The organism is Streptomyces sp. NPDC047072, assembly GCF_040643855.1.
In the GTDB taxonomy this organism is placed as follows: Bacteria; Actinomycetota; Actinomycetes; order Streptomycetales; family Streptomycetaceae; genus Streptomyces.
In genome coordinates, this window is the sequence record NZ_JBEYVC010000057.1 from 1 (window position 1) to 57,034 (window position 57,034).

Consider the following 57,034-nt stretch of genomic DNA (forward strand, 5'->3'; position numbering starts at 1 on the left):
CTGGAGCAGGTCGCGCCGGGCGGCCCGGGGGAGCAGCGAGCCGCGCGGGGCGACGACCGGCACCGGGCGACGGCCGTACTGGTCAACAACGCCGGGATCGTGGGCGCGCGCAAGCCGGTCGGCGAGGTCACCGGGGCCGACATGGCGACCACGTACGACACGAACGTCTTCGGCGTCGTACGCGTCACGCACGCCTTCCTGTCCCTGCTGGAAGCGGGCGACGGCCCGGTCGTCGTCAACGTCAGCAGCGGTCTGGGCTCGCTGGCGGCGACCGCCGACCCCAGCCGGGTGGAGTCCAAGGTGATGGCGCTGGACTACAACTCCTCCAAGACCGCACTGGTCATGATCACCTCGCAGTACGCCAAGGCCTTCCCCGCCATCCGGTTCAACGCCGTCGACCCCGGCTACACCGCCACCGACCTCAACGGCCACACGGGCACGAGCACCGTCGAGGAGGGCGCGGAGATCATCGTCCGCATGGCCTCGATCGGCGCCGACGGCCCGACCGGCGGCTTCTTCGACAAGGCCGGGCCGGTCGTCTGGTGACGCTCACCGCTCCCGGGGTCGTGGAGTGAGCGGCGGGGTTGACACTTCTCCTATGTGAGTGATTAATTGCATACATGGAAACGAGGATGCGGCAGCGCTCCACTGCCGAGGAGCGCCGGGCCACGGTCATGCGTACGGCGATCAAGACGTTCGCCGAGCGCGGGTACTACGGGACCTCGACGATGGACGTGGCCAAGGCCGCCGGCATCTCGCAGGGCTACCTGTACCGGCTCTTCAAGGACAAGCAGACCCTGTTCGCCACCCTGGTCGAGTACTGCTCGGACCGCCTGCGGGAGGGCGCCGCGGCAGCGGCGGCATCGGTGCAGGGCACCGACCCGGACGCGGTCCTACGAGCCCTGACGGCGTCGTACACCGAGGTCATCGCCGACCGGGACGTACTCATGATCCTCAAGCACGCGGAGTGCAGCGCGAGCGAGCCGGTCATCGGCGAGGCGGTCCGCACCTGCTACGCCAAGCAGGTCGAGTACGTCCGCGCCGTCTCCGGCGCCTCGGACGAGCAGATCCGCCGCTACTTCGCCGACGGTCTGCTCAGCAACGTCATGGTGGCGATCGACGCCACCTCCGTCGACGCCCCCTGGGCGCGCACCCTGCGCGCCTAGCGGACAACACCTTTGGGCCGCTCCCCGGCGGCCCTTTTCTTCGGCCCATCATGTAAGCGGTCAACCGCTTACTGAAGAGAGGTTGTGTCTCGTCATGTCGTCCCCTTCCCTGCGGCGCGGTTCCGGGCTGTTGCTGGCCCTGCTGGCGTTCGCCCAGTTCATCAGCGCCATCGACTACAACATCGTCTACGTCGCCCTTCCGGAGATCGGCCGCGAGGTCGGCTTCGACGCGCAGAACCTCCAGTGGGTCGTCAGCGGGTACGCCGTGGCCTTCGGAGGCTTCCTGCTGCTGGGCGGCCGGGCCGCCGACCTCCTCGGCCACCGCCGTATGTTCACCACCGCGCTCGTGCTGTACGGCGTGGCCTCCCTGGCCGGCGGACTCGCCACCGATCCGGGACTGCTGGTGGCCGCCCGCGCCGTCCAGGGCCTCGGCGGTGCGCTCCTGCTGCCCGCCACGCTCTCCCTGATCGCCACCACCTTCACCGAGGGCGCCCAGCGCAACCGGGCCCTCGCCGTCTGGGGCGGCGCCGGAGCCGTCGGACTCGCCCTCGGCTCCCTGCTGGGCGGCATCCTGACCAACTACCTCGGCTGGGAAGCCGTCTTCTACGTCAACGTCCCCCTCGCCCTGGGCGCCGCCGCGGCCGCCTTCGCCATCATCCCCGCGGACGCTCCGCGCGAGCGCGGCCGCAGCTTCGACCTGACCGGCGCGCTGACCGCCACGATCGGCTTCACCGCCCTCGTCTTCGGCGTCGTCCAGGGCCCCGAAGCAGGCTGGGGCTCGACCGAGACCCTCGTCGCACTGCTCGGCGGCGCACTGTTCATCGGCCTGTTCCTGCTCGTCGAGGCCCGCACCGCCCACCCGCTGATGCCGCTGCGCCTGTTCCACAACCGCAGTCTGGTCGCCGCGATGGGCATCACCTTCGTCTTCATGGGCACCTTCGGCGCCCAGTACTACTTCTTCACCGTCTACCTGCAGAACGTCCGGGGCTACGGCGCCCTCGCCACCGGACTGGCCTTCATCCCCGCCGCACTGGTCGGCATGATCGGCACCAAGCTGAGCGAGAAGCTGCTCGGCAAGGTCGGCCCCCGCACCACGATCATCACCGGCCTGCTCGTCGGCGGCGCCGGCATGGCCGTCCTGGCCGCCGCCATGTCCCCGACGGGCGGCTACCCGATCCTGCTGCCCGGCGTAGTGCTGCTCAGCCTGGGCCAGGGCATCGCCTGGACCGCGATGTTCGTCGCCGCCACCAACGGCATCGACGCCCACCACCAGGGCATCGCCTCCGCCATGGCCTCCACCACCCAACAGATCGGCTCCGCCGTCGGCCTGGCGATCCTGGTCGCCATCGCCAACGCAGGCGTCCACACCACCACGGGCCCGGCCCTCGTCCCCGGACTGCGCACCGCAGGCTTCACCGCCGCAGCCCTCACCCTCCTCGGCGTCGCAATAGCCCTCACCCTGCGCCGCCCGACCCCCACCCGCACACCCACCACGACGACCGCGAAGCAGCACGCGGAATCCACCATCTCCGCCTGAGCCGAAGACATCGCCGACCACCCCGCCCACCGCGAGGATCGGCGACGTCCGGCAACCGGTCGCGGTCAACCCCGGCCTCAGGGCCGGGCAGAGGGCATGGCAGGGCTACGCAAAGCACCTCGTCACGGGGGAAGTGGCGGTCGACTCCACCATCACCCGCGCTCGTCAGCACGCTGCGGGAGCGCGTAAGTGAGGAATCTGCAGAAGGAGCCTGCCGGAGGCGTCGAAACCGCCCTCAGGCCAGCGGCAGGTCGGCGCGTCGGGCCGATGAGTTTTCCGGTTGCCCGAGGTCTTCCGTGTGACATTCCCGCCCGTCGGCGGATCAGGAAACGTCGAATGCCGGTGTCATGGGGAGACTTGGAGGACAGGATGGACAATCCGATTCGGCTGTACATGTCGATGTCGCTCGACGGCTATATCGCCGGCCCGGACGATCGGCCGGGGCAGGAACTCGGACGCGACGGGGGACGGCTCTTCAACTGGCTCGACGACCGGGACTCCGACGGTCCGAGCGGCCAGGTCTACCGCGAAGCTCTTTCGACCGGCGCAGTGATCTCCGGCCGTCGGACCTTCGAACTCGCCGGGCGCTGGCAGGGCGATCACCACGACGGCGTGCCGATCCTCGTCCTCACCCACCGGGTGGACGACGGGGACGTGCCGCCCGGCCACGCGCGTTTCGTCACCGACGTCGAGGACTGCACCCGTCAGGCTCGCTCCGCCGCAGGGGACCGGCCGGTCATGGTCCATGGAGCCGGGGCGGCCCAGGCACTTCTGCGAGCCGGACAGATGGACGAGATGGAGATCCACCTGGTTCCGGTACTCCTCGGGGGCGGTCGGCGGCTGTTCGACGACCTGGGTAGCGATCACATCGAACTCGACCTCGTCCGACGGCTCGAGGACCGAGACGTCACGCATCTCCGCTACCAGGTGCACCGACCCGAGGCGGCCGCGTGAAGACCCTCCATGTCTCCTGCCGCATCACTGACCTGGACCGCTCGCTCGGTTTCTGCACCCCCGTGGGCTACGCCGAACCGACCAGGGGCGAGACCGACAACGGACGCGCCTCGTGATCCTGCCTTCGCGAGTCGGCTGCGGGCAGTGCTGAGACAACGCCCTCGCCAAGTCGCCCTTCGCCACCATGAAACGGCAGGGCTGGTACAATGTGCACCCGCAGCCCGACCCCTCACCGACGGTGTCCGTCGGTGAGGCTGAACAACCATCAGCTGTCGATGGGCCTTCTTGACGGAAGTTCGTCCGGACGCTCGACCGGTACCGGATCGTGGGCTCGATAGAGAAGGTATCTACTCCCTGCTGGACAGCCCGGACTTCTCGGCCATGCACGTGCTCGATTCCGCAGAGGTCTACCACTACTACGCGGGGGCACCGCTCTCGCTCCTCCTGCTCCTGCCGGACGGCTCGATCGAGCAACCCGTGCTGGGACCGGACGTCGTGGCGGGCCAGGTCCCCCCCAGCTCCTGGTGCCCGCCGGAGTGTGGCAGGGCTCGTCGTCGACGGGGGAGCGGACCCTGGTCGGCACGACCATGGCACCCAGCTACCGTGACGAAGGCGTCCGCTTCGCCCACCGAGAGGAACTGGCCGCGCAGTACCCCGAAGCCGCCGCCCGCATCGACGCCCTCACCCGCCAGTGACCGAGCATCACCTCAAGGGGTACCCCGTGTCCGACCTTCCTCAGGCTCCCGCAGTCCGTGACCTCCTCGACCTCCATGGACGCACCGTCCTGGTCACCGGGGCGAGCGGTGGCATCGGCGCCGCCATCGCCGTACGCCTCGCCGAGGCCGGGGCCACCGTCGTCGCTCATGCCCGCCACGACCCGGGCCGTCTCGACAACGTCGTGGCCGGCTGTCGCGGATGGGGCGCCCCGGTCCACACCGTCACCGGCGACCTCGCGACTCCCGAGGGCGTGCGGCACGTCGTCGAGGAGACCGTCCGTCTCGCGGGCGACGTCCACGGCCTGGTCAACAACGCCGCCCTGCAGCCGCTGTCGCCTCTGACGGACATGAGCGTCGCGGAGTTCGACGACGTCTTCGACGTCAACGTCCGAGCCGTCTTCGTGCTCACCCAGAGCTTCGGCAACCGCGCGGCCGCACAGGGCCATCCCCTGAGCGTCGTCACCATCTCTTCCATCGAGGGCGAGGTCCCCGCGCCGCTGCACAGCCACTACGCGGCCTCCAAGGCCGCCGTCATCATGCACACCCGCGCCGCCGCCCTGGAACTGGGCCCCCTCGGTGTCCGCGTCAACGCGGTGCTCCCCGGAGTGATCCACCGCCCCGGCATCGAAGAGGCCTGGCCCGACGGCGTCCGGCGCTGGCACGACGCCGCCCCCCTTGGCCGCCTGGGAACGGGCGAGGACGTCGCCGACGCATGCCTCTACCTGCTCTCCGACGCCGCCCGCTGGGTGACCGCGGCCACCCTCCGTGTCGACGGCGGTGTCACCGCCAACCAGCCCTTCTGACCGCCCCCTCCGCCGCCGCGTCACTGGACAGGCCACCATGACATACGACCCCCATCCGCCCCCTGCCGCGTCTCCTCGCCCGAGGAGGAGCTGATGGGCACGACGATCCGCAGGGCCGTCATCCCCGCCGCCGGCCTGGGACCGCGGCTGCTGCCGCTGACCAAGGCGACCCCGAAGGAGACGCTGCCGGTCGGCGACAAGCCCGTCATCGAACACACCGTGCGCGAGCTGGTGGACTCAGGGATCACCGACATCACGATCGTCGTCAGCGGCGACAAGAGCCTGATCCAGGAGCACTTCCGGCCCAACCCCGCCCTGGTCGAGCAACTGCGCGCCGACGGCAAGAGCGCCTTCGCCGACGCGGTTGAGGTGGCCGACCTGGCCCGCGAGGCCACATCACCTACCTGTCCTGGTGCTCTGGCCGGACGAAGTGTTCGTCGCCGAGGTGCCCCGCGCGCAGCAGCTGATCCGCGCCTACGAGCGGACCGAATGCCCGGTGCTGGCACTGCTGCCAATCGACCCGTCCGAGGCCGGCCGCTACGGCGTGCCCCAGGTGAAGGAGGAGCTGGGCGACGGCCTCCTGCGGATCACCGGCCTGGTGGAGAAACCCGAGCCCGAGGAGGCCCCGTCCGCCTTCCGCGCCTTCGACGGCTACGTGATCACCGCCGGTGTCGTCGAGGAACTCCGCGAGCAGACCAGGCGCTGGTACGAGCACCGCACCGGCGAGGTCTACCTCACCGACGCCATCAACGCCTATGCCGCCAGGCGGCCCGTGTTCGGCCAGGTGATCCAAGGCCGTTGGTACGACACCGGCAACCCGGGCGACTACCTGGTCGCGCAGTTCGCCCACGCGCTGGCCCACCCTGAGTACGGGCCGTAATTTCCGCGATCGCGCGCTCGGGGATGATGTCGAGATGCTCACGAAGGAACGTGAAGTTCGATCCGTCCAGTTCCTCGGGGGAGAAGTCCTCCGGGAGCAGCGACATCGGCACCAGGTCGTACGAGTACGCCACGACCTCGCCGTCGGCCAGGATCGATCGCCGCAGCTCCAGAGCGCTGCTCTCGGCCGACAGCCCCATCTTGGCGGCCTCGTCCGGCGGCAGCGGACGCACCGTGCGGCTGCGGTAGGCCATGCCGGCCTCCCGTCCGCCGGCGCGGATCGAGTCGGTGATCGAGTCCAGGCGTTCCAGCCCGGCTCGCACCGCGGGGGTGTCCGCGACGAACGTCCCCACACCGGCCTCGAGCTGGCGCAGTGCCGCACGTACCGTGGCCCTGGAGACCCCGTAGGCGCTCGCCGGGTCCGCCTCGATGGGGAAGCGGTCTCCGGGGGCGTACTCGCCGAGCGATATGGCGGGGCGAAGGTCAGTCGAGACCTTCGACACAAGGGTGGCACCGCGAGCCATATCAGGGTTCCTCTCAAGGCAGCGGCCATGCCGGACTCGGCTGGCTCCAGAGCATGCGTAGTCGTGCACCCATGATGTTTTCGTCACGGTCCGACTGCAGGGACGGCGCTCAGTGACGGTGGTTATGGCGAAATTTCCCCGTTGATGAGAATGTCGTCCGGCCTATCGAATCAATTCGCTCTCAGACGCTGTCCATGATTTCCTGGCCAACCCTCTATGAGGGCCGTCAGCTGTCGTTCCGGGGCTGAGCGGCGCGGTCATGGGAGGCTCGGGCGGGCGGTGCGCTCCGTGCTAGCGTGGAGCGTTTGCAGCGTCGCTGTGTCGGATCCCGCGCGGGATCCCTGGCCGGTGGTCGCGTCCCCGCCGCGCCTTCCTCGGTACGGTCCCTTTGCAGGAAGGCCTTCTGTGAGCGAATCAGCACGTGTCGATGCCCAGCAGCAGGACGAGGTGTCGGGCGCCGGCGCGGTTCTGCCCCCGGCGGCGTCCTTTGCGGAGCTGGGGCTGCCGGCCGAACTGTTGCGGGTGCTCGACGAGCACGGTGTGACGGTGCCCTTCCCCATCCAGGCGGCGGCACTGCCGGCCGCGCTCGCGGGACGGGACGTCCTGGGCCGGGGCCGCACCGGATCCGGCAAGACGCTCGCCTTCGGCCTGGGGATGCTCGCCCGGACGGCCGGTCGGCGCGCCCGGCCCAAGGAGCCGCTGGCGCTCGTTCTCGTGCCCACCAGGGAACTGGCGCAGCAGGTCGGCGAGGTGCTCACCCCCTACGCCGCGGCGCTGCGACTGCGGCTCGCCACCGTGGTCGGCGGGGTGTCCGTCGGACGCCAGGCCACCGCGCTGCGGGACGGCGCCGAGATCGTCGTCGCCACGCCGGGGCGGCTGCACGACCTCATCGAGCGCAAGGGGTGCCGACTGGGGCAGGTGCGCATCACGGTCCTGGACGAGGCCGACCAGATGTGCGACATGGGGTTCCTGCCGCAGGTCACCCAAGCCCTGGACCAGGTGCGTCCCGACGGGCAGCGCATGCTGTTCTCCGCCACCCTCGACCGCGACGTCGACCAGCTGGTGCGGCGCTACCTGCGCGACCCGGCCGTGCACTCCGTGGACCCCTCGTCCGGCGCGGCCTCCGCGATCGAGCACCACGTCTTCGTCGTGCACGGCCCGGACCGGTACGCCGTGACCACGGAGATCGCCGCCCGGGACGGCCGTGTCCTGCTGTTCCTGGACACCAAGCACGGCGTCGACCAGCTCACCCGGCATCTGAGGGCCAACGGCGTGGCCGCAGCCGCCCTGCACAGCGGGAAGTCCCAGCCGCAGCGCACCCGGACCCTGGCCCAGTTCAAGAACGGGCAGGTCAGTGCCCTGGTGGCGACGAACGTAGCTGCGCGTGGCCTGCACGTCGACGACCTCGACCTCGTGGTCAATGTGGACCCGGCCACCGACCCGAAGGACTATCTGCACCGCGCCGGCCGCACGGCCCGGGCCGGCCGCTCCGGCACCGTGGTGACACTCGTTCTGTCGGGACAGCGCCGCGAGACGAGCCAGGTCATGGCGGACGCCGACGTCGCCGCCAAGGTGACCAAGGTGCGGTCCGGGGAGGCGGAACTGAGCCGGATCACCGGCGCCAAGGCCCCTTCCGGCAAGCCCCTCGACAGAGGGTCGGCCGAACCGCGCCCCAAGAACCACAACGCCCCGTTCCGCGGCCTGGGCAGCACCAAGGACGCGAGGGGCGGTTCCGGCGGCAGGCCGTCCCGCAAGAGCAGCGAGGCCCGCAAGCTCGCGGAGGCTCGCGAGGCGGCCCGGGTACGGCGCGGCGGCTGAGCCGACGTTCGGCAGACCGAGGGCGGCCGTCACCGACGGCCACTCGGCGTCAAGCCGTCCATTGACGCCAACTAGATACTGAGTGTAGATACTCAGGTATGACTGTTCCTCTGGCGCTCCTCGGACTCCTGGAACGGGAGTCGAGCCACGGCTACGACCTCAAACGCGACTACGACACCTACTTCGGCCGGGGCAAACCGCTGCCCGCCGGGCAGGTCTACTCGACCCTGGGGCGCCTCACCCGTGACGGGAAGGTCGAGGTCGGCGAGACCGGGCCCGGTGCGGGGCCGGACCGCAAGCGTTACGTGATCACCGAGCTGGGGGTCACGCAGGTCGAGAACTGGCTGACCGAACCCGTCGCGGGTGAACTGCACCTGCAGACAGTGCTGTTCACCAAGGTCGTCCTGGCGGTGCTGCTGGAACGCGACCCCCGCGTATACCTCGACATCCAGCGCGCCGCCCATATGGAGCGGATGCGGGAGCTGACAGAACTGCGCCGGACCGGCAGCACGATCGACTCGCTGCTGGCCGATCACGGCGTGTTCCACCTGGAGGCCGATCTGCGGTGGATGGACCAGACCGTGGCACGGCTCGCCGCTCTGACAGCGGAGGTGCGCTCATGAGTTCGGAGGACGGCTTCCTCGTGGAAGCGCGGGACGCCGTCCTGTCGTTCGGACAGACACCCGCGCTGCAGGGCGCGAACCTCGCCGCCCGCGCCGGCGAGATCCTCGCCGTCACCGGCCCGAGCGGCTCCGGCAAATCCACGCTGCTGCACTGCCTGGCCGGCATCCTCGTCCCCGACTCCGGCGAGATCTGGTTCGACGGCCGCCGCATCGACACCCAGGGCGAGCCCGAGCGCAGCACGCTGCGCCGGGACCGTTTCGGCTTCGTCTTCCAGTTCGGTCAGCTCGTCCCCGAACTCACCGCCGAGGAAAACGTCGCCCTGCCGCTGCTGCTCGCCAAGTCCCGCAGGGCCAGCGCGCTGGCCGAGGCGCGAGCGTGGTTCGGGCGGCTCGGCCTGGACGGCCTGGAGGGACGCAGGTCCGGCGAACTCTCCGGCGGACAGGCCCAGCGTGTCGCCCTGGCCCGCGCTCTGGTCTGCCGGCCCAAGGTGCTCTTCGCCGACGAGCCGACCGGGTCGCTCGACTCGCTCACCGGCGAGCACGTGATGGATCTGCTGGTTGCCTCCGCGCGGGAGGAGGGCACCACCGTCGTGCTCGTCACCCACGAGCCGCGGGTGGCCGCCTACGCCAACCGCGAAGTCATCGTCCGCGACGGCAAGGTCACGCCGCTCTATGTCGAACGGCTCACCCCGTGATCCGCCTCGGCCTGCGCCTCACCCTGAGCGGCGGCAGGGAGGCCGCCGCCCGCCTCGCCGTCATCGTGGCCGCCGTCGCCCTCGGCGTCGGCCTGCTGCTGAGCATCCTGGCCGCCCTCAACGTCACCGCCACCCAGAACAGCCGGAACGCCTGGCTCAACACCGGCTCCGGCAACAGCGCGACGAGCCGGTCCGCGGCGAAGGCCGGCACCGACCCGCTGTGGTGGCTGCTCAGGGCGGACCACTTCGACGGCAAGACCATCGGCCGCGTCGACGTCGCCGCCACGGGCCCTAACTCTCCGGTCCCACCAGGACTCTCACGCCTCCCCGGACCTGGCGAGTTCTACGCCTCACCGGCCCTCAGCAAGCTCCTGCACTCCACCCCGGCCGCCGAACTCGCCGACCGCTACCCCGGCCACCAGGTCGGCACGGTCGGCAAGGCGGCGCTCCCGGGCCCCGGCTCCCTGATCGTCGTCATCGGCCACCGCCCCGACCAGCTCGCCAAACAGCACGACGCCACCCAGGTCACCGCGATCACCACCGCGCCCCCCAGCAGCTGCAACGGCACGAACTGCACGGTCAGGGCGGGCATCGACAGCGGGGGCATCAAGCTCATCCTCTCCGTCGCGGGCACCGCCCTGATCTTCCCCGTCCTCATCCTCATCGGCACGGCCACCCGGCTGGCGGCCGCCCGCCGCGAGCAGCGCTTCGCCGCGATGCGCCTGGTGGGCGCCACACCGCGGCAGATCTCGATGCTCTCCGCCGTCGAATCGACGGTCGCCGCGATCGTCGGTACGGCCGTCGGCTTCGGCCTCTTCTCCCTGTTCCGTACGCGGCTGGCCGCGGTCAACCTCACGCGGACGCCGTACTTCCCCGACGACCTCACGCTCCGGACCGGCGACATCCTGCTCGTCTCCATCGCCGTCCCGGTGGGGGCCGCCATCGCGGCCCGGATCGCCCTGCGCCGCGTGCAGGTCTCCCCGCTCGGGGTCACCCGGCGCGTCACACCACGCCCGCCGCGGGTCTACCGGGTGATCCCCCTGGCCGCCGGTATCGCCGAACTCTCGTACACCATCGGCCGGGTGCCCAGGAGCACCGACGGCCAGATCTGGGTCTTCGTCCCGGGAATCCTGCTGGTCCTGACCGGACTCGTCATCGCCGGCCCCTGGCTGACCATGGCCGGCGCCCGCGTCCTGGCCCGGCACACCGGACGCCCCGCACTGCTCATAGCGGGCCGACGGCTCGCCGACGACCCGAAGGCCGGCTTCCGCGCGGTCAGCGGGCTGGTCCTCGCCCTGTGCGTCACCAGCGCGGCCGTCGGGATCATCGGCTCGCTGAACGCCGAGCGCAGCATCCCGCAGGCGAGCGGGACGGTCGCCGGTGCCTTGGACGCCGACTACGGCCAAGGCTTCGACCCCACTACCGGGCGTCAGAAGGGTGGCGTGCCCCCGCTCTCGGAGGTCGCGCTCCGGGACCTGAACTCCGTGCCGGGCGTCAAGGGCGTACTGATGATCCACACGAACCCGCTCGGCACCACGGATCCGGCCTATCGCGGCCCTCAAGGGTCCGGGACACCGCCGGTGGCCGGCCTGGCCTCGTGCACGGAACTCGCGAAGATGCCGGCCCACAGCGCGTGCGCCGCCGGAGCCCGAGCGGCGTCGGTCACCCAGAACTACGGCAGCTTCGGCACGTACTACTGGCAGCACTGGCCCACGACGTGGCCCGCCGCCGACATCTCCCTCCAGCGCCTCGCACGGCTTCCCGTCCAGGAGATCGTCGTGGCCACCGACGGCTCGACGGCGGCGATCGAACGCGCGCGCACCCTCCTCGCGACCACGTATCCCGACCAGGACGTCCCCTGGACCGTCCGCGAGGACCATGCCCAAAGCGGTGCACAACTCGCCGGATACCAGCAACTGGCCAACGTGGTGATCCTGGTCAGCTTCCCCATCGCCGGCTGCAGCCTGGCGGTGAGCGTGGCCGGGGGACTCCGCGACCGCAAGCGCCCCTTCAGCCTGCTGCGACTGACCGGCACACAGCTCGGAGTGCTGCGGCGAGTGGTGCTTCTGGAGAGCGCGGTCCCGCTCCTGGTGGTCGCCGTGGTGGCGATCGGGATGGGCTTCCTGGCCGCCCAGCTGTTCGTACAGGCACAGTTCAGGTACGCGATCCAGGCACCGGGGATCCAGTACTACACGATCGTGCTCGCCGGTCTCGTCGCCTCACTGGGGGTCATCGCATCCACGATGCCGCTGCTCAGACGGATCACGGGCCCCGAAACGGCACGCAACGAGTAGCAGGAACGGTTCCCTCAGGCTCATTGGGCCGCGTCTGAGGCGGCAGTGTCCTGACCGGGGCCGAGGTGCTTCACGTACACCCCGCTGCCCGGCCGGCTGCACGGGGCTTGCCGTCGACCGACAGGTTTCCTTAGCGTTCCAGGGTGAGCAGCTCGACAGCGCGAGGGGGAAACCTCCCGGCGTCCTTCACGACGTTCGTGGGCAGGCGGCGGGAGTTGGCGGAGATCCGCCGCCGCCTCGGCACCGCGCGGCTGCTGACGCTCACCGGCGTGGGCGGCGTGGGCAAGACCCGGCTCGCGCTGGAAGCGGCGGCGGCCTCCCGCAAGGGCTTCGCCGACGGCGTCTGGCTGGTGGACCTGGCCGCCGTACAGGACCCGGCGGCCGTCGCCGCCGTCACCGCCACCGCCCTCGGCATCCCCGACCTGTCCGCCAGACCCCTGAGGGAACAGCTCGCCGACCATCTGGCCGAGCGGCAGTGCCTGATCGTGCTCGACAACTGCGAACACCTCGTCGACGCCTGCGCCGAACTGGCGGACACCCTTCTGTCGGCCGCTCCCGGACTGCGTATCCTCGCGACCAGCCGGCACACGCTCGACATGTCCGGCGAGCACGTCTTCACCGTCGCTCCGCTGTCCGTTCCGGACGAGGCCGTGGAGCTGCTGCGGCACCGGGCGGCGGCGAACCGGCCGGAGTTCGAGGTCACCGACGCCAACCGGGAAGCCGTCGTCCGGCTGTGTGCCCGCCTGGACGGGTTGCCCCTGGCGATCGAACTGGCCGCCTCCCGGCTGCGGACCCTGACCGTGGAGCAGGTGACCGAACGGCTGGAGGACCGCTTCGCCCTGCTCACGGGCGGCAGCCGGACGGCCCTGCCCCGCCAGCGGACCCTGCGGGCCCTCATCGACTGGAGTTACGAACTGTGCACCCCGGCCGAGCGGCTGCTGTGGAACCGGCTGTCGGTGTTCGTCGGCGGATTCGGCCTGGACGCCGCCGAGGCGGTCGGCGCCGGGGCGGGCACCGAACCTGGGGACGTGCTGGATCTCCTCGACCGTCTGGTCGCCCAGTCGGTGGTCCTCATCGACGAACGCGAGGGGCAACCGCGCTACCGGATGCTGGAGACCATCCGCCAGTACGGCCGACAGCGGCTCGCGGACTCCGGCGAGGAACACCGGGTCGAGCTGGACCACCTCGACTTCTACCGCCGCCTCGCCGAACGGATCGCCGACGACTGGTACGGCCCCGGCCAGGAGGAGGGGCTCGCCCGGCTGCGTGCCGAGCACGGCAATCTCCGTACGGCGCTGGAGCACAGCGATCCGCGGACGGCGCTGGCGCTGGTCGCGGCCCTGCGCTTCCACTGGTGCGCCGACGGATTCCTCGGCGAGGGCCGCCGGTGGCTCGACCGGGCCCTGGCGGCGGCACCCGAGCCCACACTCGCGCGGGCCAGGGCCCTGTGGGTGGCCGCCTGGGCCGCGCTGCTCCAGGGCGATCACGCGGCGGCGGACCGGTCCCTGGCGGAGGCCGGGCAGCTGGGCGAGCGGCTGGGCGACCCGGTGGTGGGCGCGTACGTCGAGGGCTTTCGCGGTACGTCGGCGCTGTTCCGGGGGCAGCTGGCGCAGGCCGTCTCCCGGTACGGGCGGGCGGTGGCCGCGCACGAGGCCGTCGGCGACGGCCCCGGCGCCCTGATCTCCCTCTTCCAGCTGGCGATCGCCCAGGCGCACACCGCCGACCGGCGGGCGTACGGCACGGGCAGGCGCGCCGTGGCCACCGCCGAGGCCCACGGGGAGCGCTGGAGCCGCTCGTACGCGCTGTGGGCTCTCGGACACGACGCGTGGGTGCGCGGCGACGCTGAGGCCGGCACCGAGCTGACGCGGGCCGGCCTGGACATCCAGCGCGGGTTCAACGACTACGTCGGCACCGCCCTGATGATGGAGCTGCTGGCCTGGATCACCGCGTCCCGGGGCGAGCACGGACGGGCGGCACGGCTGCTCGGGTCGGTCCGTTCGCTGTGGCGGCACATCGGGACCACCGTCGCGGCGTTCGGCCCGCACCTGGCCGAGCGGCACGAGCAGTGCACACGGTCGGTGGCCCGCGCTCTGGGCGAAGAGGCGTACGAGGCGGCCCTCACCGAGGGCGGCGCGTACGACCGGCCGGCCCCGGCCATCACCTACGCGCTGAACACCGGGCCCACGGCACCTCCCGCCGCCGAGCCCCCGCCCGGGGCCGGTCCGCTGACCCGCCGGGAGCGCGAGGTGGCCGCTCTGGTGGCCCAGGGGATGAGCAACCGGCGGATCGCCGCCGCGCTCGTCCTGTCGCCGCGCACCGTGGACGGCCACGTGGAGCACATCCTGGCCAAGCTGGGCTTCAGCTCCCGTACACAGGTCGCGGCCTGGGTGGCGGAGAACCAGGTACCCACCCGGCGAGGACCCGGAAATCAGGTACCCACCCCGTAGCTTCACCCATATCTCCCCGCGGGCCCGCTCCCCGAGGGTGGGCCCATGGTGCACATCGACGTGGACGAAGGCCGCTGCGACGGCTTCGGATTCTGTGAACAGGCCGCCCCCGAGGTCTTCGGGCTCGACGACGACGGCGTCGTCACCGTCCTGCTGGACGACATCCCGGACGCCCTCGCCGAGAAGGCCGAGGCGGCCACCCGGGCCTGCCCGGTGGCGGCGCTCAGGATCGGCCGATGAGGGCGGTCGTGGTCGGCGGCTCCCTCGCCGGGGTGACCGCCGTGGACGAACTGCGGCGCCAGGGCTGGGACGGCGCGATCACCCTCGTCGGGGACGAGGGGCAGGCCGCCTACGCCCGACCGCCGCTGTCCAAGGGAGTACTGAAGGGCACCGATGACGCCGAGTCGGTGGCGCTCCCGCGGCTCGGTGCCGACATCGAGGTCCTCACCGGCGCCCGGGCCACCCGCCTGGATCCGGACGCCCGGCTGGTGCATGTCGAGGGCGGTACGGAACTCCCGTACGACAAGCTCGTGATCGCCACCGGGGCGCGGGCCCGCACGCTGGGAGAGCACGGGCTGGTCCTGCGCACCCTGGACGACGCGCTGCGTCTACGGGCCCAACTGGCCGTCTCCCGCAGCGTGTTGGTGATCGGCGGCGGCTTCCTGGGCATGGAGATCGCCTCCGTCGCCGCCGGACTCGGCCTCGACGTCACGGTCGTCGACGTACGAGCCCCGTTCGTGACGACGCTGGGCCCGTTCCTCGCCGGACTGTTCGAGCGGGCGACGCGGGAACACGGCGTACGGACCGTGGTGTGCCCGGACGGCGTGACCCCGACGGCGTACGGCGCCCGGCTCGCCGACGGCAGCCGACTGGAGGCCGACCTCGTCGTCACCGCCGTCGGCTGCCGGCCCAACTCCGAGTGGCTGCACGGCTCGGGACTCACCCTGCTGGGCGGGGTCGTCGTCGACGAACGCTGCCGGGCCGGGTCACCGGACATCGTCGCCGTCGGGGACGTCGCCGCCCTGCCCACCGGTGACGGCCGCTTCCGCCGCACCCCGCACTGGGACGCCGCGATCGGTCAGGCCCGGGCCGGGGTCGCCGCGCTGCTGCACGGCGACGCGGCGCCGCAGTACACCCCACGGCCGTACTTCTGGACCGAGGCGTTCGGGCTGGCCGTCAAGCTCGCCGGAACCCTGCCCGCCACCGGTGAGCCGACCGTGCTCAAGGGCTCCCTCGCCGACCGCTCCGCCCTGCTGCGCTGGGACCACCCCGACCGTCCCGTGGCCGCTGCCCTCAACCACCGCATCCCCGTGGGCCGTTTGCGCGCGCTCGCCGCCTGACACCCGCCCGCTCCGGACGACCGGCATCGAAGGAGATCGCCATGACCACCACGACCCCCCTCACCTCCGACCTCGACCTCTTCAGCGACGAAGCGCTCGCCGACCCCTACCCGCAGTACAGGCAACTGCGCGACCTGGGACCGGCGGTGTACCTGACCCGGCACGACCTGTGGTTCATCTCCCGCTACCAGCAGGTGCGTTCGGCCCTCGGCGACTGGGACACCTTCTCCTCCGCACGGGGCATCGGCCTCAACGACGGCTTCAACGACGCCTGGGCCAGCGCCCTGATCAACCTGGACCCGCCCGCGCAGACCGAGCAGCGCAGACTGTTCACCGACCGCCTGTCGCCCCGCGCGCTGCGTCCGCTCGCCGAGAACATCGACCAGCGGGCCGAGCGACTGGCGGACGACCTGGTGGCCCGGGGTTCCTTCGACGCCGTGTCCGATCTCGCCCAGGACCTCCCCGTCCACGTGATCATGGATCTGATCGGCTGGCCGGAGCAGGGCCGCGACCAGCTCCTCGACATGGCCGCGGGCTGGTTCGACTCCGCCGGACCGGTCTGCCCGCGCACGGCCGCCTCGGTCCCCAAGGTCGAAGCCCTCATGGGCTACCTCGCCGACGTCGTCGCCGAGGAGAACCTCGTGCCCGGCGGGTTCGGCTGGACCATGCTGGAGGCCCACAAGGCGGGACAGATCCCCGTCGAAGGCGCGATCGGCCTGCTCGCGGGCTATGTCGTGGCCGCCTTCGACACCACCATCAGCGTGCTCTCCAGCGGCATGTGGCTCTTCGCCCGCCACCCCGGGCAGTGGGACCTGCTGCGCTCCGACCCTGCCCTGATCCACGCCGCCTTCAACGAGATCGTCCGCATCGAGAGCCCCATCCAGGTCTTCTCCCGCGTCACCACCCGCGAGGCCGACCTCGGCGAAGACGTCGTGATCCCGTCCGGTGCCCGCGTCCTGCACAGCTACGGTGCCGCCAACCGCGACGAGCGCCACTTCCTCGACCCCGACCGGTTCGACGTCCGCCGCAACCCCGTCGACCACCTCGGCTTCGGCTACGGCAACCACGCCTGCGCCGGCCAGGGACTCGCCCGCCTCGAAGTCCACGCCGTCCTCAAGGCCCTGGCCGCACGGGTGGAACGCGTCGAACTGGCCGGCGAACCCGTCCGCGCCCTCAACAACATCACCCGCGGCTTCCGCAGCCTGCCCGTACGCGTCAGCTGACGGGCGCGGCCGCGCGGACTGTCACCGCGCGGCCGCCGAAGTGCTCCGCCTACAGCGCGGTGAACGTCCACAGCAGGTTGGTGCTGGAGCCGTACGTCCACTGCTTGGTGACCGAGCCGGAGGAGACGTTGCCGCCGCCATCGAGGACGAGTCCGGTGGTGCGGTTGGCGATCGAGTAGCGGCCGTCGCCGCGGTGGGTGATCAGCCACTGCTGGTTGCTGCCGCCGTTCCAGGCGGCCTGGCGGGCGGGGGAGCCGTCCGAGGTGGCGCCCCAGCCGTCGGCGACCATGCCGTTGGTGCGGTTGACCAGCTTGTAGTAGCCGTCGCCGACCGCGACCGCCTGCCACTGGAGATTGGGGCTGCCGTCCCAGCTCCACTGCTTGAGGTTGGAGCCGGAGGCCACGTCGCCGCCGCTGTCCAGGGCCAGCCCGTCGGTGACGTTGAGGAGCTTGAAGTACGTGGACGGAACGAACTGCACCTTGAGCGAGGTGACCTTGTCGTTGTTGCCGGTGGTCCTGAGGTCGGTGGCGTCGGCGGTGAAGGTCCAGGCGGTGCCGGTGAAGGTGTCGCCGGAGTAGCCGATGACCTGGTAGCCGGGGGCGAGGCGCAGGGAGGAGAGGGTACGGGGGCCAAGACCGGCCAGGGTCAGGTCGTCCGCGGTGTACTCGCCGACCTCGAGGACCGTACCGGTGCCGGAGTAGCCGACGTCCTTGAAGGCCACGGCCCCGGCGAGGGGCCGCAGGCTGGGGATCTCCCCGCTGAAGGAGAGCTTGAGGACATAGGCGTTCGCGCTGAAGGGCGCCGACGAGGGCAGGGTGATGGTCAGTCCGGTCGCGTCCTGGGTGGGAGTGGCCAGCGTGATGGAGGTGCCGGCGGTCGAGTCGAGCAGCTTCACCGACTGGAGGGTGGAGAGGCTGATCCGGTCGGAGGTGAGGGTCTTGATCGTCAGTGAGCTGCCGGGCCAGCCGAGGACGGTGGCGTAGAGGACCTTGTTCGCCTTGTTGCGGGTGAAGCGGATGTCCTGCGCGGTACCGGCCGTGGGGGTGGTGAAGGAGCCGCCGCCCATCTTGGTAGGGCCCTCGCCGTACGCCGTCCAGGCCCGGGTGTCGTAGACCGACTCGCCGAAGCGCCCCAGGTAGTCGCCGATGGCGAGCAGGACGTCCTTCTGGCCCTGGGGGATGGTGCCGTCGGCCATGGGCGCGATGTTGAGGAGCATGTTGCCGTTCTTGCTGACCCGGTCGATCAGCGCGTGCAGCATCTGCTTCGTCGAGTAGTAGCCGATGCCCTGCGTGTAGCACCAGCTGGAGCTGGAGATGCTGTCGTCGGTGAGCCAGTAGGGGTTGGTGAGGTCGGCGGGGCCGCCGCGCTCGTAGTCGAAGACCTCGCCGTGGCCGTCGAGGCCGTCCTTGTAGGTGGCGACGACCTCCTTGCCCCACGCGTTGGCCTGGTTGTAGTAGTACGACAGGAAGTTGAGGCGCTGCGTCTCGTCGACGTGGTCGAGCCGCCAGTCCTGCCACAGGATGTCCGGCTTCGCGAGGTCGATGACCTCCTTGAGCTTGTCGTACCAGAGCTGGTTCTCCTCGGTCGAACTCAGTTGCCCGTACAGCTTCTTGAGGCTGGTGTCGCTCTGCGCGGGTGCGAACTCGTAGTAGCCGGTGAAGTTGTAGGCGTGGTGCATCGCCACCAGCAGCTTCAGGTTCTTGGCGCGGATGGCGTCGGTGAACAGCCGCAGCAGGTTGAGGCCGGGGCCCTTGTCCACCGAGTTCCACTCGCTGACCTGGCTGTCCCACATCGAGAAGCCGTCGTGGTGCTCGGAGACCGGGCCGGCGAACCTCGCGCCCGCGTCGACGAACAGCTGCGCCCACTCGGCGGGGTCGAAGTTGCCGCCCGCCGACTTGAGCTTCGGCGCGAACTCCACATGGTTGCCGGCCAGGTCGTCCGCGCCGTTGATGAAGTTGTGGAACGGCCAGACGGAAGGGTCGCCGTAGGTGGCGATGTGGTGGGTGTTGGCCTTGCTCCCGCTGTTGTACATGTTGCGCGGGTACCACTCGCTGTCGTACGCGGGGACGCTGAAGACACCCCAGTGGAAGTAGATGCCGAACTTGGCGTCACGGAACCACTCGGGCGCCGCCGGGTGCTGGTTCACGGAGTCCCAGGTGGGGGTGTAGGTGGCGGGTGCCGCCAGGGCACGGCCGGCTGCGAACACGTCGGCGGTGACCGCGGCCGCCGCGACGGCCGTGGCACCGGCGACGAACTGACGTCTGCTGAGCGAACTCGACATGAGGAAATCCCTGGTACGGAGGGGGGACAGGGGAACCCGGGCGCCGGATGTTACGGACGAAGGTCGGCCCTGTGTCCCATCCGTGTCAACAGCCGTGCAGGGATGAATACTTGAGTTTGACCCCTGAATCAGGTCGTTTGTGTCTGGTTGATCCCTGTTCATCCAGACAGACATCACATGTATTTCTCCATCCCGTCGCAGGTCAGAACCGCTGACCGCACTTATTGATGGGATGGATCAGACCTCTCGCGATCCCGATCAGGGGAAATTTCCGGGGTCTAGACGTGGGATCAGGAGCGGAGCTATACATACATCCCATCAATCCAGCGGGACATGCAGCCGTCACCCGCAGGACACAACCCCCGCTCCGGGACAAGCGCGAGGACGTACCGATGAGAGCCAGAACCCTCCTCAGTTCCACCGCCTCCGCCGTCTGTGCGACGGTGCTGCTCAGCGCCTGCGGCGGCGCCGCCACCTCCGCCTCCTCCGACGGGAAGCCGCTGGTCGGCGTGGACTACCCGCGCTCCGACACCGACTTCTGGAACTCGTACATCAAGTACACGCCGGAGTACGCCAAGGAACTCGGCCTCTCCCTGAAGACCACTAACTCGCAGAACGACGTCGCCAAACTGACCGCCAACGCGCAGACGTTCATCAGCCAGGGCGTGAAGGGGCTCGCGATGGCCCCACAGGACACCGCCGCCATCGCGCCGACCCTGGCGCAGCTGGAGGCGAAGAAGATCCCGGTCGTCACCGTCGACACCCGGCCGGACACCGGCAAGGTCTACATGGTGGTGCGCGCCGACAACCGCGCCTACGGGGAGAAGGCCTGCCAGTACCTCGGCACCAAGCTCGGCGGCAAGGGCAAGGTCGTCATGCTCCAGGGCGACCTGTCGTCCATCAACGGCCGTGACCGCACCGAGGCGTTCAACGACTGCATGAAGAAGAACTTCCCGGACATCAAGGTGTTCGGCGAGGCCACCAACTGGGACGGCGCGGTAGCCGCGCAGAAGCTCCAGACCGACCTGACCGCCCACACGGACATCAAGGGCATCTACATGCAGTCCAGCTTCGCGCTCTCCGGGACGCTCCAAGTCCTCAAGCAGAAGGGCCTGTTGGTCGGCCCCGAGGACAAGAAGCACGTGTTCGTGGTGTCCAACGACGGCATCCCCGAGGAGCTGAAGGACATCGCCGCCGGGCAGATCGACGCCACGGTCTCCCAGCCGGCCGACCTCTATGCCAAGTACGCCCTGTACTACCTCAAAGCGGCGATCGACGGGAAGACGTTCAAGCCCGGCAAGACCGACCACGACAGCACCATCGTCCAGGTCCGCGAGGGGCTGCTGGAGGACCAGCTCTCCGCCCCGCTCGTCACCGCCGACGGCGGTACGTACGGCGGAGTCACCAGCGTCAAGAGCGACGACAAGTCGCTGTGGGGCAACAACCTCGGCTGATGGCGGATGTCGACTCATGCTCAGAACAAGGCGGTTGAGATGACCCAGGCGGCGCCCGTCGTCGAGGCGACGGGCATTGTCAAACGATTCGGTCCGACGGTGGCCCTCGACGGCGCCGGGATCACCATCAGGTCCGGTGAGACCCACGCACTCGTCGGACGCAACGGCGCCGGCAAGTCCACCCTGGTGTCGGTCCTCACCGGCCTCCAGCCCGCGGACGAGGGGTCGGTCACCTTCGGCGGCCGGCCCGCACCACGCACCACCGACCGGGACGGCTGGCGGCGCAACGTGGCCTGCGTCTACCAGAAGTCCACGATCATCCCCACCCTCACCGTCGCGGAGAATCTCTTCCTGAACCGGTACGACCGCGGCCGCGCGCACCTGATCAGCTGGCAGGGCACGCGCGGTCGCGCCCGGGAACTGCTGGCGACCTGGTCGGTGGACGTGGACCCGCAGACCCCCGCAGGTGAACTCAGCGTCGAGCAGCGGCAGTTCGTCGAGATCGCGCGGGCCCTGTCCTTCGGAGCCCGGTTCATCATCCTCGACGAGCCCACCGCACAGCTCGACGGGGCGGCCATCAACCGGCTCTTCGACCGGATCCGCGACCTGCAACGCCAGGGCGTGACCTTCCTGTTCATCAGCCACCACCTTCAAGAGGTCTACGAGATCTGCGACATGGTGACGGTGTTCCGGGACGCCCGGCACATCCTGACCGCGCCGGTCGCCGACCTCCCGCGTACCGAACTCGTCGCCGCGATGACCGGCGAGGCGGCGGCCTACCGCGCCGCCGAACGGACGAGCACCCTCGACACCGGTGTCCCGCCCGCGCTGGACGTACGGGACCTGCGCGGCGACGCCTACGCCGACGTCACCTTCCGGGTGGGCGCCGGGGAGATCGTCGGCCTCGCGGGCGCCGCCGGCAGCGGACGCACCGAGGTCGCCGAGACCGTCGTAGGACTGCACGCCGCCGGCTCCGGCGAGGTGGAGATCGCCGGACGACGGCCCCGGCCGGGCAGCGTGCCCGCCGCGCTCGCCGCCGGTGCCGGGTTCGTCCCGCAGGACCGGCACCACCAGGGCTTCGTGCCCGGCATGTCGATCGCGGACAACGCCACCCTGTCCGTGCCGAAGCGGCTCGGCCCGGGCGGACTGCTGAGCCGGGACCGCCGGGACCGGCTCGCCGAGCGGATGATCGAGAACCTCGCCATCAAGACGCCGGGACCCGAACTGCCCGTCTCCGCCCTGTCCGGCGGCAACCAGCAGAAGGTCGTCATGGCCCGCGCCCTCGCGGACGACCCCCGGCTGCTGGTGCTGATCAACCCGACCGCGGGCGTGGACGTGCGCTCCAAGGACTTCCTCCTCGGCAAGGTCGAGGAGACCGCGGCCACCGGCACCGGAGTGCTCATCGCCTCCGACGAACTCGACGACCTGCGTATGTGCGACCGGGTCCTGGTGATGTTCCAGGGCCGGGTGAGGACCGAGATGAACCGCGGCTGGCACGACCACGACCTCGTGGCCGCGATGGAAGGAGTGGAACTCAATGCCTGAAACCGCCCTCGCGGACGCCGCCGCCCAGGCCGTGGAGCCGAAGCGGAAGCGCATCGCGCTGCTCGGCGGCCGGATCCCGCTGGCCCGGCTCCGGGACCTCGCACTCGTCCCGGCGATCGTCGTCATCGCGATCTTCGGCCAGATCGTCAACCCGGTCTTCCTCCAGCCGGACAACCTCATCAACGTCCTGCAGACGATGTCCGAGATGGCGCTGCTGGTCCTCGCCCAGACGATGATCCTGATCGTCAAGAAGATGGACCTGTCCCTGGAGTCCACCATGGGCCTCGCACCCGGCGTGGCCGCTTGGCTGGTGGTCCCGGCCGGCGCCGGACACGGCCTCGGGCTGCTCCCCGGAGCCTGGGCCATCCCCGTCACCCTTGCCGCGGGCGCGCTGGTGGGCGTGGTCAACGCCCTGCTGATCATCCGCTTCGGCCTCAACGGCTTCATCGTCACCCTGGGCATGCTGATCGTGCTGCGCGGCATCCTCACCGGGATCTCCGGCGGCCAGACCTTCTTCCAACTCCCCGCCTCGATGCTGTACTTGGGCACCGCGGAATGGTTCGGCATGCCGGCGTCGATCTGGATCTGCCTGGCGCTGTTCGCCGTCGCCATCGGTGTCCTCGGCTGGACCGGCTTCGGCCGTTCGCTCTACGCCATCGGCGGCAACGTCGACGCGGCGAAGGCGGCCGGCATCCGCACCGACCGGGTGCTGTGGATCGTCATCGTCACCGGCAGCGTGCTCGCCGCCCTCGCCGGCCTGATGCTCTCCGGCCGCCTGGCCTCGGTCGCCTCCGCGCAGGGCAACGGCTACATCTTCACCGTCTTCGCCGCCGCCGTCATCGGAGGCATCAGTCTCAACGGCGGCAAGGGCACCATGTTCGGCGCCTTCAGCGGCATCCTCCTGCTCTTCATGATCCAGAACGTGCTCACCCTGGCCGGCGTCCCCGCCCAGTGGATCGGCGCCCTCAACGGCCTGATCATCCTGGTCGCGCTGACCATCTCCCGCATCACCGGCGGCAAGGTCCAGGACTGACCGGGGCGGCCGCCACCACCGCCCCGTGCACCGTCGCAGGGGGACCGAACCCCGCCTGATCACACAGGAGTTGCTCCCATGTCCTCCGCTGCCCGCATCATCGCCCTGGACGTCCTCGACGTCCGCTTCCCGACCTCGGAACACCTGGACGGGTCGGACGCGATGAACCCGGAACCCGACTACTCGGCCGCCTACGTCGTGCTGCGCACCGACGCCGACGACCAACTGGAGGGCCACGCCCTGGCGTTCACCACCGGCCGTGGCAACGACGCCCAGGCCGCCGCCATCGCCACCCTCGCCCCGTACGTGGTGGGCCGGTCCGTCGAGGAGGTCTGCGCCGACCTCGGCGGATTCGCCCGCTCGCTCGTCCACGACCCCCAACTGCGGTGGCTGGGACCGGAGAAGGGCGCCATGCACATGGCCACCGGCGCCGTCGTCAACGCTGCCTGGGATCTCGCCGCGAAGAGGGCGGGCAAGCCCGTCTGGCGCTTCCTGGCCGACATGTCCCCCGAGGAGCTGGTCGCCCAGGTCGACTTCCGCTGGCTGTCCGACGCCCTCACCCCCGAGGACGCCCTGGACATCCTGCGCCGCGCCGAACCGGGCCGTGCGGAGCGCGTCGCCCGTCTCCTGGAACGCGGCTACCCCGCCTACACCACCACCCCCGGCTGGCTCGGCTACTCCGACGAGAAACTCTCCCGCCTGGCCCGCGAGGCCGTCGCCGACGGCTTCACCCAGATCAAGCTGAAGGTCGGCGCCGACCTGGAGGACGACGTACGGCGTATGCGAGCCGCCCGCGCGGCGGTCGGCGACTCCATCCGCATCGCCGTCGACGCCAACCAGAGATGGGACGTCCAGCCCGCCATCGACTGGATGCAGGCCCTGGCCCCCTACGACCCGTACTGGATCGAGGAACCGACCTCCCCCGACGACATCCTCGGCCACGCCACCGTCCGCAAGGCGCTCAGCCCGATCAAGGTGGCCACCGGCGAGCACATCGCCAACCGGGTCGTCTTCAAGCAGCTGTTGCAGGCGGGCGCGGTGGACATCGTGCAGATCGACTCCGCGCGGGTCGGCGGCGTCAACGAGAACATCGCGATCCTGCTGCTCGCCGCGAAGTTCGGCGTCCCGGTCTGCCCGCACGCCGGCGGCGTCGGCCTGTGCGAGATGGTGCAGCATCTGTCGATGTTCGACTTCGTCGCCGTCTCCGGCACCACCGAGGACCGGGTCATCGAGTACGTCGACCACCTGCACGAACACTTCGTGGACCCGGTGCGCATCGCCGAAGGCCACTACCTCGCGCCGACGCTCCCCGGACTGGGCGCGCAGATGCACCCGGCCTCCCTCAAGGAGTACGCCTACCCCGACGGTCCGGTCTGGACCGAGCGTGTCTGAGCGGCTGGTCGACGCCCACCACCATCTGTGGGACCTCGATCGTCGTCCCCAGCCCTGGCTGGACGAACCGGGCCACGAGCCGATCCGGCGCACCTTCGGCCGGGCCGACCTGCGCGCGGCCGCGACCCGGCCGATCGCGGGCCGGAGGCTGACGCGCACGGTCGTGGTCCAGTGCGTGACCTCGGTGCCCGAGACCCGTGAACTCCTGGCCCTGGCCGACGGCGACTCGCTGATCGGCGCGGTCGTGGGCTGGGTGGACCTGACCTCCCCGGCGATCGCGGACGTGCTCGACGAGCTGCGGTCCGGGCCGGGCGGCCGGTACCTGAGGGCCGTACGCCACCTCGTGCAGGGCGAGTCGGACCCCGGGTGGCTGCAACGACCGGCCGTGGAGCGGGGGTTGCGGGCGGTGGGGGAGCGCGGACTGGCGTACGACGTGCTGATCCGCGACCACCAGCTCCCGCAGGCGATCCGGCTGGCCGAACGGCTCCCTCAGCTGCCGCTGGTGCTCGACCACGCGGGCAAGCCGTCCGTCCGTGACGGCGAACTGGCGCAGTGGGCAGCCCGGTTGAGGCGGCTGGCAGCCCACCCTCAGGTGCGGTGCAAAGTGTCCGGCCTGATCACGGAGGCCGACCACGACAAGTGGACCGTCGACGACCTGCGCCCGGTGTGGGACACCCTGCTCACCACGTTCGGTGCCGAGCGGCTGATGTTCGGCTCCGACTGGCCCGTATGCGTGCTCGCCGGCGGCTGGAACCGCTGGGCCGCCGCCGTCGAGGAACTCCTGGACGGCTGCACCGCCGCCGCGACCGAGGCGGTCCTCGCCGGCACCGCGACCGACTTCTACGACCTGAAGGACGACACCTCGTGCTCCTGACCGAACTCCTGCACCCCGGCATGCTCGAAGCCCTCGCCGGTGCCGGTCACGGCGCCGGGATACTGCTGGCCGACGGCCACTACCCCGCGAGCACCGCAGTCGGTGAGCGGGCCCGGACCGTCCATCTCAACCTGGCGCCGGGACTCCTGGACGTCTCCAGCGTGCTGAGAGTCCTGCTGCGGTCGGTCCCCGTCGAGGCGGCTCACGTGATGGTGCCGCCCGAAGGCGAACCCGAACCGGCCGCCCTCGCGGAGTACCGCACGCTGCTCGGCTCGACCACCGTCCGGACGCTCGGCCGCTTCGAGTTCTACGACGCGGCCCGCTCGCCCGATCTGGCACTGGCCGTCGTCACCGCCGACACCCGTACCTACGCCAACCTGCTGCTGACCATCGGCGTCCGCGCTGAAGGGACCCTGACCACACGATGACACTCGCCGTCCGCTACACCTGCGCCCGCACCCTGGACACCGCCCCCGCCGTCAAGACACCGCCCGGTCCCGGCGAGGTGCAACTGGCCCCCGCCTACGTCGGCATCTGCGGCACCGACCTGCACATCTTCCACGGCGACATGGACGCCCGCGTGAGCACGCCCGCCGTCCTCGGGCACGAGATGTCCGGCCGGATCGTCAGCGTCGGCCCGGACGTCGAGGGCTGGCGGCCGGGCGACGCCGTGACCGTGATGCCGTTGCGCTGGGACGACACCTGCGCGGCCTGCCGCGCGGGCCATCAACACGTCTGCCAGCGCCTCGACTTCATCGGCATCGACTCGCCGGGCGCGATGCAGCAGCGCTGGACCGTGCCCGCCTCGACCCTCGTACGGCTTCCGGACTCGGTTCCGCTGGACCGGGCCGCGCTCGTCGAACCCACGGCGGTCGCCGTGCACGACGTCGGCCGGGCCGCGGTGCGGGAGGGCGAGCGGGTCGTCGTGGTCGGAGGCGGACCCGTCGGCGTCCTCATCGCCCTGGTCACCCGCGCTGCCGGAGCCGATGTGCGCGTGATCGAGCCGAGCGCCCACCGGCGTGCCCTGGCCGAGGAGTTGGGGCTGACCGTGTGGGACCCGGCCGCCGAGGACGTGGCCGCCGCGATCGCCCGGTGGACCGGTGACGCCGGCGCGGACGTCGCCTTCGAGGTGTCCGGAGCCGCGGCCGGTGTCGACACCGCCGTCGAGGCCCTCGGCGTGCGCGGACGGCTCTGCCTGGTCGCGATCCACCCCCGGCCCCGCGAAGTGAACCTGCACCGCTTCTTCTGGCGCGAACTCACCCTCGTCGGCGCCCGGTTGTACGACCGCGGAGACTTCGAGCGGGCGGTCGCCCTGGTCGCCGACGGCACGATCCCCGCCGACCGGCTGATCAGCAAGGTCGTCCCCCTGGCCGAGGCGCCCTCCGCGTTCGAGGCGCTGGAGGGCGGCGGCGACGTGATGAAGATCCTCGTGGACTGCGGCAACGACCCGACGGGAGAGCTCGTATGACCCTCTTCGACCTGACCGGCAAGCTGGCCGTCGTCACCGGTGCCCGGCGCGGCATCGGCCGGGCCATGGCCCGCGCACTCGCCGAGGCCGGCGCGGACGTGATCGGCGTCAGCGCCACGCTGGAGGACTCCGGCAGCGCGGTGGAGAAGGACGTTGTCACCGCGGGCCGCGCCTTCGAGGGCATCCGCACCGACTTCGCCGACCCGGACGCCGTACGAGCCCTCGGCGCGGATCTCGCCGGACGCGAGCGCCCGGTGGACATCCTGATCAACAACGCGGGCACCATCCGCCGTACCCCGGCCGCCCAACACTCCGACGCCGACTGGGACCTGGTGCTCCAGGTCAACCTCAACGCGCAGTTCGCGCTGACCCGGGCGGTCGGCGCGACGATGGTGGCCCGTGGCCGGGGCAAGGTCGTCTTCACCGCGTCCCTGCTCAGCTTCCAGGGCGGTATCACCGTCCCCGGCTACACCGCCGCCAAGCACGGCATCGCGGGCCTCACCAAGGCGCTCGCCAACGAGTGGGCCCCGCACGGCGTCAACGTCAACGCCCTCGCGCCCGGCTACATCGCCACCGACAACACCCAGGCCCTGCGCGACGATCCGCAGCGCAGCGCGGCGATCCTGGACCGCATCCCGGCCGGGCGGTGGGGGAGCGCGGACGACCTGGCCGGCGCCACCGTCTTCCTCGCCTCGGACGCGGCCTCCTACGTGCACGGCACGATCCTGCCCGTCGACGGGGGGTGGCTGGGCCGGTGACCGACGTGGTGGCCCTCGGCGAGGTGATGCTCCGCTTCGACCCGGGCGAGGGACGGATCCGCACGACCCGCACGTTCCAGGTCTGGGAAGGCGGCGGCGAGTACAACGTCGTACGGGGGCTGCGCCGCTGCTTCGGCCTGCGCACGGCCGTCGTCACGGCCCTGGCCGACAACGCGGTGGGCCGGCTCGTCGAGGATCTGATCCTCCAGGGCGGCGTCGACACCTCGCTGATCCGCTGGGTGCCCGGCGACGGCATCGGCCGCACCGCCCGCAACGGCCTGAACTTCGTCGAGCGCGGCTTCGGCGCCCGTGGCGCGCTCGGCGTCAGCGACCGCGCGAACACGGCCGTCTCCCAGCTGCGCAAGGGCGACATCGACTGGGACGCAGTCTTCGCCACCGGGCCCCGCTGGTTCCACACCGGCGGCATCTTCGCCGGCCTGTCCGACACCACCGTCGACGTCGCCGACGAGGCGATGGCGGCCGCCCGGCGGCACGGGGTCACCGTCTCCTACGACCCCAACTACCGCCCCAGCCTCTGGGCCGGCCGGGGCGGCGCCGACCGGGCCCGCGAGGTCGACCTGAGGCTGGCCCGGCACGCCGACGTGGTGATCGGCGCGCTCGGGCTGGCGGGGGAGCGCCCCGGGCAGAGGCGGGTGGGTGACGACGAACTCCCCGATGTCCTGGCGGAGTTGGCACGGACCCTGCCGTCCGCACGCGTGCTCGCGACCACCCTGCGCGAGGTTCCCTCCGCGGGCATCAACGACTGGTCCTCGGCCGCCTGGTCGCCCGAGACCGGCTTCGTCACCGGTCCCCGGATGCCCGGACTGCACGTCCTGGACCGCATCGGCTCGGGCGACGGCTTCGCCGCGGGACTGATCCACGGCCTGCTGGCCGACGAGGGGCTGGAGCGCGCCCTCGCCTACGGCACCGCCCACGGCGCCCTGATCATGACCACACCGGGTGACGTCTCCATGGCGGCGCTCGCCGAGGTCGAGGCCCTGATGGTGGGCGGCTCCGCCCACGTCAGACGCTGACCGGACCCACGAGGAGAGTGCGTCGTGCGGCAACAGAAGATCGCGAACACGTCCGTCGCCGTCGCCGAACTGGGCTTCGGGGCCTCGGCCATCGGCAACCTCTACCGGATCACCCCGTCCGACGAGGCGACCGCCGCGGTCGAGGCCGCGTGGACGGCGGGCATCCGCTACTTCGACACCGCGCCCCACTACGGCCTCGGCCTCTCCGAGCGGCGGCTGGGAGCAGCCTTGCGCGATCGCCCGCGCGAGGAGTACGTCGTCTCCTCCAAGGTCGGCCGGCTCCTCGTCCCCAACGAAGAGCCCCGGGGCATGGACAGCGAGGGCTTCGTCGTACGGGACGACCTGCGTCGGCGCTGGGACTTCAGCAGGGACGGAATCCTGCGTTCCATCGAGGACACCCTGCGGCGCACCGGCCTCGACCGCCTGGACATCGTCTACCTGCACGACCCCGACGACCACTGGGAGCAGGCCGCGGAGGAGGCCTTGCCGACGCTCGCCGACCTGCGCGACCAGGGGGTGATCGGCGCCGTCGGCGCCGGCATGAACCAGTCCGCCATGCTCGCCCGCTTCCTGCGCGAGACGCCGGCTGACGTGGTCATGCTCGCCGGGCGCTACACCCTCCTCGACCAGTCCGCCCTCGACGACGTCCTGCCCGCCGCGCGGGAACTCGGCAAGAGCGTGGTCGCGGTCGGGGTGTTCAACTCGGGGCTGCTCTCCGTCGGCAGACCCGCCGCCGGGATGAAGTACGACTACGAGAACGCACCCCCCGACCTGGTCGACCGCGCCCTGGCGATCGCCGCTGTCTGCGAGGAGCACGGCACGACCCTGCCCGCGGCCGCGATCGCCTTCCCCTGCACGCACCCCAGTATCATCAACGTCACCCTGGGCATGCGGGGTCCGGAGCAGGTCGTACGCAACGCGGAACTCCACCGGCGGCACATGCCCGACGGCCTCTGGGACGCCCTGCGCACCCAGGGGCTCATCAGGCCGGACGTGCCGACGGAGAACGGCAAAAGGAGTGCGCGGTGTCCCTGACCGACAAGGCCATCGAGCAGATCCGCGAGCTGATCAGCACCGGTGCGCTCCCTCCGGGCTCGAAACTGCCCCCGGAACCGGACCTCGCCGCTCAGCTGGGCCTGTCCCGCAACCTCGCCCGTGAGGCCGTCAAAGCGCTCGCCGTCGCCCGGGTCCTGGAGGTGCGGCGCGGCGACGGCACGTACGTCACCAGCCTCCAGCCGAGCCTGCTCCTGGAGGGCCTCGGCGGCGCGGTGGAACTCCTCCAGGGCGACTCCGGCGCTCTCCAGGACCTGATGGAGGTACGGCGGCTCCTCGAACCGGTCGCCACGGCGCTCGCGGCGACCCGCATCACCGACGCCCAACTGGCCGAGGTGAAAAAGCACTTGGACGCCATGCGGGAGGCCCGCGAGGACGTCGAACTCCTCAACGCCCACGACGCAGCCTTCCACCGCGCGGTCGTCTCGGCCACCGGCAACGAGTCGCTGCTGACCCTCCTGGAGGGCATCTCCGGGCGCACCCTGCGCGCCCGCATCTGGCGCGGCCTGGTCGACACCCGGGCCGCGGGCCGTACCCTCGCCGAACACGAGGCGATCTACACGGCGCTGTCCCAGCGGGACGTGGCGCTGAGCCAGGCCACGGCGCTGGTGCACGTCAACAACACCGAGCAGTGGCTGAGGGAACACCTGCGCACGACGGAGACACCGCCCCCGAAGCGCCGCCGACCGGCACCGGCACCGGACTGAAGTCCCGGCTCGACAAGCTCTTCCCGAACGGCCACGAGCACGGCCCGGGTACGGGAAGCCCGCGGGGACATCCGGACGGCGGCCGCGGCGCGAGCACAGGGCGCTCCTCGCCGCCCGCTCGACCTGACGGCGCCGCTCCACCACACGCGACGGCGAGACCTGCACGACCGTCGGGCCCGGGCTCATGGTCCAGTCCAGGTTGGCCGAAGTCGAGTCCAGCCGATCGACTCCGTCGTGGACACCCGGTTCCCCCGAGATGGGCTGCGCGTGTCGTCATCGAGTCGGGTCTGCGGCTGCAGGGCCGGATCGTGCACGGCGCCCGGCACTTCTCCGATTCCATGCCCGTGCACCAGGAACTGCTGGACACCGTCGCGGCGGGCGACCCGGATGCCGGGTGTGGAGGGTCTTTCGGCCACGACGATCTTCGTTGCCATACAGGCGTCCCGGACCGTCCAGCGGAAGAGTCTTACGCGGTTCAGAACGTTCACAGGACTTGTCACCGGTGCGGACGCCGTGCCAATGTCCGGCCATGGTTACGTAACCATGGCCCGACAAAAGGGGTCCAAGCCGCTTCAACCGGACCCTGGTTCAGCCGTGCCTCGGCTCAGGTGACGAACCCGCACACCGCCCTCCACGATCCCCCGTCACTGGAGACGACATGACGAAAACCCCGACGAGGTCGAGAAGACCGGCCCGCCTGCTCCTGGCCGGATTCGGCGCGACGCTCATGTTCCTGGGCGCCTCCGCTCCCGCCCTCGCCCAGTCGGCCGCCGAGCCGTCCACCGCCTCGTACGCGCCGACGAAGCCCGCCCCGAAGGGCGCCACCAGTGACTTCCGAGGGGTGAACTGGGCGGACCCGCGCGACAATTACGCCAGTGACGCCGTGGTGCCCAGCGGGCTGAAGGCGACCGACAGCTACAGCACCGTGTACCGCACCACGGAGAAGATGGTGCGCGGCTTCAAGAAGAACCTGGGCGCCAACACGCTCCGGCTGCCGATCAACCCGGCAAGCGTGGGCACCACGTGGTGGAAGTCGTACCGCGCGACGATCGACGCGGCCACGGCCCAGGGCGACAAGGTCATCGTCAGCTACTGGGAGGCCGACACCAGCAAGGACGGCCTGGTCGACGACCCCGCCGCCTGGAACACCATGTGGAACACCGTGGTGCGGGCGTACAAGAACAACCCCCGGGTCTACTTCGAGCCCATGAACGAGCCGCACGGTTACACCCTGGATCAGTGGGTGTCGGTCACCAGCGGCTGGCTGGCCCGGCACAAGGACGTTCCGCGCGGCCGTGTCGTGATCAGCGGCACCGGCTACAACGACAACGTCACCGGTGTCGGCGCGGCACCCGCACTGCGGGGCACCCTGCTGTCCCTGCACTTCTACGGCTACTGGGCCAGCCACACCACGCAGGCGGACTGGACCGCCGACCTCGAAGCCAGGATCGGCAAGTACGCCGACCGGACCGTCATCGACGAGGCCGGCTCGCCGATGACCATCGGCCTGAACTACGGCGCCTGGAACGGCAACGTCTACACCTCCTACCTCGCGGCCGTCGCCAACACCGCCCGCAGCAAGGGCATGGGCCTGGTGTACTGGCCCGGCCTGCGGTTCGGTGACTCCTACTCGATCGAGTCGCTGGACGCCGACGGCAACCTCGTGGACAACAGCGCCACCGGCGTCGCCCTGCTGCGCTGGGGCTACGGCTTCGGCACCACCCCGCCCGTCAACGACCTGCCGCCCGCCCCTCCCGGCGAGGTCCTGCGCGGAGTGGGCTCCAACCGCTGCGTCGACGTGCCCGGCTTCAGCACCACCAACAACACCCAGCTCGACCTCTGGGACTGCAACGGCGGCGGCAACCAGACCTGGAACTGGGACGCGGACAAGCAACTCACCGTCTACGGCAACAAGTGCATGACGCTGGGCGGCACCGGAGCCTCGGCGGGCGACCCCGTGGTCATCTCCGACTGCACCGGCGCGGCGGCACAGCAGTGGAACGTGAACGCGGACCTCTCGGTGACCAGCGTCGCCAACCCGGCGCTCTGCCTCGACGCGGCCGGAGCGGGCACCGGCAACGGCACGTCGGTCGACGTCTGGTACTGCAACGGCGCCACCAACCAGCAGTGGACCAGGAGCTGACCCCCGCATCTGTTCACTGAACTCGTGAATGCGGAATCCGAGAACTGACCCGACTGTCGGCGCCGCCGCGCCTCGCCTCCTCAAAGGCCGGCGGCGACGACAAGGGTCCCTCCTTGGGCCGGACGTCCGACAGGCGTCGATCAGTTCGGCAGATCGCCGCCGTCAGTTCGGCGGAGAGCCACCCGGCTTGCCAGAGCCGCCGTCACGGGCAGCGGCGCCGCTCTGGCCGTCACCCTGACGGGCAGCGCCTCCGCGGGCGTGCTGCAGAACCTGCCCGAGAACGCCACCACGTTCCAGAAGTACTTCGAGCCCGTGTACGACTACGACACGGACTCCTGCTACCCCGCCGCCGCCATCGATGCGAACGGAACTCGCAACGGCGGCCTCAAGCCGACCGGCTCCGTCACCGGCCAGTGCCGCGGCGGCCATCTCGACCACGCCAACACCTACTCGCGAGCCAAGTGCGACAACGGCTGGTGCGGAATCATCTACGCCAGCTACTTCGAGAAGGACGAGGCGTCCCCGGGCATCGGTCACCGCCACGACTGGGAGTGCATGGTCGTGTGGGTCAGGCAGGGCGCGGACACGCCGTCGTACCTGTCGGCCTCCCGCCACGGCGGCTTCAGCACGCACCCGATCGCCGACGTTCCGATGAGCGGTCAGCGGGTCATGGCCGTCTACCACAAGGACGGCGCCAGCACCCACGCCTTCCGCTTCGCCAAGTGGGGCGAGACGGCGGAGAACGACACCGGCGCCTGGCACCAGGAGAACCTGCTCACCTGGGACAACCTCGCGCCCACCCTCCGCACCGTCCTGAACGGCTCCGACTGGGGCGACGCCAACCTCCCGCTCCAGGACTCCAGGTTCAACGACACGCTCAACAAGGCCAAGCCGGGCGATATCCCCTTCAACCCGTACGCCTGACCTGCGGGCCGGCCCGGCGCCCCCACCGCAGGACGTCGTCGCCGCGCCCTTCCTCTCCCCGCCTTGCGTCCCGAGGCCGTACCGAGCCTTGGGACACGTTTTACGCGATGTAGGCAACTGTGGCCTTCGTCCTCTCTGTCTGACAGGGGGACGGGCCCGTCAGGGCCGAAGAGCGAGCAGACCGGGGCAGTTCGTGGGACGGCGCAAGGGCAGCATATGGATCGCACTCGTCACGGGCGTGACGTTGATGGGCGCAAGCGCCTGCGGCGGGGGCGGCGGCGACAAGGCGAGCGGGGCCGACGCAAAGGCGTCGGCAAAGCCGAGCGCGAGCGCCTCCCCGTCGCCGACGACCCCCGCGGGTCCGCCGATGCTGCTGGACACGATCACCCCGCAGACGGGCACCACGGTCGGCGTGGCCATGCCGATCTCGGTGATCTTCACGAACCCGGTGGCGGCCAAGGCGCACGCCACGGTGGAGAAGCACATGAAGGTGAGCGCCTCGCAGCCGGTGGTCGGCGCCTGGCACTGGATGGGCGACCGGCGCGCCGACTGGCGCCCGAAGACGTACTGGCCCTCCGGTACGACGGTGAGGATCGACGCCGACATGACGGGCGTCAGCAACGGCAACGGACGCTACGGCGTCCACGACTACACGCACACCTTCAAGATCGGTGACGACGTGCGCGCGGACGTCTCGGTGACCGGCCACACCATGAAGGTGACCCGTAACGGCGCGCCCGTGCGGACCCTGTCCATCAACGCGGGCAGCGCCGAGTTCCCGACGTGGGACGGCACGATGGCCGTCATCGACAAGCAGGAGAAGGTCCACATGACGTCCTGCAGCGTCGGAATCAGCTGCGACAAGGGCAGTCCCAACTACTACGACCTGACGCTGCCCTGGGACGTCCACCTCACCCAGTCCGGCACCTACGTCCACTACTCGACCGGCGACCCGAACCCGGGCAGCGGCAGCGCGCGCGGCTCGCACGGCTGTGTCCACCTGTCCCTGTCGGACGCCAAGTGGTTCTACGGCCAGGTCAAGCAGGGCGACCCCATCACCATCACCGGCTCACCCCGCGGCAAGGCCCCGGCCGACAACGGCTACGCCGACTTCAACCTGGACTGGGCCCAGTGGCTCGCAGGCAGCGCCTCCGGCGAGCAGACGACTACCGCACTGTGACGCGCGCGAGCGCTCGGCCGCAGTCGCAGGCTTAAGCGGCTGTTTTGAGGATCAGAGAGGTGAAGCGGTAGTGCCTCCCCACTCCCGAGGGCCGCGGCGATGAATCCCAGCAGCACCTGCGGGGAGGCGACCAGTAAGTGCCCGTCGACACAGCCCGGGGAGGCGTCGGGCAGTGCCGTGTCCCGAAGGCGGCTTCGTGGGGGAACGGTGGACCCCTTTCTGGTGCGCGGTTTCTCCGATCTTGCGGTGGTCTTCGGCCAACTCCGGTGCCGGGGTTCATGGATCACGCCATCCTGGGGCGGGGGCGGAATGGGGCGCGGCGGGGGCCCGTTGTCGGGGGCATGACTGAGTCGAGCAGTGTGTTCTTACGGGGCGGGGCGCGGGGAAGCGCGCCCGTTCCGTTGTCCGTTCTCGATCTGGTGGCCGTGGGGGAGGGCCGGACGGCCAGGGAGGCGCTCGCGGCCTCGCAGCGGTTGGCCCGGCTGGCGGAGTCTCGGGGGTTCCTGCGTTACTGGGTGGCCGAGCACCACTCCATGCCCGGTATCTCCAGCAGCAGTCCGGCGGTGATCCTCGCCCATCTCGCGGCCCACACCGAAACGCTCCGGCTGGGCTCGGGCGGGGTGATGCTGCCCAACCACGCCCCGCTCGTCGTCGCCGAGCAGTTCGGGACCCTCTCCGCCCTCGCCCCCGGCCGTATCGACCTCGGACTGGGGCGCGCGCCCGGTACCGACGGCGCCACCGCTGCGGCCTTGCGCCGGTCCGACAGTGCGGATGGCGTGGCCGACGACTTCCCCGCCGAGGTGGGCGAACTCCTCGGCTTCCTGCGCGACGACTTCCCCGACCGGCACCCCTACCGCAAGGTGCACGCCGTACCCGGTCCCGTGCAGGGCCCGGTGGACCAGCCGCAGGTGTGGCTGCTCGGCTCCTCCGGCTTCTCCGCCCGCCTCGCAGGGCAGCTCGGGCTGCCGTTCGCGTTCGCCCACCACTTCTCCGCGCAGAACACCCTGCCCGCGCTGGAGCTGTACCGCAGTTCGTTCCGGCCCTCCGCCACCCTCGCCGAGCCGTACGTCGTGATCGGGGTCTTCGCGTTCGCCGCCGAGGACGCACGGGAGGCGCGGCGGCAGGCGCTCACCGGGGCGCTGGCCACCGTACGGCTGCGCAGCGGGCGGCCGGGACTCGTGCCGACCGCCGAGGAGGCCGAGGCGCACGTCTTCACCGCACAGGAGACGGCCGCGCTCGGCACCTGGCTCGACAACGCCCTCCACGGAACGGCCGACGAGGTGACCGCCGGCCTCGACGAGCTCCAGAAGCGGACCGGCGCGGACGAGTTGATGCTGGCGATGAACTCGCACAGCCCCGAACTCCGGGTGCGGTCCTACGAGTTGATAGCCGACGCGTACGGCTTGTCGGACGATGTCCCCGTGTCACGCGGTGCCGAGGCAGTCGTCGGCTGACCGCAGGCGCCCGGACGCACGTGCCGCCCCGGTCCGCGCAACAGGACCGGGGCGGCACGCACATCCGCGATTCACGTCCGTGAGCGGATCCTCCGCTGTCAGGAGGGCGTCGCCGCCACAGACACCCGCCACCCCCCGTCCGCCAGGGTGCGGCGGACGGACTCGGCGGTCAGCGGGGGCGCGGCCAGGCGGGCCGAGAGTTCCGACGACCCCTGTGACCAGCACAGGTCGATGCCGTCCGGGCACACGCCGGCCCCCTGTGCGGCGTCGATCAGCCGGTCCACCTCGCCGGGCCGGTCGGCGAGCGGCACCGTCAGCGTCACCTGGCCGGGCGCGCCGCCCGGTTCGTACACCGCCTCCCAGCCGTCCCGGCCGCGCCGCAGCAGTTCCCGGACCGCGCCCAGCGCGTCCTCGGGGGCGGGGGCGGAGACCTCCAGCGCGTTCAGGGCGCCCGTCAGCGCCTCCAGGTCCTTCATCAGCTCGCCGAGGATCTCCGCGACGGCCGGCGCGTTGGAGCGGATGATGTCCGTCCACAGCGCCGCGTCGCCGCCCGAGACCCGGATGACGTCCCGCACCCCCTGGCCGGCCAGCGCGAGTGCCTCACGGGACGCGTCCCCCAGGCGCGCCGCCATCAGGGTGGCCACCAGATGCGGTGCGTGCGACACGAGCGCCACCGCCCGGTCGTGCGCGCTCGGCTCCATCACCACGGGTACGGCACCACACAGCGACACCGCCGCCAGCGTCCTGTTGAGCGCTGCCGAGGAGGTCCGCGCGCCCGGCGTCAGCACCCAGGTGCGGCCCTCGAAGAGGTCGGCGCGGGCGGCCAGCGGACCGGAGCGCTCGCTGCCGGCCATGGGGTGCCCGCCCACATAGCTGGAATCCTGCACCGCGGCGTCCGCGACGGCCAGCGTGGCGGGGGACTTGACGCTGGCCACGTCGGTGTAGGCGTGCGCCAGCCCGAGCCGCTGCTGCTGCGCCACCACCTGGGCGACCCGGGTGGGCGGTACGGCGATCACGGCCAGGTCCACGCGTTCGGCGGGCGGGCCGAAGACACCGGCCCCGCGGGCGGCGGCGACCCGGGCCGCCGCCTCGTCGATGTCCAGCAGGTGCACCCGGACACCACGGCGGCTGAGCGCGAGGCCCGCCGACGTTCCGATGAGTCCGGTACCGACCACTGCCGCGGTGCGGATCACTGCTTCCCCCTTCTGGCCGGCTTCGGGCCGGATCAGCCGTTCGCGGGCGCGAGGTGTCCCGCGGGGCGCGGAGTGTGACCGTCGTCGTCGCCGTCCTGCCTCCGCGACCGTCGCAGTCTCACCGGAACCCGGGGCCGGGATCTCGGCCAGCCGCGCACGGCATGTACCGCATCCGCGCACGTCGCGAGCGGCGGCGGGCCGGGCGCCGGGGACTACGCGAACACGACAGAGCGCATGCGCGCAGACGGCAGATTCGGCCGTCCGGCACTCGTACGTTGCTGTCGCCGAGGGCCCCTCGGCTGTGCCGGAAGGGCTCGGGGAGTCCTTGCGAAGGACACCGAGAGGGTCCACGAAGGACCCCGCAGCGTCCGTGAACGAAGGAGGAGCGAGCCGTGGAACTCGATCTGCGTACGGTGATGCGGCAGTTCGCCACCGGCGTCGGTGTGGTGAGCACCTGGGCCGAGGAGCCGGACGGCGCCGACGGGCGACGCCATGACGCGATCACCGTCAACTCGCTGACTCCGGTGTCGTACGACCCTCCGCTCGTCGCGCTCTCGCTGCGCCACGGCTCCGCCTTCCTCGCCGATCTGCTGGCGGCCCGCAGGTGGGGGGTGTCGATCCTGGCCGCGCAGGGGGCGGACACCGCGCGGCTGCTCGCCCGCTCCCGGCAGGCCCGCGCCGAGGCGCTCGCGGGCCTGCCCGCCGTCCCGGGCCGGCACACCGGCGCCCTGCTCCTCGACGGTCCGGGCTGGATCGAGTGCGCCCTCGCGGATTCCTTCACGGTCGGTGACCACCTCATGGTGATCGGCACGGTGCTGGCCACGGGGGTGCGCCCGCCGCAGGACCCCCTGGTGTTCCTGCACGGCTCGCTGACCCCGGCGACGACGCCCTGAACCCGCCCGCCGCCACCGCTCACCGCCCCGCCAAGGAGACCCACATGTCCGCACCGCCCACCGCCCCGAGCGGCTCCACCCACGCCCCCGTTCCCACGGCCCTGCAAGAAGCGCTCACCGCCGCCACGCGTATTCTCGGCGAGGCGCGGGTGCTGCGCGCGGCGGACGGGGGCGACCCGACGCGGCTGCTGGGGCCCAACGCCGGCCTGTTCCGCTCCCGGAGGGTGGCCGCCGTACTGCGCCCGGCCGCGCCCGAGCAGGTCCGTGACGTGGTGGAGCTGTTCTCCCGGGACCCCGGCTCCGGGAGCCTGCACGTCATCAGCACCGGCCGCAACTGGGGTCTCGGCTCGCGCGAGCCCGCCCAGGACGACGTCGTGGTGCTGGACCTCGGCGGGCTCGACCGGGTGCGGGAACTGGACCTGGAGGCAGGCTGGGCGGTGGTCGAACCCGGCGTCACCCAGGGCCAGTTGTCCCGGCTGCTCGCCCACACGCCCCGCATGGTGAACGTCACCGTCTCCGCCGCCGCCACCAGCGTCCTGGGCAACGCCCTGGACCGCGGGGTCGGGTTGCGCGGTCAGCGCACCGACGACCTGGCCGGGCTGGAGGTGGTGCTGCCGGGCGGCGAGACGGTCCGGGTGGGGTGGTGGCCGTCCGCCGGGCGCACCGCGCCTGTGTATCCGCACGGCCTCGGGCCGTCCGCCCTGCCGCTGTTCGTCCAGTCCGACCTGGGCGTGGTGACCGCCGCGCTGATCCGGCTGCCCGCCCGTCCCGAGGCGCTGCGCGTCCTGCGCCTCGGCTTCCCGGCCGCCGCGCTCACCGAGGCGACGGACGCCGTACGCCGCTGGGTCGCCCAGGGGCTGACCCGGGGCGTCCCGCGCATCTACGACCCCGCGGCCGGAGCGTCGTACGGCGGGACCGAGGGCGAGTTCCTGGTGCACCTGCCCGTCGACGGCACCGCCGAGGCCGTCGAGGCGCTCACCGGTGTGCTCAGTGCCGAGGCGCACCGCTCGGGCCTGTTCACCGAGGTGTCCGCCACCGACGCCACCGACCCCGCCCATCCGCACCACGAGACGGCCCGCCTGGTGGAGCGGGGCTACGCCGGCGACCCGGACATCGCCGACCGGCTCTTCCGCACCAAGATGGGCGTGAGCGCCGACCAGGTGGACACGGCGGCCGGGTTCCTGTTCTTCCTGCCGCTGCTGCCGTTCACCGGCGAGGCCGTCGCCCGGGCGGACGGACTGCTCCGCGAGACGGCCGCCGCGACGGGCGTACGTCTCTCCGCGACCCTGCACCTGCTCGGCCCCGACCTCATCGACTGCGTGGTGGCGATGAAGTTCGGCCGGGAGCAGGAAGCGGCCGAGAGGGCGCACCGCGCGCTGGAACTGCTCCACACCTCGTTCGCCGACGCGGGGTTCGCCCCGTACCGGCTGGATGTCGACCACGCCCATCGGCGTGACGCCCTCGCCGTCGATGCCGGAGCGCTCGCTCTGACCCGGCGGCTCAAGACGGTGCTCGACCCCAACAACGCCATCGCACCGGGTCGTTACCGCTGAACGCGGCAGACCACCGGACACGAGTGAGACAGGGGACTGAAGCAGATGGTCACAACGCAGGCTACCGCCGAGGCGGTTCCCAGCACCTCGCCCGCCGCCCCGCCCGCCACCGCGGCCGAACTGCTCAGCAGGGCAGAGGAGTTGGTCCCGGTGCTGCGGGCTGCCTCCGAGGAGATCGAACAGGCCCGCAGGCTGCCGGCCACGGTGGTGGAGCAGCTGCGCGCCGCCGGTGTCTTCCGGATGGGCGTGCCCGTCGAGCGGGGCGGCCCGGGACTCGACTCCGTGCAGCAGACGGAGGTGGTGGAGATCCTCGCCCGCGGCGACGCCTCCGCCGCCTGGTGCGCCATGATCGGCATGGACACCCCGCTGTACGCGCAGTTCCTGCCCGAGTCCGTCGCCCGGGACGAACTCGGCGATCCCGACACCATCACGGCCGGGCTGATCCTTCCGCTGGGCCGGGCCGAGCGGGTGCCGGGCGGCTACCGGGTCACCGGGCGCTGGCAGTTCGGCAGCGGGATCACCCATGCCGACTGGGTGGTGGCCGGGTGCCTCGTCCACCGGGACGGGCGGCCGGAGCCGGGGCCGGACGGGGGACCGGGACACTGGCGGATCATGCTCGCGCGCCGCGAGGAGTTCGAGATCATCGACACCTGGCACACCACGGGCCTGGCCGGCAGCGGCAGTTGCGACTACCGGGCGCAGGACCTGTTCGTCCCGGAGCGGCACTCCTTCAGCCTGGGTGCGCCCCGGGCGAAGGGCCCGTACGCGACACCGGAGGCGATCCTGCGCAACATGCCCGGGGTGCCGCTGGGGGTGGCGCGGGCCGCGCTGGACCACGTACGGGAGCTGGCCGTCGGCCGGACCGACCGGGCGGCGGCGACGCCCTGGGCGGACACCTACCGGGTGCAACTGGCCGTCGCCGAGGCCGAGATGGAGCTGGGCGCGGCCCGGCACGCCGTCTACGGCAGTCTGCGGCGGCAGATGGACGTGCTGGAGGCGGGCGGCGAGATCGGCCGGGACGACCGGGTGGACACCGTGCTCGCACGGGTCAACGCGTTCCGGGTGGCCCGTACGATCGTCGGGCGGCTCTACGACATGGTGGCGACCACCGCCGTCTACCGCCCCTCGCCGCTGGACCGATGGCTGCGCGACCTGACGACGATGCGACAGCACGTCATCGCCCAGGACCAGGTGCTCCAGTCGGCGGGCGCGCACCTGCTGGGCGGTACCCCGTTCAACCCGTTCAGCCTGGGCATCGTGGCGTGAGAGGCGAGTCCACCCCGGCCGCCGCCGCACCCGCGGTCCTGCACGGCGGACCGCTGCCCCCGCCGCCGGTCGGCACGCTCGGCGAGGCGCTGTCGCGGGCGACCCGCACCGGGCACGGTGTGGTCCTGGTCGACGGCGAGGGCCGGTCGAGCCGCCGCTCCTACACCGAGTTGTACGACGACGCCCTGCGCACCCTCGCGGGACTGGCCGCGGCCGGGGCGGCACCCGGTGCGAGGGTGATCCTGCGCACGGCGGACGCCGCCGACCTGCTCACCGCCTTCTGGGCGTGTGTGCTGGGCGGCCTGGCCCCGCTGCCGGTGCCGCCCGGCACCGACACGGCGGGGCTCGACGAGGCGGCCGCCGCGGTGGGGGAGTCGTGGCTGGTCAGCGACGACCCACCCCTCCGCCTTCCTGGTGACGCCCCCGTCGCTGGGCTGCGCCCGCTCGGCCCGGTGAGGGCGCTCCGTCGGGACCGGCGGGGCCGGCCGGTCGAGGTGCGGCCCGGCGACCCGGCGGTGCTCACTCTCACCTCGGGCAGTGCCGGGCGGCCCAAGGCGGTGCCGTTGACCCACCGTCAGGTGCTCGGCCGTGCCCACGCCACGGCCCTGGCGCGCGGTCTGGACGAGAGCACCCGGAGCCTGAACTGGATGCCGCTCGACCATGTGAGCGGGATCGTCATGTTCCACGTACGGGACGTGCTCCTCGGCTGCCACCAGGTGCACGCCGACACCGGATGGGTTCGCGCCGACCCGCTGCGCTGGCTGGACCTGGCCGACGCCGAGCGGACCGACACCACCTGGGGGCCCAACCGCGCCTTCGCACTCGTCGTCGACCGGCTCGACGAGGAGCCGCGCCGCTCCTGGGACCTGAGCCGGCTGCGCTACGTCATGAACGGCGGCGAGGCCGTCAAGGAGCGCACCGCCCGCCGGTTCGTCGAGGCGCTCGCCCCGCACGGGCTGCCCGCCACCGCCGTGCACCCCGGATGGGGGATGCCGGAGACCGCCTCCGGTGTCGTCGACAGCGTGTTCCGGCCCGCGGACGGTCCGCCACGGCGCCATGTGCCGGTGGGCGTGCCGCACTCCGGGGTGTCCGTGCGGGTCGTCGGCGCGGACGGGCGGGTGCTGCCCGTCGGTGCCGTAGGGCGACTGCACGTCACCGGTGTGCCGGTCGCCGACGCCTATCTGGAGGGGGGCGTGCGGCGCCCGGCCCCGCTGTCCGCCGATGGCTGGCTGGTCACCGACGACCTCGCCTTCGTGGCGGACGGCGAGCTGACCGTGATCGGCCGCGCCGACGGTGTCATCGAGGTCGACGGCGTCCCGTACCACGGTCACGAGATCGAGGACGCGGTGGACCAACTGCCGTGCGTGCAGCCGTCGTTCACCGTCGCCCGGGACTTGGCTCCGGACGGCGCGGGACACGGCCGGCTCGCGGTGTTCTTCCGCCCCCGGGCCGGCGCGTCCGCGCGGGAGGCGGAGGAGGCGGTGCGGGAGCTGCTGCGCGGCGGCTTCGGCGCCGACCCGGTCCACGTGGAGGCGCTGACGGAGCACGAACTGCCCAGGACGGCCACCGGAAAGCTCCGTCGCTCGGTGCTGGCCGCCCGCTTGCCCGGAGCCCGGCGGTGACCGCGGGCGCCCCGAACGAGAGGCACGCCATGTCCCTGGACCTGAGCGCGACGATGCGGACGTTCGCCACCGGCATCTGCGTGGTGACCACGTTCACGGAGGAGGAAGGCGGCAGACGGCACGACGCGGTGGCCCTGCGGTCCTTCACCTCCGTCTCCCTGGAGCCGCCGCTGGTCTCGCTGGCCGTCCGCCGCGACTGCGAGGTCCTCGGCACGCTGCTGACGACCGGGCTGTGGGCGGTCTCCATCCTCGACGTGGCCGGCGTCGACCTCGCCCAGGCTCTGGACGGTGCCGCCGAGGACCGCGCCAGGACCCTGCTGACCTGCACGACGACGCCCGGCCCGCGCACCGGTGCGCTGGTGCTCGACGCGCCGGGGTGGCTGGAGTGCGCCCTGTACGACCGGCACGACACCGGCGACCACACCGTGCTCATCGGCGAGGTGCTCGCCACCGGCGGCCGGCACCGACGGCCCCCGCTGGTGTCCGTCAACGGCCGCCTGCGCGTCCTCTCCGAAGCCTGACCGACCCACCCCCGACCCCCAGGAGGAACAGTGAAATTCGGGATCTGGCTCGACTTCCGCAACCCGGCGCGCCGGCGGCAGCCCTGGGCCGACGTGTACGAGGAGACGCTGACTCTGGCGACCGACGCCGAGGAGTTGGGGCTCGAGTCCGTCTGGCTCTCCGAGCACCACCTCACCGACGACGGCTATCTGCCCTCCCTCTTCCCGGCGTTGGCGGCCATCGCCACCCGCACCCGGCGCATCCGGCTCGGCACCGCCATGGTGCTGGCGAGTCTCGTCCACCCCTTGCGGCTCGCCGAGGACGCGGCCGTCACCGACCTGATCTCCGGCGGCCGGCTGGAGCTGGGTCTCGCCCCCGGGTACCGGGAGAAGGAGTTCCAGGCGCTCGGCGTGGAGCGGGCGCAGCGCGGGCGCCGTACCGAGGAGACGGTGGAGATCCTGCATCGGGCCTGGACCGGGGAGCCGTTCTCCTATTCCGGGAAGCACTACACCGTGGACGACGTCGTCGTCACGCCCGTTCCCGAGCGCCGGCCGCCGGTGTGGATCGGCGGGGGCAGCGAGGCCGCCGCACGCCGGGCCGGCCGCCACGGGCTGCGTTTCCTGCCCGACCTCGGCACCCCGCCGGAGGTGCTCGACCTGTACCGCCGCACCCTCGCCGAGAACGGCCACGACCCGGCCGGTTTCGGCGTGACGGCCATCGTCACCCCGGGCGTCTACGTGTGCGAGGACGCCGAGGAGGGCTGGCAGGAGGTGCGGGAGCACTACTGGTACCTGCTGAACAAGTTCCAGGAGTGGTTCGGCAACCCGGGACTGCCGTCCGTGGACGACCTGCCGCGCGAGCTGTTCCTCGTGGGCCCGCCCGATGTCGTCGCCGAGGGGCTGCGGGAGCGGATCAAGCCGCTGGGCGACGTCGAGCGGGTCATCTTCTTCGGTCGGGCGCCCGGACTCCCCGCCGACCGGGCCCGCCGCTCACTGCGGCTCTTCGCCGAGCACGTCCTTCCGCAGTTCGCCTGACGCGTCCCGGCCCGCTCACCCCCACGCACGCCCGATCACGAAGGAGCACCATGCCAGACATCGCCATCGTCGGAGCCGGTATCTCCGGTCTGCACCTGGCCCTGCGGCTTCAGCAGGCCGGAGTGACCACGACGCTCTACGCGGAGCGCACCGCCGAGGAGGTCGCCGCGGGCCGCCCGCTCAGCCTTCCGGTGCGCTTCGGCCGCACCCGGCAGCGCGAGCGCGAACTCGGCGTCACGCACTGGGACGGAGCGGAGAACGACACCCAGGGGGTGAACCTCGTGGGGCCCGCGGGCTCGGGCATCGGCTTCTACGGCGCTCTCGACGCCCCGGCGAGCGGTGTCGACCTGCGCTTCTACCTGCCCCGCCTGACCGCCGACTACCGGGAGCGGGGCGGCCGCGTCGAGGTGCTGCGGCCGGAGGCGGCCGAGATCGACCGGGTCTCCCGCGACCACGACCTGGTGGTGGTGGCGAGCGGGCGCACCGCGTCCACCGGGCTGTTCCCGCGCGACCCGGACCGCTCGCCGTACGACGAGCCCCAACGCGTCCTGACCGCCGGGCTGTTCCACGGCATCGCGCCCACCGACCCGGGCTGGATCCACTTCCAGGTCACCGAGGCGGGCGAGATCTTCTCCACCCGGATCCTCACCGCCGACGGGCCGGTGCACGGCATGGTCGTGGAGGCCCTGCCCGGCGGCCCGCTGGAGCAACTCGCCTCCTACGACCACCTGGAGGACCCGGCGGGCTTCGAGAAGACCCTGCTGGGGCTGGTCGCGGACCACGCGCCCGAACTGCGGGAGCGGATCTCGGACGGCGAGTTCGCGATCCGCCGCCCGGGCGACGTGATCCAGGGCGGTCTCACCCCGGTGGTCCGCCGCGGCTGGACCACGCTGCCCTCGGGCCGGGTGGCACTGGCGCTCGGGGACGCCTGGGTGGTCAACGACCCGCTGACCGGGCAGGGCGCGAACCTCGGCTCGGCCTGCGCCTTCGAGCTGGCCGAACTCATCGCCGCCGACGGGCCGTTCGATACGGCCTTCGCCGAGCGGGCGGCCGAGCGGCTGTGGCGGATCGCCGAACCGGTCGTCGCCTGGTCCAACCTCAACATCGGTCCGCCGCCCGAGCACCTGGGCGAGATCTTCGCCGCCGCGAGCGCGGATCGGCGGGTCGCGGACGCCTTCGTCACCAACTTCAACCACCCGGCGGCGATGTGGCAGGCCATACGGTCGCCCGAGGCCGCCCGGTCCTGGCTGGAGGAGGTCACGAAGGCCGGCTGAGCGCCGGTGCGGCTCAGCCCGCGGGCGCGGCGCCGACGAGGGGGCCGGCCGGGGTGTGCCAGACGGCCATCGCCATGTCCACCAGGCCGTGCAACTGGGCGCGGTCCGCCCCGTCGCGGGCCTGGAGGGACAGGCCGTTGAGGAAGGTGGTGTAGAAGGCGGCGATCCGGTCGGTGTCGGTGTCCGCGGCCAGCTCGCCGGTGTGCACCGCGGCATCCAGGCGGGCCTGGATGGTGGTCTTGGTGCCGGCGCGGCAGCGCAGCGCGAAGTCGCGGACGGACTCGTGGTCGGCGGTGCAGTTGGTGGCGGCGAGCACGATCATGCAGCCGCGCGGTTTTCCCTCGGTGGTGAACCGGTCGACGCTCTCGTGCAGCAGTGCCGCGACGGCCTCGCGTGCCGTCGGCGCCCGGTCCATGGCCTGCCGGGAGGCTTCCGCCTCGGTGCGCTCGTAGAGCCCGATGGCCTCCCGGAACAGCATCTCCTTGTTCTTGAACGCGGCATACAGGCTGGGCGGGTTGATGCCCATGGCCGTGCTCAGGTCGGTGGTCGAGGTGGTGGCGTAGCCACGCTCCCAGAAGACCAGCATGGCCGTGTGCAGGGCCGCGTCGCGGTCGAAGGCGCGGGGGCGTCCGGTGCGGGCCACATGACCTCCTTGACGGCGGATCAGCCGCTCGATAGCTTCTTGTGTAGAGGTTAGTACATAAGTCGTCTCGTCCGCTGCCCCCCGGGGCGACAGACGGGCGGCCGCTTTGTCCTGCCCTTCAACTCTACGGAAAGGAGACCGGTTTCATGACTATCGCGGACGACGCCCCGGTGGACGGTGCGTCACCCGTCAAGGGCGGCACGGAGGCGGCCGTACGGTGGGGTCTGCGTGAGTGGTTAATGCTCGTGGTGGTGTGCGGCGCGTTCTCCCTCGACGCGCTCGACAACATCATGGTCGGCATCGCCACCCCGCAGATCAAGGACGAGTTCGACATGAGCACGTCCGCCGCGCAGTGGGTGGTGAGCGCCTACGTCCTCGGCTTCGGCGGCTTCCTGCTGCTCGGCGGCCGGATGTCCGACCTGCTCGGCAAGCGGCGGGTCTTCCTCGCCGGCCTCACCGTCCTCGCCGTCGGCTCGCTCGCCGGCGGACTCGCCACCAGCGGGATCATGGTGATCGTCGGCCGGCTGGTGATGGGCATCGGCGCCGCGCTGACCGCGCCCTCCGCCCTCTCGATCATCGTCGGCAACTTCCCCGAGGGCACGCAGCGCAACCGGGCCGTCGGCATCTACACCGCCTGCGGCGCCGTCGGCTACTCCATCGGCGTGGTCGTCGGCGGAGCCCTGACCGAGGCCAGCTGGCGCTGGACGTTCATGCTCTCCGTCCCCGTCGCCGTCGCGGCCCTCGTCGGCGCCCTCGTCCTGGTACCCAAGGACCCCGCGCACGACGGCGGCAAGCGGCACTACGACGCGGCCGGCGCCGTCACCGTCACCGCCGCCATGCTGCTGCTGGTCTACGGCATCGTGCAGGCACCGTCCGAAGGCTGGCTCTCCGGCGCCACCCTGGGCGTCTTCGCCGTCGCGGCACTGCTGCTCGCCGCCTTCACGGTCATCGAGTCGCGCGCCCCGCAGCCGCTCCTGCGCCTCGGTCTGCTGCGCAACAAGTCGCTGGTGGGCGCGAGCCTGATCGCCGCCGCGATCCTCGGCACCTACATGAGCTACCAGTTCGTCGGCAGCCTCTACCTCCAGAGCTACCGGGGCTGGTCCCCGTTGGAGATGGCCTTCGCCTTCCTGCCCATCGGCCTGATGATCCTCACCTTCGCGCCGCGCGCCGGGAACTGGCTCGGCCGCACCGGACTGCGCTGGCCGGTCTTCGGCGGCATGGCCGCGTACGCCGTCGCCTTCCTGCTCTTCCTGCGCGTCGGCGAGGACTCCTCGTACTGGTGGATGGTCCTGCCGAGCATGCTGCTCATCGGCATCGGCTTCCCGTTCGCCTTCACCGCCGCCAACGTGCAGGCCACCTCCGGGGTCGACGAGTCCGAGCAGGGCCTCGCCGCGGGCATCCTCCAGACCGGCTACCAGGTCGGTGCCGCGGTGGTGCTCGCCGTGGTCACCGTGCGCATGGGCGACGAGGACACCACCGACCCGGCCCGGATGCTGTCCGGCTACCACCAGGGCACCTGGGTGATCGTCGTCATCGCCGCGCTGTCCGCGCTCTCCGTCCCGCTGTCGGCCCTCGCCGCCCGGCGCCGGGCCGAGAGCCCCTGAGACACCACGCGAACGAGGCCGCTTCCCTTGCGGGGAGCGGCCTCGTCATGGGGCGGGACCGTGCTCACTCCTCCAGCAGGTCGGGCTGCTCGTGGACGATCTCGTCCCACAGCAGCTGGAAGCTGAACCAGCCCAGCTGCCGGTTCCCGAAGCCGTCCCGCGCGGCCAGCGCCTGCTCGTGGCTCATGGGGTGCACCGGACCGGCCGCCGCGGCGAGCAACTGCACCTGGGCCGCGGCCTCGTAGGTGAAGAACCAGTGCACCGCCTCGTCGACCGAACCGCCCACGGTGATCAGCCCGTGGTGGCGCAGCAGGATCGCCCGCTTGTCGCCCAGCCGGGCGGCGATGTCCTCTCCCTGCGCCAGGCTGATCGAGGGGCCCTCGTAGTCGCCGTAGAGGACCTGGTCCCGGTAGAAGGCGGCGGACTCCTGGTCGAGCGGCTCCAGGAGCCGGCCGAGGGCGCCGAGGGCACGCGAGTACGGGGTGTGGCCGTGCGCCGCGGCGGTGGCGCCCGGGTGGGCGCGGTGGATGGCGGAGTGGATCACGAAGGCGCTGGGGTTGAGCCGGTGGCGCCCCTCGACCACCCGGCCCTCGGAGTCGACCAGAAGCAGGTCGCGGACCTTGACCCTGCTGAAGGAGACACCGAACGGGTTCACCCAGAACCGGTCCTCGTGCTCGGGGTCGCGCACCGATATGTGCCCCGAGATCCCCTCCCCGTAGCCGTACTTGCCGAACAGCCGCAGAGCGGCGGTCAGCCGCTGCTTGCGGTGCCTGCGGCTGTCCTCCACGGAGTCGAAGACGGGCTCGGTGGGCAGCGGGAGTCCGGTGTGCGTGTCCGCGAGATAGGCGGCCGGCTCCCGCGTCGCGATGTCGGTCATACGGTGGCTCCTCGGTAGTAGGTCGTGCGGTGGTCGTTCGGTCTCATACGGCCTGCATGGAGTCCGCGGACCCGACGGCACTGTGCCCCGCCTCCCGGTGGACGGCTTCGGCGATGTCGACCGCCCGGTCCACCAGCGAGGGGACTCCGAAGGTGAAGAAGAGCGAGCCGGAGGCGAGATCGCCCAGCACGTGGATGCGCCGGTCGGTCTCCGACGCCGTCCGCAGCCCGCTCGTGGCCCGGTCCACCCGGACCCCGCCGCGCGGGTGCCGCAGGGCGAGCCCGCGCCCGGTGAGCGCGTCGACGAGCGCCTCGGCACCGCGCGGCACCCGGTGTGCGGGCGGGCTCACGGCGTTGACGACGACGTCGGCGCGGCGGACGCCGTCCTCGCCGTGCACCTCGAAGCCCGCACCGGGACCGGCGGTGATGCGCCGCACCCCGCGCACGATCTCCAGCGCCCCGCGCTCGGCCCGCTCCAGCAGGGTCGCCGCGCTGGCCGGCGGCATGGGGCAGCACAGGCTCATGACGGTTCGGTAGTGCTCGCGCAGCAGCCCCGACTTCTCGTGCCCGGGAAGCAGCGGCCAGACGTCCGGGCCGGTGTCCGGCACCGCGCGCTGGAGGATCCGTAGCCCCGGGTCGGCGCCGGAGACCAGACCGAGGTGACGGCGCAGCCGGGCGATCGGGTCCTCGGTGGTCCCCGAGACGATCTCCCGCGCGATCACATCCGTCCGGGCTCCCGCGGCCGCCAGCTCGGTCCGCATCAGGGCCACGGTGTCCGCGAGAGTGAGCCGCTCGCCGCGCGCGGCCAGCGCCCGGAAGTGCGCCGCGGTGAAGAACCGCGGCGTGTGCTCCACGGGACGCTGCCGGACACTGGGCAGGACACCGTGCCGGGAGGCCAGCAGGATCTCCCCGCGGTGCCCGGCCGCCGTCAGGGACAGCACCACGTCCACCGCGGTCAGCCCGCTGCCCAGCACGACGACGCGGTCGCCGTCGCCGATGCCCGCGAGCCGCCGTACCACCGGATAGGGATCCGCGACGAACCCCGGCCGGCCGGCGAGCCGGTGCGGGTCGGCCGGCTCCCCGGTGCCGACGCACAGGACGGCGTGGTCGAGGCCGTACGTCCGTCCGCCGGTGGTCTGCGCGAGGAGCGCGCCGTTCTCGCGGGCCAGGTCGACGACGCCCTCGCGGACCAGCGCGACGCGCGTGCCCAGCGAGGCGAGCCGGGTCAGCGCGCAACGGGCGCACTGCTCCAGGTAGTCGCCGTACAGCGCGCGCGGCGGGAAGGCGATGCCCGACCGGGCGTCGACGTGGTCGGCGCGGGTGCCGAGAACCACGTCCCGCGCGGCCAGCCAGCGGGAGAAGTGCCCCGGGTCGCCGGCGCGCACGGTCATGTCCTCCGGCGGGGCGTTGACCCGCAGCGTCGCCGCGTCGGGCTGATAGGCACGCCCGCGCCACAGATAAGGACCGGGATCGAACACGACCACGGATTCCGGGACTTCGTCCCGTCGGCTCAGTGCGTCCAGCAGGCACACCGCCGAGGCGCCGCCTCCGACTATCCCGATTCTCGCAGAGAAAAGCATACGAAAACCCCCGTTCAATATCGCCGACAATTCCCGTTCTGCTCCTGGTCTTGAACGGCAGGGAAAAACCGCGTGACGAGCCCCTGTAACCCTCGAACCCCGCGAAAGCAGGCCCCAGTCTCCTGGCTCCGGGGCGGCCGCTCTGGCGTGAACACGCATGCGGCATAACGGATTCGCGCAGGGCCGCTACTCGGGACCGCGCAGACTCTGCCTGCGCCACTCGCGGGGCGTCATCCCGTAGCGTTCGCGGAAGAGTTTGCTGAAATGGGAGGCGCTGTCCAGGCCCCAGCGTTCCGCGATGTTGGCCACGGTCAGATGGACCGAGCGCGGGTCGGACAGGTCGTCCCTGCAGCGCCGCAGCCGCTCGTTGCGGATCCACAGGGCCGGGCTGGTGTCCTCGCTCTGGAAGAGCAACTGAAGGTAGCGCAACGAGATGTTGTGGCTCTTGGCCAGGTGGCGGGGGGTGAGGTCGGGGCTGCCCAGGCGGGTACGGGCGAAGGTCTTGATCCGGTGCAGCAGTGCCCGCCGCATCAGCACCGGATCCTGGCCCGCCTCACCGAGCTTCTCCGAGCACACGGCGCCGACCAGGCTGGCGACACTGCTGCCCAGCTGGTCCGCGATCCCCGGGTCCAGCTCCGCCATGTGGCTCGCCGCGCTGCGCAGCAGGCCGGCGAGCAGGACGCTGGCGCCCTTGTTGCCGCACCAGGTGGCCGCCCGCAACGGGTGGTCGAGCCCGGCCCTGAGGTCGACGAGTCGATGGTCGAACTTCACGCTCACCATGTGGATCGGCTGCCGCATCCACAGGGTGAAGGGCCGGGAGCTGTCGTACGAGAAGAGGTTGCCCGCACGGGCCACGGCGGTCTTGCCGTCCTGACTGACCCGGACCTCGCCGGCGAGGACGCAGGTGAGGTAGAGCGGGGTGGCCGCGGCCCTGCTGAGCAGGAGTTCGGTGCGTTCGACGGCGTGCGGGCCGGCCTGGACCTCGGCGAGCTGGACGGTGCCGAAGGTGCCGGTGACGATCGCTCCCTGGAAGGTGCCCGGTTCGGTCCGGTAGACCTGCAGCGGCCCGCAGGCGTCGGTGACGAGATGTCCCCATGCATGGAAACCGCGGTGCAGGTTCGTCTCATCCTGTGTGCGCAGCACACGCACCGGTCCGTATCTCTCGACCAGCGTCGCGCTCATGAACGGGGTTCCGCCGCTTCGGGCCCGAATAAGAAAACGCCTCGTGCTTTGCGGGACATGAGTGTCCCCTCCCCCGGTCCAATACGTGAGTCGTGAAACAGTGCGTTTCATTCTGCGGCGCTGTCCCTGGCGCAGGGCCAGTGCGGTTCACGCCATGATTCAACGAACAAATGTTGACGGTCCGTACTGGTTTGCGGATTCGGGACGGTCCGCCTGCGCGGCGCGTAGTTCACAGAGAATTCATGAGAGGTATCGGGACCGGAGGAGGGCTATGTGGGCCGAGGGCGCGCGGCGCCCGCGGGGGCCGGGGACCGGAAAGGCGGTCTTGACTGGACCGGCCGCCCGGTGTGTACGGCTGGTCAGGGAGCGGGCACACCGCCGTGCACGACCTCGTGCTCCCAGGCCTCGCGTGGCTGGGTGTGCAGTCGCCAGTAGTGCTCGGCGATGTCGTCCGGATCGTAGGCGGTGCCGGGTGCGACCGCGCCGGGCACGGTCACCGACGCGATGTGGACACCTGCCGGACCGTACTCCGCGTCGAGCAGTCCGACCAGGGTTCTGACACCGAACTTCCCGAGGCCCAGGCTGACGTAGCCCGGGTCGACCCGGGGCATCCCGCCGGTGACCAGGATCGTCCCGTGACCCCGTGCGGCCATGCCGGGGGCGACGTGTGCGGCGGTGCTCAGGGCGCCCACGACGTTGACGGCCCAGGCGTCCAGCTGTCCCCGGGCGCCGAGCTCGCCCGGGGCGTCCCGGCGGATCAGCGCGGCGTTGTAGACGGCCACGTCGACCGGGCCGAGCTCGGCCTCGGCCGAGTCGAGCGCGGCCCGAAGTGCGTCCTCGTCGGTGCTGTCGGCGGTCAGGGGGAGAACCCTGCCGCCGTCCCGTCCGATGTCGGCGGCCACCCGCGACACGGTCTCGGGGCGGCGGGCGATCACGGCGACGGAGAACCCCTCCCGCACGAACCGCGCGGCCACCGCCCTGCCGATCCCCGTCCCCGCACCGACCACCACCGCTGTCGACATCCTCAACTCCCTTGATTCCCCGGACGCTTACGTAGCGGAGAGTACGTCACGGGGGTGCCGGGAGGGGTGGGGCAACACTCCCGGCGCACCTGGCGCGGGGGCAACCCGGTGGCACCGGGGGCGCCCTGCACCCGAACCCTCACGATGGATTTCGGATACGCCGCCCGCCAAGCAGCTCGGCCTCAAGCCGGGGCATCGCGTACGGTCGGACGGCGCGCCCGACCGGTGGGACATCCCGGCCTCACCAACGGCCGCGACGTGGCCTCCGGCGCCCCTCACGACGCGGATGTCGCCGTCGCCTTCCACCGCGACCGCTACCAGCGCCTCGACCTCGGGCTCACCCTGCCCAGCGGGCTGAACCACCACCCGGGCTTCCTCGTCGGGGAGGAGCCGTGGTCCCTGGCCGCGGAGGTCGGCAGCAACCACATGCTCAGCTACGGCGACCCCGCGTATCCGCCCTTCGTCCTTCGCTCAGAACCCGCACGTCGACATGGTGAACGGCTACGACCGTGTCGACCACCCGACCCGCCTGGCGCAGGTCTCGACGATGATGGACACGGTCGACCCCGACCTGTCGGCCTTCGTCCGGCGCGGTGGCAAGCTCGTCGTCCTGGAGTGCACCGCCGACTACGCGCAGAGCACCGCGATGGGGATGGAGCCCTACGACCGACGCGTTCATGCGCCTGTACCTCTCCGCCCGGCACCGACCACAGCTGCGGTGGCTCCATCGATCCGAGCACCCTCGACAGCGCCGGGAACACGGCCTACGGCGTGGCCATCAGCGCCGGAACCGCGCACGGAGTGCCGCGCAACGACAAGCGGGCGAGCCCCCTGGACGCCTGCCACCCGACCCTCCCGCCGCTGGTCATCGCGGAACTGCTCGCCGACGCGGACTGGCGAGTGGTGGAAGCCGCAGCGTCCAACCCCTCCCTGCCGCCAGCCGTGATGTGGGACCTGGTGAGCCGGCAGTGAGCGCACCGCCCGCCGGGCGAACCCTTCAGCCGCCTGATGCATCCCCTGGTGGTGCGGCAGTGATGCCCGGCGAACGGCTGCCGGACGGGCGCCGCCTCTGCTCCGACGAACCGCTGTCGCAGGACAAGGCGGAGCGGAACGTCCTGTGAACGCCGGCCCCACGAACTCCTGCTAGGACCAACCTTGCGCGAAGGGGGTGTTCAGTTGCGGGCCGGCGGCGTATAGAAGTCGCCGACCGACGTCCAGACACCGTTCTTCACCTCCACCCGCTGCACGCTGCGGGTGCCGAGATGGTCGCTCGCGCTGAACTTCATCTCGGGTGAGACCCCGGGATCGATCGAGGACGCTTTCTGGTACGCCGCGATGATGGCCTGGGAGGTGACCGGCCCCTTGATGGTCTTCACGATCTCGGCGAACACCTTCGCGTTGCTCCAGCCCCACAGCGCGAGGAACCCGGCGTCCTGCCCCGGCTCGTACTTGGCCATCGCGGTACGGAACTCCTTGACGGCCGGGTCCGGATCCGAGGGCGCCTTCACCAACTGCACGGCTTTGAGACCCTCGGCGGCGTCCTTGGCCAGCGAGACCGTCGACTCGGCGGCGACGGGCGCGTAGGCGTACGTAGGCAGGGAGAGGCCCTGGAGCTTGGCCTCCTTGAGGAAGGCAGCCGCCTCGGGGGAGGTGAGGATCAGGATGACCGCTTGAGGGTGAGCGGACTTCACCTTGCTGATCACGGGGGTGTAGTCGGTGGTCTGGTACTTGACCGGCAACCGGTCGACCTCGACCGAGGGATCCACCTCCTTCGCGACGGGCTCCACCTGCTTCGCCACGTTCACGAACGCGGCCGGGTCGCTGTGGACGACGAGGATCTTCTTCGCGCCGTCCTGCACTGCCCACGCGGCGACCGCCGCGGCCTGGTCCTCGTACAGCGTCTGGGTGCCGAACAGGCCGGGCCGGGGCGGCTCGTACCAGTTCTCGGCGCCGCCCACCTCGTTGAGGACGGGCACCTTGGACTGGTTGAGGACGTACGGGAAGGCCGCCTCCGCCTGCGAGGTGCCGTTGGCGTTCACGATGGCCACGACCTTGTCCTGGGCCACGAGTTCACGCGCGATCTGCACGGTCTGCTGCGGGTCGGCCGCGTTGTCCTTGACCGTCCAGTCGATCTTGCGCCCGTTGATGCCGCCGTGCGCGTTGAGCATCTTGAAGTACGCGTCCGCGCCCGCCTTCTCGGGCACCCCGTACGCGGCGGTCGCGCCGGTGAGGGGCAGCCACGCGCCGATGTGGATCTCGGACGAGCCGCCGGCGGAGCCCGCGGAGTCCTGTCCGCCGCACGCGTTCGCGGTCAGCGCCACCACGGCCAGGACGGCTGTCGTTCCCGCGACGCGGCGGAACTTTCTCATGGTTCGAAACACGGTCCACCTCGTTGAGGACGGGATTGTCAATTCACCGGAGATGCAGGGGCGTTGGCCGCCGGGGGAGTGGCGGCTCCGAGGCCGCCGCTGAAGTACGCGGCTTCCGCCAGGGAGGCGAAGGCCGGGTCGTCCGGCCGCCCGTGGGCGGCGACGGCACCTTCGTGCAGGACGGCCACCTCGTGGCAGACGGACAGGGCCCGGCTGAGGAGTTGTTCGAGGAGTACGACGGTCAGGCCGTCGTGGGCGAGGCGGGCGAGGCGGTCGTAGACCTCGTCGACCAGGGCCGGGGCGAGTCCGAGCGCCGGTTCGTCGACGATCAGGACGTCGGGCGCGACGATCAGGGCCCGGGCGATGGCGAGCATCTGCTGCTCCCCGCCGGACAGGCCGCCGGCCGAGGCGGACATCCGGTCGCGCAGCCGGGCCGGCAGCCACTGGACGGTCTCGTCCATTCGCTGCCGCAGCCGCGCTCCGTTGATGCCGGTCGCGTACGCGGCGACTTCGAGGTTCTCGCGCAGGGAGAGCGTCTTGAACAGGGCACGCCCCTCGGGCGCCAGGCTGGTGCGGACGACTGCGTCCGTCTCCCGCTCACCGCGGGTCGCCGTGAGCGAGCCGTGCAGGATCCCGGCGAGCGTGCTCTTGCCCGCTCCGTTGGCCCCGGCGATGCCGAGGACGGCCCCTTGGCGGACGTCGAGGTCGACGTCGCGCAGGGCGACCACACCGCCGTACGAGTGACCGATCCCGTGCAGCCGGATCATCCTCCGCTCGCTCGCCTGCTCGGGCGGGCGCGTCCGGCCGTCGACGGTTCCCAGGTACGACGACCTCACTTTCGGGTCCTCCAGCACGGTGTCCGGGGTGCCCTCGCCGATGGCGCGGCCGAAGTCGAAGGCCAGCACGCGATGGGCGACGGCGAAGAGGTCGTCGAGGACGTGGTCGATGACCACCACGGCGGTGCCCTCGGCGTGCAGCCGCCTGATGTGGCCCGCCAGCAGCTCCCGTTCCCCGGCGTCGAGACCGCCGAACGGCTCGTCCAGCACGAGGAGTCGGGGCTTCTCGGCCATCGCGCGGGCCAGGTCGAGCCGCTTCTGGAGTCCGAACGGCAGCTCGGCCGGGCGGCGTTCGGCCACGTCCGCGAGTCCGACGGAGTGCAGCAGCCGGGCGACGTCGGCCAGGTCCCGGGCGGTGATCCGGCGGCGGGTGCACAACACGTTCTCGGCGACGGTGAGTTCGGAGAACACCTCGGCGTGCTGGAACGTACGGCCGATGCCCAGTCGCCGGCGCGCGGTGGCCCGGGTCTTGAGCAGCGGTTGGCCAGCGAAGTCGGCGTTCCCGCTCACCCGGCCGTTGCCGGTCAGCCCGGACAGGGCGTTCAACAGGGTCGTCTTTCCCGCCCCGTTGGGCCCGATCACCGCCAGGATCTCATTCGCGCGCAGGGACAACGAGGCGTCCTCCAGGGCCTTGAGGCCGCCGTACGACACGGACAGGTGCTCCAGGCGCAGCAGCACGGAGCCGCCCTCACGCGCGGGCGTGGTCGGTGGGGCGTCCGTCGACGGCCCCTCGGGCAAGGGGACTTGGGCATCCGGCCTGCGCACCACCCTGCGGACGAGCCCGGCGAGGAACGGCACGGCTCCACCCGGGAGGAAGAGGAGCACCGCGATCAGGACGAGGCCCTGGACGACCGGCTGCGGCAGCCCCACCGCGGAGGACAGCGAGGCATTCCATGTGAGGTAGACACCGCCCGCCACGGCGCCGACGATCGTGCCGGCCCCGCCGAGCACGCACGCCCCGATCAGGGAGATGCCGAACGCGAGGGAGAAGGGCTCCGGACTGACGAACCCGGTGAGGAGACCGAGCAGCACGCCCGCGAAGCAGGTGCACGCCCCGCTCACCGCGAACGACAGCGACGACTGCGCCTCCGGCGCGATACCAATCGTACGGGCGGCCAAGGGGTGCGACTTGGCGGCCACCAGCCGCATCCGCAGGCCCGACGCGGCGGCGGGCACGGCCAGCGCGAGGACCCCCACAACGGCCGCCAGGATCAACGGGGTTGTCTCGGCGTACGGCGGCCAGGACAGGTCCGTCGCCACCGCCGCG

General features: G+C 71.5%; 47 protein-coding genes and 4 pseudogenes. 41 read left to right on the forward strand and 10 right to left on the reverse strand.

Annotated elements, in window-relative coordinates:
- From ABZ896_RS23815 to ABZ896_RS23850, 8 genes and pseudogenes are all read left to right on the forward strand, one after another.
- Positions 1–546 (forward strand): SDR family NAD(P)-dependent oxidoreductase (locus tag ABZ896_RS23815; protein WP_360932480.1); only part of this gene is annotated, 546 nt, incomplete at its 5' end.
- A gap of 86 nt (positions 547–632) precedes the next feature.
- A complete protein-coding gene (locus tag ABZ896_RS23820) occupies positions 633–1,166 on the forward strand; it encodes a TetR/AcrR family transcriptional regulator (protein WP_360932483.1) in 534 nt (177 codons plus the stop codon).
- A 94-nt stretch (positions 1,167–1,260) separates the two neighbouring features.
- Entirely contained in the window at positions 1,261–2,703 is a 1,443-nt protein-coding gene (locus tag ABZ896_RS23825) for an MFS transporter (protein ID WP_360932486.1), read from the forward strand.
- A gap of 369 nt (positions 2,704–3,072) precedes the next feature.
- Positions 3,073–3,657, forward strand: coding sequence for a dihydrofolate reductase family protein (locus ABZ896_RS23830; RefSeq protein ID WP_360932489.1), 585 nt, complete (start codon positions 3,073–3,075; stop codon positions 3,655–3,657).
- Positions 3,658–3,942: 285 nt separating this feature from the next.
- Positions 3,943–4,152 (forward strand): annotated as a pseudogene (locus ABZ896_RS23835) (cupin domain-containing protein); the annotation flags it as partial.
- A 26-nt stretch (positions 4,153–4,178) separates the two neighbouring features.
- The gene (locus ABZ896_RS23840) at positions 4,179–4,352 is read left to right on the forward strand and encodes a hypothetical protein (protein ID WP_360932610.1); all 174 of its coding nucleotides are present in this window, start codon (positions 4,179–4,181) and stop codon (positions 4,350–4,352) included.
- A 26-nt stretch (positions 4,353–4,378) separates the two neighbouring features.
- The gene (locus ABZ896_RS23845) at positions 4,379–5,176 is read left to right on the forward strand and encodes an SDR family NAD(P)-dependent oxidoreductase (RefSeq protein ID WP_360932492.1); all 798 of its coding nucleotides are present in this window, start codon (positions 4,379–4,381) and stop codon (positions 5,174–5,176) included.
- A gap of 93 nt (positions 5,177–5,269) precedes the next feature.
- Positions 5,270–6,056, forward strand: a pseudogene (locus ABZ896_RS23850) (sugar phosphate nucleotidyltransferase).
- 49 nt (positions 6,057–6,105) lie between these two features.
- Here ABZ896_RS23850 and ABZ896_RS23855 read toward each other — a convergent pair.
- Positions 6,106–6,579, reverse strand: a pseudogene (locus tag ABZ896_RS23855) (GntR family transcriptional regulator); the annotation flags it as partial.
- Between the two features lie 447 nt (positions 6,580–7,026).
- On the opposite strand from ABZ896_RS23855, the gene ABZ896_RS23860 reads away from it, so the two are divergent.
- The 8 genes from ABZ896_RS23860 (at position 7,027) to ABZ896_RS23895 (ending at position 17,019) form a co-directional block, all read left to right on the forward strand.
- Positions 7,027–8,397 carry a DEAD/DEAH box helicase gene (locus ABZ896_RS23860; RefSeq protein ID WP_360932614.1) on the forward strand — a complete coding sequence of 457 codons (1,371 nt, stop codon included), beginning with the start codon at positions 7,027–7,029 and terminating at the stop codon, positions 8,395–8,397.
- A gap of 98 nt (positions 8,398–8,495) precedes the next feature.
- Positions 8,496–9,020, forward strand: a complete 525-nt coding sequence (locus ABZ896_RS23865) for a PadR family transcriptional regulator (RefSeq protein WP_360932495.1) — start codon at positions 8,496–8,498, stop codon at positions 9,018–9,020.
- Positions 9,017–9,715 carry an ABC transporter ATP-binding protein gene (locus ABZ896_RS23870; RefSeq protein WP_360932498.1) on the forward strand — a complete coding sequence of 233 codons (699 nt, stop codon included), beginning with the start codon at positions 9,017–9,019 and terminating at the stop codon, positions 9,713–9,715. Before ABZ896_RS23865 ends, ABZ896_RS23870 begins: the two co-directional genes overlap by 4 nt.
- Positions 9,712–12,009: an FtsX-like permease family protein gene (locus ABZ896_RS23875; RefSeq protein ID WP_360932501.1), complete on the forward strand. Its 2,298-nt coding sequence runs from the start codon at positions 9,712–9,714 to the stop codon at positions 12,007–12,009. Before ABZ896_RS23870 ends, ABZ896_RS23875 begins: the two co-directional genes overlap by 4 nt.
- A 143-nt stretch (positions 12,010–12,152) precedes the next feature.
- On the forward strand, positions 12,153–14,456 hold the full coding sequence (locus ABZ896_RS23880; RefSeq protein WP_360932504.1) for a LuxR C-terminal-related transcriptional regulator: 2,304 nt from the start codon (positions 12,153–12,155) through the stop codon (positions 14,454–14,456).
- A gap of 45 nt (positions 14,457–14,501) precedes the next feature.
- Positions 14,502–14,696 (forward strand): ferredoxin, encoded by a 195-nt coding sequence (locus tag ABZ896_RS23885; RefSeq protein WP_360932507.1) that lies wholly within the window; start codon positions 14,502–14,504, stop codon positions 14,694–14,696.
- Positions 14,693–15,796: an FAD-dependent oxidoreductase gene (locus ABZ896_RS23890; protein ID WP_360932510.1), complete on the forward strand. Its 1,104-nt coding sequence runs from the start codon at positions 14,693–14,695 to the stop codon at positions 15,794–15,796. The genes ABZ896_RS23885 and ABZ896_RS23890 overlap by 4 nt, the downstream gene beginning before the upstream one ends.
- Before the next feature lie 41 nt (positions 15,797–15,837).
- Positions 15,838–17,019, forward strand: coding sequence for a cytochrome P450 (locus tag ABZ896_RS23895; RefSeq protein ID WP_360932513.1), 1,182 nt, complete (start codon positions 15,838–15,840; stop codon positions 17,017–17,019).
- 49 nt (positions 17,020–17,068) lie between these two features.
- On the opposite strand, the gene ABZ896_RS23900 is transcribed toward ABZ896_RS23895, so the two are convergent.
- Positions 17,069–19,300 (reverse strand): alpha-L-fucosidase, encoded by a 2,232-nt coding sequence (locus tag ABZ896_RS23900; RefSeq protein ID WP_360932515.1) that lies wholly within the window; start codon positions 19,298–19,300, stop codon positions 17,069–17,071.
- Positions 19,301–19,692: 392 nt separating this feature from the next.
- Here ABZ896_RS23900 and ABZ896_RS23905 point away from each other — a divergent pair, with 392 nt between their 5' ends.
- From ABZ896_RS23905 to ABZ896_RS23975, 15 genes are all read left to right on the forward strand, one after another.
- Complete coding sequence (locus ABZ896_RS23905) at positions 19,693–20,754, forward strand: sugar ABC transporter substrate-binding protein (RefSeq protein ID WP_360932518.1); 1,062 nt, start codon at positions 19,693–19,695, stop codon at positions 20,752–20,754.
- Between the two features lie 39 nt (positions 20,755–20,793).
- On the forward strand, positions 20,794–22,299 hold the full coding sequence (locus ABZ896_RS23910; RefSeq protein WP_360932521.1) for a sugar ABC transporter ATP-binding protein: 1,506 nt from the start codon (positions 20,794–20,796) through the stop codon (positions 22,297–22,299).
- Positions 22,292–23,332 (forward strand): ABC transporter permease, encoded by a 1,041-nt coding sequence (locus tag ABZ896_RS23915; protein WP_360932524.1) that lies wholly within the window; start codon positions 22,292–22,294, stop codon positions 23,330–23,332. The genes ABZ896_RS23910 and ABZ896_RS23915 overlap by 8 nt, the downstream gene beginning before the upstream one ends.
- A gap of 78 nt (positions 23,333–23,410) precedes the next feature.
- The gene (locus tag ABZ896_RS23920; RefSeq protein WP_360932527.1) at positions 23,411–24,724 is read left to right on the forward strand and encodes an enolase C-terminal domain-like protein; all 1,314 of its coding nucleotides are present in this window, start codon (positions 23,411–23,413) and stop codon (positions 24,722–24,724) included.
- Positions 24,717–25,598 (forward strand): amidohydrolase family protein, encoded by an 882-nt coding sequence (locus ABZ896_RS23925; protein WP_360932530.1) that lies wholly within the window; start codon positions 24,717–24,719, stop codon positions 25,596–25,598. Before ABZ896_RS23920 ends, ABZ896_RS23925 begins: the two co-directional genes overlap by 8 nt.
- Positions 25,589–26,026 carry an RbsD/FucU domain-containing protein gene (locus tag ABZ896_RS23930; protein WP_360932533.1) on the forward strand — a complete coding sequence of 146 codons (438 nt, stop codon included), beginning with the start codon at positions 25,589–25,591 and terminating at the stop codon, positions 26,024–26,026. Before ABZ896_RS23925 ends, ABZ896_RS23930 begins: the two co-directional genes overlap by 10 nt.
- The gene (locus ABZ896_RS23935; protein ID WP_360932536.1) at positions 26,023–27,066 is read left to right on the forward strand and encodes an alcohol dehydrogenase catalytic domain-containing protein; all 1,044 of its coding nucleotides are present in this window, start codon (positions 26,023–26,025) and stop codon (positions 27,064–27,066) included. The genes ABZ896_RS23930 and ABZ896_RS23935 overlap by 4 nt, the downstream gene beginning before the upstream one ends.
- Positions 27,063–27,824, forward strand: a complete 762-nt coding sequence (locus ABZ896_RS23940) for an SDR family oxidoreductase (protein ID WP_360932539.1) — start codon at positions 27,063–27,065, stop codon at positions 27,822–27,824. Before ABZ896_RS23935 ends, ABZ896_RS23940 begins: the two co-directional genes overlap by 4 nt.
- Positions 27,821–28,858 (forward strand): sugar kinase, encoded by a 1,038-nt coding sequence (locus ABZ896_RS23945; protein ID WP_360932542.1) that lies wholly within the window; start codon positions 27,821–27,823, stop codon positions 28,856–28,858. The genes ABZ896_RS23940 and ABZ896_RS23945 overlap by 4 nt, the downstream gene beginning before the upstream one ends.
- A gap of 24 nt (positions 28,859–28,882) precedes the next feature.
- A complete protein-coding gene (locus ABZ896_RS23950; RefSeq protein WP_360932545.1) occupies positions 28,883–29,893 on the forward strand; it encodes an aldo/keto reductase in 1,011 nt (336 codons plus the stop codon).
- Positions 29,884–30,618, forward strand: a complete 735-nt coding sequence (locus tag ABZ896_RS23955) for a FadR/GntR family transcriptional regulator (RefSeq protein ID WP_360932548.1) — start codon at positions 29,884–29,886, stop codon at positions 30,616–30,618. Before ABZ896_RS23950 ends, ABZ896_RS23955 begins: the two co-directional genes overlap by 10 nt.
- 658 nt (positions 30,619–31,276) lie before the next feature.
- On the forward strand, positions 31,277–32,761 hold the full coding sequence (locus tag ABZ896_RS23960; RefSeq protein WP_360932551.1) for a ricin-type beta-trefoil lectin domain protein: 1,485 nt from the start codon (positions 31,277–31,279) through the stop codon (positions 32,759–32,761).
- Between the two features lie 258 nt (positions 32,762–33,019).
- Positions 33,020–33,685, forward strand: coding sequence for an NPP1 family protein (locus ABZ896_RS23965; RefSeq protein ID WP_360932554.1), 666 nt, complete (start codon positions 33,020–33,022; stop codon positions 33,683–33,685).
- Between the two features lie 247 nt (positions 33,686–33,932).
- A complete protein-coding gene (locus tag ABZ896_RS23970; RefSeq protein ID WP_360932557.1) occupies positions 33,933–34,865 on the forward strand; it encodes a L,D-transpeptidase in 933 nt (310 codons plus the stop codon).
- Positions 34,866–35,206: 341 nt separating this feature from the next.
- Positions 35,207–36,319: an LLM class flavin-dependent oxidoreductase gene (locus ABZ896_RS23975; RefSeq protein WP_360932560.1), complete on the forward strand. Its 1,113-nt coding sequence runs from the start codon at positions 35,207–35,209 to the stop codon at positions 36,317–36,319.
- Positions 36,320–36,417: 98 nt separating this feature from the next.
- Here ABZ896_RS23975 and ABZ896_RS23980 read toward each other — a convergent pair whose 3' ends face one another.
- On the reverse strand, positions 36,418–37,512 hold the full coding sequence (locus tag ABZ896_RS23980) for a prephenate dehydrogenase (protein ID WP_360932563.1): 1,095 nt from the start codon (positions 37,510–37,512) through the stop codon (positions 36,418–36,420).
- A 392-nt stretch (positions 37,513–37,904) separates the two neighbouring features.
- On the opposite strand from ABZ896_RS23980, the gene ABZ896_RS23985 reads away from it, so the two are divergent.
- Genes ABZ896_RS23985 through ABZ896_RS24015 form a run of 7 tightly spaced genes read left to right on the forward strand, consistent with a single transcriptional unit; the run spans position 37,905 to position 45,655 of the window.
- Positions 37,905–38,405, forward strand: a complete 501-nt coding sequence (locus tag ABZ896_RS23985; protein ID WP_360932565.1) for a flavin reductase family protein — start codon at positions 37,905–37,907, stop codon at positions 38,403–38,405.
- Between the two features lie 44 nt (positions 38,406–38,449).
- Complete coding sequence (locus tag ABZ896_RS23990; protein ID WP_360932568.1) at positions 38,450–39,958, forward strand: FAD-binding oxidoreductase; 1,509 nt, start codon at positions 38,450–38,452, stop codon at positions 39,956–39,958.
- 45 nt (positions 39,959–40,003) lie between these two features.
- Positions 40,004–41,224 carry an acyl-CoA dehydrogenase family protein gene (locus ABZ896_RS23995; protein ID WP_360932570.1) on the forward strand — a complete coding sequence of 407 codons (1,221 nt, stop codon included), beginning with the start codon at positions 40,004–40,006 and terminating at the stop codon, positions 41,222–41,224.
- Complete coding sequence (locus ABZ896_RS24000; RefSeq protein ID WP_360932573.1) at positions 41,221–42,846, forward strand: AMP-binding protein; 1,626 nt, start codon at positions 41,221–41,223, stop codon at positions 42,844–42,846. The genes ABZ896_RS23995 and ABZ896_RS24000 overlap by 4 nt, the downstream gene beginning before the upstream one ends.
- Before the next feature lie 29 nt (positions 42,847–42,875).
- Complete coding sequence (locus ABZ896_RS24005) at positions 42,876–43,367, forward strand: flavin reductase family protein (protein WP_360932576.1); 492 nt, start codon at positions 42,876–42,878, stop codon at positions 43,365–43,367.
- Between the two features lie 30 nt (positions 43,368–43,397).
- Positions 43,398–44,381 (forward strand): LLM class flavin-dependent oxidoreductase, encoded by a 984-nt coding sequence (locus ABZ896_RS24010; RefSeq protein ID WP_360932579.1) that lies wholly within the window; start codon positions 43,398–43,400, stop codon positions 44,379–44,381.
- 50 nt (positions 44,382–44,431) lie between these two features.
- A complete protein-coding gene (locus ABZ896_RS24015) occupies positions 44,432–45,655 on the forward strand; it encodes a styrene monooxygenase/indole monooxygenase family protein (protein ID WP_360932582.1) in 1,224 nt (407 codons plus the stop codon).
- 13 nt (positions 45,656–45,668) lie between these two features.
- Here the strand turns inward: ABZ896_RS24015 and ABZ896_RS24020 are convergent, their stop codons facing one another.
- Complete coding sequence (locus tag ABZ896_RS24020) at positions 45,669–46,298, reverse strand: TetR/AcrR family transcriptional regulator (protein ID WP_360932585.1); 630 nt, start codon at positions 46,296–46,298, stop codon at positions 45,669–45,671.
- Between the two features lie 146 nt (positions 46,299–46,444).
- On the opposite strand from ABZ896_RS24020, the gene ABZ896_RS24025 reads away from it, so the two are divergent.
- Entirely contained in the window at positions 46,445–47,902 is a 1,458-nt protein-coding gene (locus ABZ896_RS24025; protein WP_360932589.1) for an MFS transporter, read from the forward strand.
- Between the two features lie 64 nt (positions 47,903–47,966).
- On the opposite strand, the gene ABZ896_RS24030 is transcribed toward ABZ896_RS24025, so the two are convergent.
- From ABZ896_RS24030 to ABZ896_RS24045, 4 genes are all read right to left on the reverse strand, one after another.
- On the reverse strand, positions 47,967–48,779 hold the full coding sequence (locus ABZ896_RS24030; protein WP_360932592.1) for a class II aldolase/adducin family protein: 813 nt from the start codon (positions 48,777–48,779) through the stop codon (positions 47,967–47,969).
- 43 nt (positions 48,780–48,822) lie between these two features.
- Positions 48,823–50,358: an FAD/NAD(P)-binding protein gene (locus ABZ896_RS24035; RefSeq protein WP_360932595.1), complete on the reverse strand. Its 1,536-nt coding sequence runs from the start codon at positions 50,356–50,358 to the stop codon at positions 48,823–48,825.
- A 186-nt stretch (positions 50,359–50,544) separates the two neighbouring features.
- Positions 50,545–51,540, reverse strand: coding sequence for a helix-turn-helix domain-containing protein (locus ABZ896_RS24040; RefSeq protein ID WP_360932598.1), 996 nt, complete (start codon positions 51,538–51,540; stop codon positions 50,545–50,547).
- 359 nt (positions 51,541–51,899) lie between these two features.
- Positions 51,900–52,562, reverse strand: coding sequence for an SDR family NAD(P)-dependent oxidoreductase (locus ABZ896_RS24045; protein ID WP_360932601.1), 663 nt, complete (start codon positions 52,560–52,562; stop codon positions 51,900–51,902).
- 490 nt (positions 52,563–53,052) lie between these two features.
- Between ABZ896_RS24045 and ABZ896_RS24050 the strand changes: the two are divergent.
- Together ABZ896_RS24050 and ABZ896_RS24055 are read left to right on the forward strand one after the other, a co-directional pair.
- Positions 53,053–53,220, forward strand: a pseudogene (locus ABZ896_RS24050) (tannase/feruloyl esterase family alpha/beta hydrolase); the annotation flags it as partial.
- A 113-nt stretch (positions 53,221–53,333) separates the two neighbouring features.
- Positions 53,334–53,534 (forward strand): hypothetical protein, encoded by a 201-nt coding sequence (locus ABZ896_RS24055; protein WP_360932617.1) that lies wholly within the window; start codon positions 53,334–53,336, stop codon positions 53,532–53,534.
- Between the two features lie 200 nt (positions 53,535–53,734).
- Here the strand turns inward: ABZ896_RS24055 and ABZ896_RS24060 are convergent, their stop codons facing one another.
- Together ABZ896_RS24060 and ABZ896_RS24065 are read right to left on the reverse strand one after the other, a co-directional pair.
- Complete coding sequence (locus tag ABZ896_RS24060) at positions 53,735–54,931, reverse strand: ABC transporter substrate-binding protein (RefSeq protein ID WP_360932604.1); 1,197 nt, start codon at positions 54,929–54,931, stop codon at positions 53,735–53,737.
- A 38-nt stretch (positions 54,932–54,969) separates the two neighbouring features.
- The coding region (locus tag ABZ896_RS24065; RefSeq protein ID WP_360932607.1) for an ATP-binding cassette domain-containing protein at positions 54,970–57,034 on the reverse strand (2,065 nt) is incomplete at its 5' end.

Coding starts and splice junctions, on each gene's coding strand:
- ABZ896_RS23920 (WP_360932527.1), top strand. CDS start 23,411: ATGTCCTCCGCTGCCCGCATCATCGCCCTGGACGTCCTCGACGTCCGC.
- ABZ896_RS23865 (WP_360932495.1), top strand. CDS start 8,496: ATGACTGTTCCTCTGGCGCTCCTCGGACTCCTGGAACGGGAGTCGAGC.
- ABZ896_RS23935 (WP_360932536.1), top strand. CDS start 26,023: ATGACACTCGCCGTCCGCTACACCTGCGCCCGCACCCTGGACACCGCC.
- ABZ896_RS24040 (WP_360932598.1), bottom strand. CDS start 51,540: ATGAGCGCGACGCTGGTCGAGAGATACGGACCGGTGCGTGTGCTGCGC.
- ABZ896_RS23975 (WP_360932560.1), top strand. CDS start 35,207: ATGACTGAGTCGAGCAGTGTGTTCTTACGGGGCGGGGCGCGGGGAAGC.
- ABZ896_RS23970 (WP_360932557.1), top strand. CDS start 33,933: ATGGGCGCAAGCGCCTGCGGCGGGGGCGGCGGCGACAAGGCGAGCGGG.
- ABZ896_RS23960 (WP_360932551.1), top strand. CDS start 31,277: ATGACGAAAACCCCGACGAGGTCGAGAAGACCGGCCCGCCTGCTCCTG.
- ABZ896_RS23905 (WP_360932518.1), top strand. CDS start 19,693: ATGAGAGCCAGAACCCTCCTCAGTTCCACCGCCTCCGCCGTCTGTGCG.
- ABZ896_RS23890 (WP_360932510.1), top strand. CDS start 14,693: ATGAGGGCGGTCGTGGTCGGCGGCTCCCTCGCCGGGGTGACCGCCGTG.
- ABZ896_RS23900 (WP_360932515.1), bottom strand. CDS start 19,300: ATGTCGAGTTCGCTCAGCAGACGTCAGTTCGTCGCCGGTGCCACGGCC.
- ABZ896_RS23825 (WP_360932486.1), top strand. CDS start 1,261: ATGTCGTCCCCTTCCCTGCGGCGCGGTTCCGGGCTGTTGCTGGCCCTG.
- ABZ896_RS23885 (WP_360932507.1), top strand. CDS start 14,502: ATGGTGCACATCGACGTGGACGAAGGCCGCTGCGACGGCTTCGGATTC.
- ABZ896_RS24030 (WP_360932592.1), bottom strand. CDS start 48,779: ATGACCGACATCGCGACGCGGGAGCCGGCCGCCTATCTCGCGGACACG.
- ABZ896_RS24045 (WP_360932601.1), bottom strand. CDS start 52,562: ATGTCGACAGCGGTGGTGGTCGGTGCGGGGACGGGGATCGGCAGGGCG.
- ABZ896_RS24025 (WP_360932589.1), top strand. CDS start 46,445: ATGACTATCGCGGACGACGCCCCGGTGGACGGTGCGTCACCCGTCAAG.
- ABZ896_RS23990 (WP_360932568.1), top strand. CDS start 38,450: ATGTCCGCACCGCCCACCGCCCCGAGCGGCTCCACCCACGCCCCCGTT.
- ABZ896_RS23940 (WP_360932539.1), top strand. CDS start 27,063: ATGACCCTCTTCGACCTGACCGGCAAGCTGGCCGTCGTCACCGGTGCC.
- ABZ896_RS23995 (WP_360932570.1), top strand. CDS start 40,004: ATGGTCACAACGCAGGCTACCGCCGAGGCGGTTCCCAGCACCTCGCCC.
- ABZ896_RS24005 (WP_360932576.1), top strand. CDS start 42,876: ATGTCCCTGGACCTGAGCGCGACGATGCGGACGTTCGCCACCGGCATC.
- ABZ896_RS23870 (WP_360932498.1), top strand. CDS start 9,017: ATGAGTTCGGAGGACGGCTTCCTCGTGGAAGCGCGGGACGCCGTCCTG.
- ABZ896_RS24015 (WP_360932582.1), top strand. CDS start 44,432: ATGCCAGACATCGCCATCGTCGGAGCCGGTATCTCCGGTCTGCACCTG.
- ABZ896_RS23915 (WP_360932524.1), top strand. CDS start 22,292: ATGCCTGAAACCGCCCTCGCGGACGCCGCCGCCCAGGCCGTGGAGCCG.
- ABZ896_RS23820 (WP_360932483.1), top strand. CDS start 633: ATGCGGCAGCGCTCCACTGCCGAGGAGCGCCGGGCCACGGTCATGCGT.
- ABZ896_RS23895 (WP_360932513.1), top strand. CDS start 15,838: ATGACCACCACGACCCCCCTCACCTCCGACCTCGACCTCTTCAGCGAC.
- ABZ896_RS23910 (WP_360932521.1), top strand. CDS start 20,794: ATGACCCAGGCGGCGCCCGTCGTCGAGGCGACGGGCATTGTCAAACGA.
- ABZ896_RS24035 (WP_360932595.1), bottom strand. CDS start 50,358: ATGCTTTTCTCTGCGAGAATCGGGATAGTCGGAGGCGGCGCCTCGGCG.
- ABZ896_RS23830 (WP_360932489.1), top strand. CDS start 3,073: ATGGACAATCCGATTCGGCTGTACATGTCGATGTCGCTCGACGGCTAT.
- ABZ896_RS24060 (WP_360932604.1), bottom strand. CDS start 54,931: ATGAGAAAGTTCCGCCGCGTCGCGGGAACGACAGCCGTCCTGGCCGTG.